General features: G+C 71.6%; 63 protein-coding genes (1 of these 63 running past the window's edge). 38 read left to right on the top strand and 25 right to left on the bottom strand.

Annotated elements, in window-relative coordinates; translation table 11 throughout:
* Positions 1-1,100 (bottom strand): methyl-accepting chemotaxis protein (locus tag Ani05nite_RS19255; RefSeq protein WP_203770052.1); only part of this gene is annotated, 1,100 nt, incomplete at its 3' end.
* Between the two features lie 192 nt (positions 1,101-1,292).
* Here Ani05nite_RS19255 and Ani05nite_RS19260 point away from each other — a divergent pair.
* Positions 1,293-2,135 carry a peptidoglycan DD-metalloendopeptidase family protein gene (locus Ani05nite_RS19260; protein ID WP_203770054.1) on the top strand — a complete coding sequence of 281 codons (843 nt, stop codon included), beginning with the start codon at positions 1,293-1,295 and terminating at the stop codon, positions 2,133-2,135.
* Between the two features lie 103 nt (positions 2,136-2,238).
* On the opposite strand, the gene csrA is transcribed toward Ani05nite_RS19260, so the two are convergent.
* Genes csrA through flgN form a run of 5 tightly spaced genes read right to left on the bottom strand, consistent with a single transcriptional unit; the run spans position 2,239 to position 5,791 of the window.
* Positions 2,239-2,490: a carbon storage regulator CsrA gene (gene csrA, locus Ani05nite_RS41895; RefSeq protein WP_203770056.1), complete on the bottom strand. Its 252-nt coding sequence runs from the start codon at positions 2,488-2,490 to the stop codon at positions 2,239-2,241.
* Between the two features lie 49 nt (positions 2,491-2,539).
* Entirely contained in the window at positions 2,540-2,938 is a 399-nt protein-coding gene (gene fliW, locus Ani05nite_RS19270) for a flagellar assembly protein FliW (protein WP_239130301.1), read from the bottom strand.
* 41 nt (positions 2,939-2,979) lie between these two features.
* Positions 2,980-3,912 carry a flagellin N-terminal helical domain-containing protein gene (locus tag Ani05nite_RS19275; RefSeq protein WP_203770060.1) on the bottom strand — a complete coding sequence of 311 codons (933 nt, stop codon included), beginning with the start codon at positions 3,910-3,912 and terminating at the stop codon, positions 2,980-2,982.
* 8 nt (positions 3,913-3,920) lie between these two features.
* Positions 3,921-5,306 carry a flagellar hook-associated protein FlgK gene (gene flgK, locus Ani05nite_RS19280; RefSeq protein ID WP_203770062.1) on the bottom strand — a complete coding sequence of 462 codons (1,386 nt, stop codon included), beginning with the start codon at positions 5,304-5,306 and terminating at the stop codon, positions 3,921-3,923.
* A complete protein-coding gene (flgN, locus tag Ani05nite_RS19285; protein WP_203770064.1) occupies positions 5,306-5,791 on the bottom strand; it encodes a flagellar export chaperone FlgN in 486 nt (161 codons plus the stop codon). Before flgN ends, flgK begins: the two co-directional genes overlap by 1 nt.
* A gap of 251 nt (positions 5,792-6,042) precedes the next feature.
* Here flgN and Ani05nite_RS41900 point away from each other — a divergent pair, with 251 nt between their 5' ends.
* From Ani05nite_RS41900 to Ani05nite_RS19440, 31 genes are all read left to right on the top strand, one after another.
* On the top strand, positions 6,043-7,173 hold the full coding sequence (locus Ani05nite_RS41900; RefSeq protein ID WP_203770066.1) for a flagellin N-terminal helical domain-containing protein: 1,131 nt from the start codon (positions 6,043-6,045) through the stop codon (positions 7,171-7,173).
* A gap of 144 nt (positions 7,174-7,317) precedes the next feature.
* On the top strand, positions 7,318-8,787 hold the full coding sequence (fliD, locus tag Ani05nite_RS19295) for a flagellar filament capping protein FliD (protein WP_203770067.1): 1,470 nt from the start codon (positions 7,318-7,320) through the stop codon (positions 8,785-8,787).
* A 14-nt stretch (positions 8,788-8,801) separates the two neighbouring features.
* Complete coding sequence (gene fliS, locus Ani05nite_RS19300; protein ID WP_203770068.1) at positions 8,802-9,194, top strand: flagellar export chaperone FliS; 393 nt, start codon at positions 8,802-8,804, stop codon at positions 9,192-9,194.
* Between the two features lie 5 nt (positions 9,195-9,199).
* Positions 9,200-9,523 carry a hypothetical protein gene (locus Ani05nite_RS19305; RefSeq protein ID WP_203770069.1) on the top strand — a complete coding sequence of 108 codons (324 nt, stop codon included), beginning with the start codon at positions 9,200-9,202 and terminating at the stop codon, positions 9,521-9,523.
* A 185-nt stretch (positions 9,524-9,708) separates the two neighbouring features.
* The gene (locus Ani05nite_RS19310; RefSeq protein ID WP_203770070.1) at positions 9,709-10,056 is read left to right on the top strand and encodes a flagellar basal body rod protein FlgB; all 348 of its coding nucleotides are present in this window, start codon (positions 9,709-9,711) and stop codon (positions 10,054-10,056) included.
* Positions 10,057-10,061: 5 nt separating this feature from the next.
* Entirely contained in the window at positions 10,062-10,457 is a 396-nt protein-coding gene (locus tag Ani05nite_RS19315) for a flagellar basal body rod protein FlgC (protein ID WP_203770071.1), read from the top strand.
* A 2-nt stretch (positions 10,458-10,459) separates the two neighbouring features.
* The gene (gene fliE / locus Ani05nite_RS19320) at positions 10,460-10,795 is read left to right on the top strand and encodes a flagellar hook-basal body complex protein FliE (protein ID WP_203770072.1); all 336 of its coding nucleotides are present in this window, start codon (positions 10,460-10,462) and stop codon (positions 10,793-10,795) included.
* A 1-nt stretch (position 10,796) separates the two neighbouring features.
* On the top strand, positions 10,797-12,398 hold the full coding sequence (gene fliF / locus Ani05nite_RS19325) for a flagellar basal-body MS-ring/collar protein FliF (RefSeq protein WP_203770073.1): 1,602 nt from the start codon (positions 10,797-10,799) through the stop codon (positions 12,396-12,398).
* Between the two features lie 43 nt (positions 12,399-12,441).
* Entirely contained in the window at positions 12,442-13,467 is a 1,026-nt protein-coding gene (gene fliG / locus Ani05nite_RS19330) for a flagellar motor switch protein FliG (protein WP_203770075.1), read from the top strand.
* A complete protein-coding gene (locus Ani05nite_RS19335; protein ID WP_239130304.1) occupies positions 13,451-14,125 on the top strand; it encodes a FliH/SctL family protein in 675 nt (224 codons plus the stop codon). Before fliG ends, Ani05nite_RS19335 begins: the two co-directional genes overlap by 17 nt.
* Positions 14,126-14,137: 12 nt before the next feature.
* Entirely contained in the window at positions 14,138-15,445 is a 1,308-nt protein-coding gene (locus Ani05nite_RS19340; RefSeq protein WP_203770076.1) for a FliI/YscN family ATPase, read from the top strand.
* Between the two features lie 90 nt (positions 15,446-15,535).
* Entirely contained in the window at positions 15,536-16,210 is a 675-nt protein-coding gene (locus Ani05nite_RS41180; RefSeq protein ID WP_239130307.1) for a flagellar export protein FliJ, read from the top strand.
* Positions 16,207-17,157 (top strand): transglycosylase SLT domain-containing protein, encoded by a 951-nt coding sequence (locus tag Ani05nite_RS19350; protein ID WP_203770077.1) that lies wholly within the window; start codon positions 16,207-16,209, stop codon positions 17,155-17,157. The genes Ani05nite_RS41180 and Ani05nite_RS19350 overlap by 4 nt, the downstream gene beginning before the upstream one ends.
* 28 nt (positions 17,158-17,185) lie before the next feature.
* Positions 17,186-19,348 (top strand): flagellar hook-length control protein FliK, encoded by a 2,163-nt coding sequence (locus tag Ani05nite_RS19355; RefSeq protein WP_203770078.1) that lies wholly within the window; start codon positions 17,186-17,188, stop codon positions 19,346-19,348.
* An 85-nt stretch (positions 19,349-19,433) separates the two neighbouring features.
* The gene (locus tag Ani05nite_RS19360; protein ID WP_203770079.1) at positions 19,434-19,925 is read left to right on the top strand and encodes a flagellar hook assembly protein FlgD; all 492 of its coding nucleotides are present in this window, start codon (positions 19,434-19,436) and stop codon (positions 19,923-19,925) included.
* Between the two features lie 3 nt (positions 19,926-19,928).
* Positions 19,929-21,128 carry a flagellar hook protein FlgE gene (locus Ani05nite_RS19365; protein WP_203770080.1) on the top strand — a complete coding sequence of 400 codons (1,200 nt, stop codon included), beginning with the start codon at positions 19,929-19,931 and terminating at the stop codon, positions 21,126-21,128.
* A gap of 189 nt (positions 21,129-21,317) precedes the next feature.
* Positions 21,318-21,608 (top strand): flagellar FlbD family protein, encoded by a 291-nt coding sequence (locus Ani05nite_RS19370; RefSeq protein ID WP_203770082.1) that lies wholly within the window; start codon positions 21,318-21,320, stop codon positions 21,606-21,608.
* Positions 21,608-22,396 carry a flagellar motor protein gene (locus Ani05nite_RS19375; protein WP_203770084.1) on the top strand — a complete coding sequence of 263 codons (789 nt, stop codon included), beginning with the start codon at positions 21,608-21,610 and terminating at the stop codon, positions 22,394-22,396. Before Ani05nite_RS19370 ends, Ani05nite_RS19375 begins: the two co-directional genes overlap by 1 nt.
* A gap of 2 nt (positions 22,397-22,398) precedes the next feature.
* On the top strand, positions 22,399-23,424 hold the full coding sequence (locus Ani05nite_RS19380; protein ID WP_203770085.1) for a flagellar motor protein MotB: 1,026 nt from the start codon (positions 22,399-22,401) through the stop codon (positions 23,422-23,424).
* A gap of 20 nt (positions 23,425-23,444) precedes the next feature.
* Complete coding sequence (locus Ani05nite_RS19385) at positions 23,445-23,915, top strand: flagellar basal body-associated FliL family protein (protein ID WP_203770086.1); 471 nt, start codon at positions 23,445-23,447, stop codon at positions 23,913-23,915.
* A 109-nt stretch (positions 23,916-24,024) separates the two neighbouring features.
* Complete coding sequence (locus Ani05nite_RS19390) at positions 24,025-24,954, top strand: flagellar motor switch protein FliM (protein WP_239130310.1); 930 nt, start codon at positions 24,025-24,027, stop codon at positions 24,952-24,954.
* Positions 24,954-25,703, top strand: a complete 750-nt coding sequence (gene fliN, locus Ani05nite_RS19395; RefSeq protein ID WP_203770087.1) for a flagellar motor switch protein FliN — start codon at positions 24,954-24,956, stop codon at positions 25,701-25,703. Before Ani05nite_RS19390 ends, fliN begins: the two co-directional genes overlap by 1 nt.
* A 4-nt stretch (positions 25,704-25,707) precedes the next feature.
* The gene (fliO, locus tag Ani05nite_RS19400; RefSeq protein ID WP_203770088.1) at positions 25,708-26,124 is read left to right on the top strand and encodes a flagellar biosynthetic protein FliO; all 417 of its coding nucleotides are present in this window, start codon (positions 25,708-25,710) and stop codon (positions 26,122-26,124) included.
* Complete coding sequence (gene fliP / locus Ani05nite_RS19405; RefSeq protein WP_239130323.1) at positions 26,102-26,980, top strand: flagellar type III secretion system pore protein FliP; 879 nt, start codon at positions 26,102-26,104, stop codon at positions 26,978-26,980. The genes fliO and fliP overlap by 23 nt, the downstream gene beginning before the upstream one ends.
* Complete coding sequence (locus Ani05nite_RS19410; RefSeq protein ID WP_203770089.1) at positions 26,977-27,741, top strand: flagellar biosynthetic protein FliR; 765 nt, start codon at positions 26,977-26,979, stop codon at positions 27,739-27,741. The genes fliP and Ani05nite_RS19410 overlap by 4 nt, the downstream gene beginning before the upstream one ends.
* Positions 27,742-27,744: 3 nt before the next feature.
* Positions 27,745-28,836, top strand: a complete 1,092-nt coding sequence (locus Ani05nite_RS19415) for an EscU/YscU/HrcU family type III secretion system export apparatus switch protein (RefSeq protein ID WP_203770090.1) — start codon at positions 27,745-27,747, stop codon at positions 28,834-28,836.
* A gap of 77 nt (positions 28,837-28,913) precedes the next feature.
* On the top strand, positions 28,914-30,956 hold the full coding sequence (gene flhA / locus Ani05nite_RS19420) for a flagellar biosynthesis protein FlhA (RefSeq protein ID WP_203770092.1): 2,043 nt from the start codon (positions 28,914-28,916) through the stop codon (positions 30,954-30,956).
* Complete coding sequence (locus Ani05nite_RS19425) at positions 30,946-32,502, top strand: hypothetical protein (protein WP_203770094.1); 1,557 nt, start codon at positions 30,946-30,948, stop codon at positions 32,500-32,502. The genes flhA and Ani05nite_RS19425 overlap by 11 nt, the downstream gene beginning before the upstream one ends.
* 3 nt (positions 32,503-32,505) lie before the next feature.
* The gene (locus Ani05nite_RS19430) at positions 32,506-32,751 is read left to right on the top strand and encodes a hypothetical protein (protein ID WP_203770096.1); all 246 of its coding nucleotides are present in this window, start codon (positions 32,506-32,508) and stop codon (positions 32,749-32,751) included.
* 49 nt (positions 32,752-32,800) lie between these two features.
* Positions 32,801-33,889: an AI-2E family transporter gene (locus tag Ani05nite_RS19435; protein ID WP_239130326.1), complete on the top strand. Its 1,089-nt coding sequence runs from the start codon at positions 32,801-32,803 to the stop codon at positions 33,887-33,889.
* Between the two features lie 167 nt (positions 33,890-34,056).
* Entirely contained in the window at positions 34,057-35,106 is a 1,050-nt protein-coding gene (locus Ani05nite_RS19440) for a sulfotransferase family protein (protein WP_203770098.1), read from the top strand.
* Between the two features lie 45 nt (positions 35,107-35,151).
* Here Ani05nite_RS19440 and Ani05nite_RS19445 read toward each other — a convergent pair whose 3' ends face one another.
* The 10 genes from Ani05nite_RS19445 to Ani05nite_RS19490 all read right to left on the bottom strand — a co-directional run bounded on the left by Ani05nite_RS19445 (position 35,152) and on the right by Ani05nite_RS19490 (position 43,362).
* Positions 35,152-35,637: a hypothetical protein gene (locus tag Ani05nite_RS19445; protein ID WP_203770100.1), complete on the bottom strand. Its 486-nt coding sequence runs from the start codon at positions 35,635-35,637 to the stop codon at positions 35,152-35,154.
* A 7-nt stretch (positions 35,638-35,644) separates the two neighbouring features.
* A complete protein-coding gene (locus Ani05nite_RS19450) occupies positions 35,645-36,007 on the bottom strand; it encodes a response regulator (protein WP_203770102.1) in 363 nt (120 codons plus the stop codon).
* A complete protein-coding gene (locus Ani05nite_RS19455; RefSeq protein ID WP_203770104.1) occupies positions 36,004-36,480 on the bottom strand; it encodes a chemotaxis protein CheX in 477 nt (158 codons plus the stop codon). Before Ani05nite_RS19455 ends, Ani05nite_RS19450 begins: the two co-directional genes overlap by 4 nt.
* Positions 36,477-36,854: a response regulator gene (locus Ani05nite_RS19460; RefSeq protein WP_239130329.1), complete on the bottom strand. Its 378-nt coding sequence runs from the start codon at positions 36,852-36,854 to the stop codon at positions 36,477-36,479. Before Ani05nite_RS19460 ends, Ani05nite_RS19455 begins: the two co-directional genes overlap by 4 nt.
* Positions 36,855-36,869: 15 nt before the next feature.
* On the bottom strand, positions 36,870-37,715 hold the full coding sequence (locus Ani05nite_RS19465; RefSeq protein WP_203770108.1) for a CheR family methyltransferase: 846 nt from the start codon (positions 37,713-37,715) through the stop codon (positions 36,870-36,872).
* Complete coding sequence (locus tag Ani05nite_RS19470) at positions 37,712-38,911, bottom strand: protein-glutamate methylesterase/protein-glutamine glutaminase (protein ID WP_203770109.1); 1,200 nt, start codon at positions 38,909-38,911, stop codon at positions 37,712-37,714. Before Ani05nite_RS19470 ends, Ani05nite_RS19465 begins: the two co-directional genes overlap by 4 nt.
* 16 nt (positions 38,912-38,927) lie before the next feature.
* Positions 38,928-39,800: a hypothetical protein gene (locus tag Ani05nite_RS19475; protein WP_203770110.1), complete on the bottom strand. Its 873-nt coding sequence runs from the start codon at positions 39,798-39,800 to the stop codon at positions 38,928-38,930.
* On the bottom strand, positions 39,800-40,237 hold the full coding sequence (locus Ani05nite_RS19480) for a chemotaxis protein CheW (RefSeq protein WP_125812421.1): 438 nt from the start codon (positions 40,235-40,237) through the stop codon (positions 39,800-39,802). The genes Ani05nite_RS19475 and Ani05nite_RS19480 overlap by 1 nt, the downstream gene beginning before the upstream one ends.
* Position 40,238: 1 nt before the next feature.
* Complete coding sequence (locus Ani05nite_RS19485; RefSeq protein ID WP_203770111.1) at positions 40,239-42,578, bottom strand: chemotaxis protein CheA; 2,340 nt, start codon at positions 42,576-42,578, stop codon at positions 40,239-40,241.
* Positions 42,579-42,663: 85 nt separating this feature from the next.
* Positions 42,664-43,362 (bottom strand): response regulator transcription factor, encoded by a 699-nt coding sequence (locus tag Ani05nite_RS19490; protein WP_203770112.1) that lies wholly within the window; start codon positions 43,360-43,362, stop codon positions 42,664-42,666.
* Positions 43,363-43,585: 223 nt separating this feature from the next.
* Between Ani05nite_RS19490 and Ani05nite_RS19495 the strand changes: the two genes are divergently transcribed.
* Both Ani05nite_RS19495 and Ani05nite_RS19500 read left to right on the top strand, forming a co-directional pair.
* On the top strand, positions 43,586-44,299 hold the full coding sequence (locus Ani05nite_RS19495) for a sensor histidine kinase (protein WP_203770113.1): 714 nt from the start codon (positions 43,586-43,588) through the stop codon (positions 44,297-44,299).
* 119 nt (positions 44,300-44,418) lie between these two features.
* Positions 44,419-44,937, top strand: coding sequence for a CAP domain-containing protein (locus tag Ani05nite_RS19500; protein ID WP_203770115.1), 519 nt, complete (start codon positions 44,419-44,421; stop codon positions 44,935-44,937).
* A 9-nt stretch (positions 44,938-44,946) separates the two neighbouring features.
* Here the strand turns inward: Ani05nite_RS19500 and Ani05nite_RS19505 are convergent, their stop codons facing one another.
* A complete protein-coding gene (locus Ani05nite_RS19505) occupies positions 44,947-46,044 on the bottom strand; it encodes a UDP-N-acetylmuramate dehydrogenase (RefSeq protein WP_377880613.1) in 1,098 nt (365 codons plus the stop codon).
* 57 nt (positions 46,045-46,101) lie between these two features.
* On the opposite strand from Ani05nite_RS19505, the gene Ani05nite_RS19510 reads away from it, so the two are divergent.
* The 3 genes from Ani05nite_RS19510 to Ani05nite_RS19520 all read left to right on the top strand — a co-directional run bounded on the left by Ani05nite_RS19510 (position 46,102) and on the right by Ani05nite_RS19520 (position 49,492).
* Complete coding sequence (locus Ani05nite_RS19510; protein ID WP_203770118.1) at positions 46,102-46,863, top strand: maleylpyruvate isomerase family mycothiol-dependent enzyme; 762 nt, start codon at positions 46,102-46,104, stop codon at positions 46,861-46,863.
* A 180-nt stretch (positions 46,864-47,043) separates the two neighbouring features.
* Positions 47,044-48,471 carry a GH1 family beta-glucosidase gene (locus tag Ani05nite_RS19515; RefSeq protein ID WP_203770120.1) on the top strand — a complete coding sequence of 476 codons (1,428 nt, stop codon included), beginning with the start codon at positions 47,044-47,046 and terminating at the stop codon, positions 48,469-48,471.
* A 4-nt stretch (positions 48,472-48,475) separates the two neighbouring features.
* The gene (locus Ani05nite_RS19520) at positions 48,476-49,492 is read left to right on the top strand and encodes a LacI family DNA-binding transcriptional regulator (protein ID WP_203770122.1); all 1,017 of its coding nucleotides are present in this window, start codon (positions 48,476-48,478) and stop codon (positions 49,490-49,492) included.
* A 9-nt stretch (positions 49,493-49,501) separates the two neighbouring features.
* On the opposite strand, the gene Ani05nite_RS19525 is transcribed toward Ani05nite_RS19520, so the two are convergent.
* Together Ani05nite_RS19525 and Ani05nite_RS19530 are read right to left on the bottom strand one after the other, a co-directional pair.
* Positions 49,502-50,311, bottom strand: a complete 810-nt coding sequence (locus Ani05nite_RS19525; protein ID WP_203770124.1) for an EI24 domain-containing protein — start codon at positions 50,309-50,311, stop codon at positions 49,502-49,504.
* Positions 50,312-50,322: 11 nt separating this feature from the next.
* Positions 50,323-50,769: a hypothetical protein gene (locus Ani05nite_RS19530; RefSeq protein ID WP_203770126.1), complete on the bottom strand. Its 447-nt coding sequence runs from the start codon at positions 50,767-50,769 to the stop codon at positions 50,323-50,325.
* 150 nt (positions 50,770-50,919) lie between these two features.
* Here Ani05nite_RS19530 and Ani05nite_RS19535 point away from each other — a divergent pair, with 150 nt between their 5' ends.
* Positions 50,920-51,951, top strand: a complete 1,032-nt coding sequence (locus tag Ani05nite_RS19535; protein ID WP_203770128.1) for a PKD domain-containing protein — start codon at positions 50,920-50,922, stop codon at positions 51,949-51,951.
* A 28-nt stretch (positions 51,952-51,979) separates the two neighbouring features.
* Here the strand turns inward: Ani05nite_RS19535 and Ani05nite_RS19540 are convergent, their stop codons facing one another.
* The 6 genes from Ani05nite_RS19540 to Ani05nite_RS19565 form a co-directional block, all read right to left on the bottom strand.
* Complete coding sequence (locus Ani05nite_RS19540; protein WP_203770129.1) at positions 51,980-52,882, bottom strand: alpha/beta fold hydrolase; 903 nt, start codon at positions 52,880-52,882, stop codon at positions 51,980-51,982.
* Positions 52,879-53,202: a DUF2516 family protein gene (locus tag Ani05nite_RS19545; protein WP_023562718.1), complete on the bottom strand. Its 324-nt coding sequence runs from the start codon at positions 53,200-53,202 to the stop codon at positions 52,879-52,881. Before Ani05nite_RS19545 ends, Ani05nite_RS19540 begins: the two co-directional genes overlap by 4 nt.
* 70 nt (positions 53,203-53,272) lie before the next feature.
* Positions 53,273-53,734, bottom strand: a complete 462-nt coding sequence (locus Ani05nite_RS19550; RefSeq protein WP_203770131.1) for a hypothetical protein — start codon at positions 53,732-53,734, stop codon at positions 53,273-53,275.
* Positions 53,731-54,204 carry a helix-turn-helix domain-containing protein gene (locus Ani05nite_RS19555; protein WP_203770133.1) on the bottom strand — a complete coding sequence of 158 codons (474 nt, stop codon included), beginning with the start codon at positions 54,202-54,204 and terminating at the stop codon, positions 53,731-53,733. Before Ani05nite_RS19555 ends, Ani05nite_RS19550 begins: the two co-directional genes overlap by 4 nt.
* 69 nt (positions 54,205-54,273) lie before the next feature.
* The gene (locus Ani05nite_RS19560; protein ID WP_203770135.1) at positions 54,274-55,209 is read right to left on the bottom strand and encodes an asparaginase; all 936 of its coding nucleotides are present in this window, start codon (positions 55,207-55,209) and stop codon (positions 54,274-54,276) included.
* Positions 55,206-55,466, bottom strand: partial view of a beta-keto acid cleavage family enzyme gene (locus Ani05nite_RS19565; RefSeq protein ID WP_203770137.1) — the final stretch only. The gene runs 573 nt beyond the window's last position; 261 of the gene's 834 nt are visible here — the last part of the coding sequence; the start codon falls outside the window, past its right edge; its stop codon occupies positions 55,206-55,208. The genes Ani05nite_RS19560 and Ani05nite_RS19565 overlap by 4 nt, the downstream gene beginning before the upstream one ends.

Genomic DNA, 55,466 nt, shown 5'->3' on the forward strand with positions numbered 1-55,466 from the left:
TCGGCGATCGAGGTGATCAGCTTGATGACGTTGCCGATCTCCGCCGACGACTCGCCGAGCTGGCGGACCGTCTCGGTGGCCTGGGCGGCCTCGGCGACGGCGATCGCGGCGATCTGCGCCGCCTCGCTGGTGTTGCGGGAGATCTCGCGGATGCTCAGGCCCATCTCCTCCGAGCCGGCGGCCACCGTCTGCACGTTGCGGGAGATCTCCTCGGCCTCGTTCGACGCCGAGGAGGTCTGCGCGTCGGTGTCGTGCGCCGCGGTGGCGATCTGCCCGGCCACGGCCGAGAGCTCGGTGGCCGAGCTGGCCAGGGTCTCGGCGTTCTGGCCGATCGTGGTGAGCGAGCGGTGGATCGCGGCGAGCGCCGTGTCCAGCCCGACGGCCATCCGGCCCAGCTCGTCGCGGGTGGTGATGCCGCTGCGCTGGGTGAGATCACCCTCGGCCAGCGCGGCGATGACCTGACCGAGCCGCTGCACCGGGCGCAGGATCGACCGGGCCAGCGGTACGGACAGCGCGATCAGCAGGAGCAGCCCGACGACGCCGACGATCCAGGCCGCCCACTTGGTGTCACCGACCGCATCGTCCATCTCGACGCGCTGCCGCTCGATCTCGGCCACGACCTTCTCGTTCAGGGCGCCCAGCTGATCGTCCACGGCGCTGTTGCGCTCGGCGATCTGAGCGGTGTCGGGCGCGCTCGCCCCTCCGGCCAGCGCCTGCCGCACGAAGTCGGCGATGAAGGTGCCGAAGCTGTTGACGTTCGGCCGGATCGTGCCGAACTCGGCCGCCAGCGGGCCGTAGAGCCCGCACGCCTCGACAGCGTCGGCCGCCTCGGTGGCCGAGGCCACGTCGTCCACGACGTCCTGGGTGACGTCCTGCTTCAGCGCGGACCGGTACGCGTCCACCTTGAGCTCGCTCTGCCGGGTGTCGAGGTGGTTGAGCGCACCCCGGCAGCTCTCCAGGCTCGTCAACCGGTCGCTCTGACCCACGACCCGGTTCTGCCCCTGCATCGTGATGATGGCCGACGCCGTCAGCGCGAGCACGCCGACGAGCACGATAAGCGTCAGACGCTTGGCGATGCCCATTTCCGTCAATCTCGACATCCACGTCTCCTTCGGAGGCGACCATGTGCCCGGGCGGCCCGGGACGCGCGGTGCGGCCAGTAGATCCATCTTCAAGCCGGATCGGCCCACTCGCGGCACTTTTTATCCATTTGCCGCAACTGTTCGGCACTGCCCGCGCACCGGATCCCGCAGCCGGCGCTCGACAACCTGGCCTGAACGAAGGGGACAACCATGAAACGACGACATCAGCGCACCGCCCTGGCCGTGCTCGCCGCCGGCGCCGTCGGTGGCGCCGCGACCCTCGGCGCCGCCCCGGCCACGGCCGCCGGCACCGTCAAGATCGCCGGCACCGGCACGGTGGTGACCGCGGGCACGCCGCTCAACGCGCGCAGCGCCCCGTCCGCCGGCAGCTCCCGCACCGGCTCCCTCGGCAACGGCGCCGCCGTCTCGATCGTCTGCCGGATCGCCGGGCAGTTCATCAGCGGGACCGTCACCAACACCGGCTACTGGAACCGCCTGGCCGACAACAGCTACGTCTCCGACGCGTACGTCCGGCGCGGGGACTCGGCGATCCCCAAGTGCACGTCCGCCACCCCGGTCACGGCGGCGCCGCTCCCGCCGGCCGCGGGCGCCTGGATGCTGCCGGTCGCCGCCGGGCTGATCAGCGACTTCCGCACCACGGCCCGCCCCGCCCACGACGGGGTCGACCTGGGCGCGGCCCGCAACACCCCGATCCGCGCGGCCGCGGCCGGCACGGTCATCCGCGTGGTCTGCAACGTCTCCCGGGGAAGCTGCGACGTGGACGGGGGCTCCGCGCTGCGCGGCTGCGGCTGGTACGTCGAGGTGCAGCACACGGGCAACCTGGTGACCCGCTACTGCCACATGGTGCGGCGCCCCTCGGTCACCAGCGGCCAGACCGTCGCCCGTGGCGCGATCCTCGGCTACGTGGGGTCGTCGGGCGCCTCGTCCGGCCCGCACCTGCACTTCGAGGTGCACACCGGCGTACCGGCGACCCGGGAGAACGCCGTGGGCCCGATCCCGTTCTTCTCGGCCCGGGGCCTGGCCATCGGCTGATCCCGGCCCGCGGCCGCCGGCACGGCGGCGGCGGGCCACCCGGGCAAGCCAACGGGCCGGACTCCCGCAGGGAGCCGGCCCAGGTTGGTACCACTGAGGAGGGTCAGGGGCCCGGCGGATCGACAGTCGCCGGGCGCATCATCTCGGTCACCGCGCGGACGGCGTCCTCGTTCGGGGAGGCCGCTTCCCGGTTGGCTGCCTGCAGCTCCTGATACACCTCTTCGCGGTGCACCTGGACGCTGCGCGGCGCGTTGATGCCGATCCGGACGACGTCACCGCGCGCCTCGAGCACGGTCACGACGACGTCGTCGCCGATCATCACGCTCTCGCCGGCCCTCCTGGTCAGCACGAGCATCGTGGCTGTCCCTTCTCCATCCGTGGTCAGGGCACCTGGGCGAGGTCCGTCAGAAGGCCCGGCGCATGACGGCGCGCACCGGCATGTCGCTGCCCGTGAGCACCACCTGCATCGCCCGGCGGGAATCCCGGTCCACGATGATCGGCGCCAGCAGGTTCGCCGTGGTCTCGTTCACCCCCGCGGTGATGACGACCATCACCAGCAGCCGGTCCGGGTCCTTGGTGTTCAGCGCGGCGAAGACGTCGTTCTCGATCTCCGGGGCGTAGTCCGGGAAGAACGGTTCCGGTGGGGCCACGAGAAAGCGCAGATTGGGGTCGTCGACGGACGTGAACGCGTAGAGCAAACCATTGTCGTTCAGGCGGACCAGAACGAACTGCCGGTGCGCGGGGAACCCGGGCATGGGCACAGCCATGTCGATGATCGGCATGTTCAGCTCGGTGTCGGTCACGGTTGCCCCAATCGGTCGGGACGCGGTGCGAGTAGTCATGGTCACCTCAGGAAATCGATGAGCGACGGTTGAATAACCTTGGCCGTGGCGGCCAGGGCAGCCTGGTAGGAGGTCTGCTGAAGCTGCATATCCATGATGGTTTTCGGCAGATCGATGTCCTCGATGTCGGACAGCTGCGACGTGACGGACAACAGCCGGTCCTGCGCGGATTCCTTCATCTGCGTGATCCGATTGTATCGTGAGCCGATCTCCGAAATGGCGGATTTCAGCTTGTTACCCGCCTTGTCGAGGCTGGTGAGGTCGTTCGCCAACTTGGTGTTGTCCCCGGCCCGAATGTGCGCCGAAATGTTGTCCAGCACCCGGAAGAGCCCGGTGGTGTCATCGGTCGTGTCGGTGTTGTCGCCGAACGCCTCCGGCCCGGTCATGTCCACCCGCACCTTGACGTTGGAGCCGACGGTGCGCGACACGCTGGTCCGGGACGCGTCGGCCGGGTCGTACGCGTTGCCGGTGAAGCCGCCGGTGTCGTCGTAGGCCGCCGGGCCCGTGGTGTTGCCGCCGAACACCGGCCGGTCGAGGTACCGGGTGTTCGCGTAGGAGACCAGCGAGGCGCGGATCTGGTCGATCTCGCCGGCCAGCGCCTCGTTGGCCTGGACGCCGTTCGTGGTGGTGTTCAGGGCCTGCACGGTGAGGTCGCGGGCCCGGTTGACCAGGCTGGAGGAGCTGCCCAGGGTCTGCTCCAGGGTGCCCAGCCAGCCCAGGCCGTCGTCGGCGTTGCGGGTGTACTGCTGGCTGGTGCGGGTCTCGCCGCGCAGCTGCAGGGCCGAGACCGTGCCGGCCGGCGAGTCCGACGGCCGGTTCAGCTGCTTGCCGCTGGACAGCTGGTCCTGGATCTTCGCACCCTTGGCGATGTTGCGCTGGAGGTTGGCCAGCACCCGGGTGTGGATGCTGCTCTCGGTGACTCTGCCGCCGATCATGGTTCTCCTTACCTACCGACCAGGCCGGTGCGGTTGATGAGCTGGTCGAGCATGGAATCGATCGTGGTCAGCACCCGGGACGCCGCCTCGTAGCCGCGCTGGTACGTCAGCAGGTTGGTCATCTCCTCGTCGAGATTCACCCCGGACTCGCCCTCGCGCGCCGCGTCGACCTGTTCGGTCACCACGGCCTGGATCTCGGCCCGCCGGGTGGTGCCCTGCGACGAGACGCCGAGCTGACCGACCATCGACTGGTACTGCCGGTCCGGGCCGTCGGCCGCGTCGCCGATGTCCGCGATGGCGTCGGCCACGGAGTTGTCGAGCGTGCCGGCGGTGGCCGAGACCGCCACCTTGTCGGGATCCTTGATCAGCACCGTGACGGAGCCGTCCGGGTTGCGCCCGAAGAAGTCCAGGCCGGTGCTGCCGTCGACGCTGAATCCGTCGCGGTGCTTGGCGTTCACCGAGTTGATCAGGTTGTCGGCGACCGCGTCCAGGTCGGCCGACAGGCCCGGGATGATGGCGGTCATCGTGTCGACGGCCGCGCCCATCGTGCCGCCGGCCTGGATCTTCTGGCTGGCGTCCTCCTTCCAGACCAGGCCCACCGGGTCGGCGGCCTGGTCCAGCAGCCGGCTCGCGCCGACGAAGGCGACCTCGCGGGTGGTCTTCCCGGTGACCAGGGTGGAGCCCCCGATGAAGACGTCCATGCCACCGTTCTCGCGCTTCGCGGTGGTGGCGCCGGTGAGCTGGGCGAGCTTCATGGCCAGCAGGTCCCGCCGGTCCTCCAGCTCGTTGACCGTCAGCCCGGAGGCGTTGGCCATGATGATGCTGTCGTTGAGCTGCGCGACGGACTTCGCCGTGACGTTGACGTCGTCGACGTAGGCCGACATCTGGGTCCGGCCCTGGCTCCACTGCCGGGCCAGCGAGTCCTGGGCGGCGTTCAGCTGGTCGGCGACCGTCGCGCTCTGCTGGATCAGGGCCGACCGCGGCGCGGCGAGCTGGGGGTTGTTGGCCACGTCGTTCCAGCCGCCCCACATGTCGCGCAGCTGGGCCGCCAGCGCGGTGTCACTGGGCTCGGCGAACGCGTCCTCGATGGCGGTGTACGACGCGCTCTGGCTGGCCAGGTACGCGCTCGCGCCGTGCTCGGCACGGCCCCGGTGCTCCAGGTACTCGTCGCGCAGCCGCTGCACGGCCGAGACGGCGACGCCGGTGCCCAACCCGTCGGTCCTGGCGTACATGGCCGTCGACAGCGAGCCGACCTGGGCCTGCATGTCGACGCGCTGCCGGGTGTAGCCCTCGGTGTTGGCGTTCGCGATGTTCTGCCCGGTCACGTCCAGGCCGCGACGCTGCGCGTAGAGCGAGGTCAGTGCGGTGTTGAGCCCGCCGAAACTGCTGCCCATCAGATCGCCTCATCCACCAGGCTGGGGCGGCGCACGCCGCCGCTGACGGTTTTGCCCTGCGGGCCATACGTTTCCACGGTTCCGGCGAACGCGAGCATGGTTTCGCGAGCCGCCCGCTGCCCGGCGGTCAGCAGCTCGCGGTTGGACTCCGCGAGGGCGCCGATCTCCGACGTCAGGGTCAGGAAGGCCTTGCGGTGCTGGTGCAGCAGATCCGACCAGGGGGCCGGCGCCGCGTCGGCGAGCTGTCCCAGCGACGCCTCGACCTCCAGTCCCAGCTCCGCGGCCACGGCCTGCGCGTACGCGGCCCGGACGACCTCGGTCTGGCGGATCTGATCCAGCACCACCTCCACCTCGCGGGTGGCGTGGGCGAGCCAGCGGGATCGGTTCGAGGCGAGCAGCAACTGTTCCTCCTCGAGCTTGAACAACAGGAGCTCCAACAGCTCCCGGGCGCGCCACAGGACGCTGGACAGGTCGGTCAGGCTCACCGGCTCCTCCGTCTCCGCGGGAGGACTCCCTCCGCTTCACCGGACAAGTCGGCACCGGCCGGACGTCTCTGAGGACTTGAGCGCCGCCGGGTTGCCAAACGGTTGGCGGCAGGATCCGCGGTTTCGCGGAACAAGTCCGAACAAACTTCAGATACTCCTCAGGACGGACCGTGGCCGACCGATCACTGATGGCGTAAGCACAACGGCTCACGGACGGGCCGGTCAGGACCCCACTCAAGGAGGAACTTCAAATGGGTCTTCGTATCAACCAGAACATCGCTGCCCAGAACGCCTACCGCAGCCTCTCGGTCTCCGACAACCAGATGTCGAAGTCGCTGGAGAAGCTGTCGTCCGGCTTCCGGATCAACCGGGCCGCCGACGACGCCGCGGGCATGGCGATCAGTGAGGGACTGCGCAGCCAGGTCGGTGGCCTCAAGGTCGCCGTCCGCAACGCGCAGGACGGTGTCTCGGTGGTGCAGACCGCTGAGGGTGCCCTGAACGAGGTGCACTCGATCCTGCAGCGCATGCGTGACCTGGGCGTGCAGGCCGGTAACGACTCCAACAACGACAAGGCCCGCGCCAACATCGCCACCGAGGTCTCCAGCCTCAACGACGAGCTGAAGCGGATCGGCGACTCGACCAACTTCAACGGGACCAAGCTGCTCAACGGCAACGCCACCCCGCTGAAGTTCCAGGTCGGCGCCGACGGTGACGCCAACAGCCAGATCGCGGTCGACCTGAGCTCGATCGACGTGACGGACATCGCGGCCAAGCTCGGCGGCAACTCGAAGTCCTTCGACGTCGCCACCCCGACGCTGGTCGAGGGCGACATGTCCTTCAACATCACCGGCAGCACCGACCCGGACGTGACCGTCAGCCTGGGTGCCGCCGGTGACCACAAGACCGTTCAGGACGTCGCCGACACGCTCAACAACAACTCCGGGTTCGCGGAGAAGTTCTCGGCGTCGGTGGACAAGGACAACAAGCTGATCGTCACGTCGAAGACCGGTGACAACGCGGACGTGACGTTCACGCTGCCCACCGCCGGTGTCGCCGACGACGGCGTCGCGGCCACGCCGGGCATGCAGTTCAAGACGGCGGCGGACGCCCAGGCGGCCGTCAACCTGATCGACTCCAAGATCGAGCAGGTGTCGACCGCCCGGGCCAAGCTCGGTGCGTACCAGAACCGGTTCGAGCACACCATCGCCAACGCCAACGTCGCCGTCGAGAACCTGTCGGCGTCGGAGAGCCGGATCCGTGACACGGACATGGCTCAGGAGATGATGTCCTACACCCGTTCGCAGATCCTCACCCAGGCCGGCACCGCGATGCTGTCCCAGGCCAACCAGTCGCAGCAGGGCGTGCTCTCCCTCCTGCGCTGATCCGCCCGGTGAGGCGCCGCAGCCTGCGGCGAATCACCCCGGGAACAGCTCAGTCAACGGCTCAGACAACCGAATAGACGGGCGGTCGGCGACATCGCCGGCCGCCCGTCCCGTTCCAGCCCCACCGACGGAGGGATCAGCGCGATGGCCAGTATCGACGGCCTGATCAGTGGCATGAGCACCACGGACACGATCAACCAGCTCATGCAGATCGAGGCGGCCCCGCAGACGGCGCTGAAGAGCAAGGTCACCACGGTCAACAAGGTCGTGACCGCCTACCAGAGCGTGAACAGCAGGCTCTCCAGCCTCGCCGCCGCGGCCACCGCGCTGGGCAAGAGCGACACCTGGGGCGGCATGAAGGCCACGTCCAGCTCCAGCGCCGCGGCGATCTCGGCCCAGTCCGGGGCGTCCGCCGGCTCGCTGAGCTTCCACGTCGACCAGCTCGCCGCGACCCGCCTGCAGACCTTCAAGGACGCGTCCGTCGCCTCGATCACCGACGCCGACAACGCTCCGGTGATGAGCAACGACTCCTTCGACATCTACCTCAAGGACGGCACGAAGAAGCCGCTCACGCCGACGGACCGGTCACTGCAGGCGGTCGTGACCGCCATCAACGGCGAGGCGGAAGCGCCGTACAAGGCCTCGGCCGTCCAGATCGCGCCCGGCCGGTACACCCTGCAGCTCACCGCCAAGGAGAGCGGCGCGGCAGCGGCGGCGAAGATCGACAGCCTCGGCCTCCCTGAGGGCCTCGACCTCGGCGCCTCCTCGGTCACGATCGACGGCCGCGACGCCGTGCTGACGGTCGGCGAGGGCCCTGGCGCCTACTCCATCAACTCCGCGACCAACACCTTCGCCGAGATCCTGCCGGGCGTGACCGTCACCGCCGCGAAGGCCCAGGCGCCGGGGGACGCGCCGGTCACCGTCGACATCAGCGCCGACGTCGAGGGCATCGCCACCAAGGTGCAGGCCCTGGTCGACAACGCCAACGTGGTGCTCAACGAGCTCGCCTCGCAGAGCAAGATCAAGACTGGCGAGGTGGCCGCCGGCCCGCTCGTGGGCGACGCCGCCATCCGCAAGCTCCGCCAGGACATCCTGAGCGCCGTCTCGGGCGGCGCGGCCGGACTCGGCTCGAACGGCACGACGGCCAGCTTCAAGGAAGTCGGCGTCTCAATCAAGCAGGACGGCACGCTCGGCTTCGACAAGGACGCCTTCCTGAAGACGTACAAGGCCGATCCGGCCCGGGCCGCGAAGTTCTTCGATTCCTACACCGACGTCACCAGCGCCAAGGGCAACGGCACGGCGGGAACCTTCGAGCCGGGCCTCGACACGCCGAACGGGCTGGGTCGCAAGCTCGAGACGATGGCGCTGATCGCCAGCGAGGGCGTGAAGGACCCGGACAACCCGACCAAGGCCCGGCAGGGCACCATCCCGGCGCTGATCGAGCGCAACACCAAGACCATCTCCAGCCTGAACGACCAGGTCAGCGAGTGGGACGTGCGGCTGGAGCTGCGCAAGACGGCGCTGCAGAAGCAGTTCTCCAGCCTCGAGGTCGCGCTCGGCAAGATGCAGCAACAATCTTCCTGGCTGGCGGGTCAGCTCGCCGGCCTCGGCTGAACGGAGCGCACTCCATGACCAACCTCTCACCGGCCATGCGGGAGCGCTACCTCGCCGACGTCGCCGCCACGGCCTCCCCCGCGAAGCTGTTGCTGATGCTCTTCGACCGCCTGGTGGTCGACCTCGCCCGCGGCGAGGAGGCGCTGACCGCGGGCAACCGGCCCGACGCCAACACCCACCTCAAGCACGCCCAGGACATCGTCACGGAACTGCACGTCTCCCTGAACATGGACGCCTGGGACGGCGCCGCCGGCCTGGCCGCGCTCTACACGTTCGTCGAAACCGAGCTGGTCAACGCGAACGTGCAGGGTGACGTGGCCAAGGTGTCCGCCGTGCGCGGGCTGATGGAACCCTTGCGCGACACCTGGCGCGAGGCCGCGATGGCGGCAGCCGCGACCGAGGGGTGACCCCGATGGCCGACGACTGGCGACGGGCCTGGATCGCCGCCCTCGACGAGCTCGAGGCCGACGTCGAGGCCGTCGAGCGGATGATCGCCGAAGAACACCGCAGTCAGGAACTGCCGGTGGCCACGCCGTGGGCACCGCCGCCGGGCCTCGGCCCGCTGCCCCTGGACCTGCGGCCCCGGGCCGACCTCATCCTGACCCGCCAGCTCGAGGCGGCGAAGGCGGCGGCGACGGCGATCACCGCGAACCGGCGGCAGACCGCCTTCGCCTCCCGGGTCGAGGTCGGCACCGCCGGCAAGGGTGTCCCCACCTACATCGACTGCGCCATCTGACCCACCCGCACCGGCAGCACCGGACCCGGGGCCCCCGCAGGGGTCCCGGGTTCTTCCGTGCAACCCAGCGGCAACCGTTTGGGACTCAGCGGATCGGCCGGTGGGCCGAATCGGAGGGTACGAGCAACGGATTGCTCGGACCGATCGCCAGGGACAGGCACCTCACCGCTGAGAAGGGAACTGCCGTGTTCGACGACGTCGCCTCGTCCTCGCTCCGCGTCGCAGTGGCCGGCCTGTCCGCCCGGCAGAACGCCATCGCCAACAACATCTCCAATATCGAGACCCCCGGCTACCAGGCTCGTAAGGTCAAGTTCGAGGAGGCGCTCAGCAGCGCCGTCGCCCACGGCCGGTCGCCCGCGACGGTGTCGCCGAGCGTGCAGAACTCGCTGGAGCCCACCCGCCTGAACGGCAGCAACGTCAACCTCGACGAGGAGACGCTCTCGCACATCGACACGACGATGCGCTACCAGCTGACGCTGCGGGCCCTGGACGGCAAGTACGGACTGATCCGCGACGCGATCAAGGGGGCCTGAGCCGGATGAGCACCTTCAACGCGATCGGCACCGCCGCCTCCGGCGTCACCGTCTACCGCAAGTGGCTGGACGCCGTCTCCGACAACATCGCGAACATGGACAACGTCAGCAAGACGTCCGAGAACGCCTTCCAGGCCCGGTACGTGGTCGCGCAGGAGGCCCAGGACGGCAACGGCGCGCAGGTGGGCGGCATCGCCTACGGCAGCGCGGAGGGCGTCCTGTCGTACGAGCCGGACAACCCGATGGCCGACACCGAGGGCTACGTGCGCCGGCCGGACATCGACCTCGGCAGCCAGATGGCCCAGCTGATGATGGCGCAGCGCGCCTACCAGGCCAACCTCTCGGTCGTGGACCGGGCCCGGGAGTCCTACCAGGCGGCCATCCAGCTCGGGAAGGGCTGACCATGACCTCTCCGATCAGCGCGCTCGGCGCGGTCAGCGGGCTCAGCGGAGTCGGCGCGGTCGGCGGCGTCGACGGCGTGGCCGGTGCCGGCGCCACCAAGGCCGTCACCGGCCCGAACACCGACTTCGCCGGACTGCTCTCCAAGGGCCTGGAGAGCGTGCAGGCGTCCCAGTCCAAGGCGTCCGACCTGGCCGTGCAGGTCGCCAACGGCACGCTGCAGGATCCCGCCCAGTACACGATGGCCTCCACCGAGGCCGCGCTGGGACTGCAGTTGACCATGGCGATCCGCAACAAGGCCCTGGAGGCCTTTCAAGAGATCATGAGGATGCAGGCCTGACATGAGCGACCGACTCCCCGCGCCCGTGCGCAAGGCCGGTGACTCCTTCAAGTCCTTCACCCCGGGACAGAAGGTAGTCACCGTCGCCGCTGTGCTCGCCCTGCTCATCGGTGGCTACTTCTTCGCCACCTGGGCCGCCAAGCCGTCGTACTCGGCGCTGTTCAGCAACCTGTCGAGCAAGGACGCCGCCGCGATCGTGGAGTCGCTGCAGAAGACCGGCACGGACTACGAGCTGAGCAACGGCGGCGGCACCATCCTGGTGCCCAAGGACCAGGTGTACGACCTGCGCCTGCAGCTGTCCGGCGAGGGCCTGCCGGGCGAGTCGGACACCGGTTACGCGCTGCTGGACCAGCAGGGGATCACCACCAGCGACTTCATGCAGCACACGAACTACCAGCGGGCCCTGGAGGGCGAGCTCTCCAGCACCATCAAGGCCATCGACGGCGTCGAGGCCGCCACCGTGCACCTGGTGATGCCCCAGAAGGACGTCTTCGCCGACGACCAGAACAAGACCACGGCCTCGGTGCTGGTGCAGTCCTCGTCCAACGATCCGCTGTCCAACCAGCAGGTGCAGGCGATCGTGCACCTCGTCGCGTCGAGCGTCGAGGGGCTCGACCCGGAGCAGGTCACCGTGGCCGGCGCCGACGGCCGGATCCTGTCCACCGGCGGCGGCGCCGCGGTGGCCACCGGCGGCGACAGCGGTACGGAGTCGCAGACCGTCGCGTTCCAGAACCGCCTCAACGCCTCGCTGCAGAACATGCTCGACAGCGTCGTCGGACCCGGCCACGCCGTGGTGACCACGACCGCCGAGCTGGACTACGACCAGACCGAGCGGACCACCGAGAGCTACACCTCGGACCCGTCCGTCGCCGCGCTGTCGGAGAGCATCAGCCGCGAGGCCTACAACGGCAACGGCACCGGTCAGGGCGGCGTGCTCGGCCCGGACAACATCCAGGTGCCGAACGGCACGACCAGCAGCACCGGCACCGGCCAGTACGAGAACAGCAACACCGTGCGCAACAACGCGGTCAACAAGACCACCGAGGCCCGCAAGAGCGCGCCGGGCAGCATCAAGAAGCTGAACGTGGCCGTCCTGCTGGACAGCACGACCGCGGGCGCGGTGAACTCCGCCGACGTGCAGTCGCTGATCAGCGCGGCGGCCGGGATCGACGCCACCCGCGGGGACACCATCGCGGTCAGCGCGATGCCGTTCGACACCACCGCGGCCACCGCGGCCAAGGACGCGCTGGCCGCCTCCGCCGCCGCCGAGCAGTCGGCCAAGCAGACCTCGCTGATCAAGACCGCGGCGATGGCGCTGGTGGTGCTGATCCTGATCTTCCTGGCCTGGCGGGCCAGCAAGCGCGCCAAGCGGCGCAAGGCGCTGACCCCGGCCGAGCTCAGGCACCTCGAGGACATGCAGTCCGCGCTCGAGCAGCAGCGCCTGGCCCAGCTCAACGCCGCGATCCCGTCGCCCGCCATCGAGGCCGCCAACGCCGACCTGGAAGCGCTCGAGGAGCGTCAGCGCGAGATCGAGCAGATGGTCGAGGACCAGCCGGAAGAGATGGCCGCCCTGCTCCGTGGCTGGCTCGGCGCCAGCCGGTGACCCCGCACGAGAGTCCACCCCCTGGGTTCGAGGAGGAACCGCGTTGACCACACCGGCGCTGAGCACGACGTCGATGACCGGCCTGCGCAAAGCCGCCATTCTGCTGGTGCGAATGGGCAAGGAGTACTCCACCCGGGTGCTCGCCAACATGAAGGAGACCGAGGTCGAGGAGATCTCGGCCGAGATCGCCCGGCTGGGCAAGCTGGAGCCCGAGGTCGTCGGGGACGTCATCGACGAGTTCTACGCGCTGGCCACCACCAAGCACGCCGGCGCCGGCGGCATGGCGTACGCGCGGGAGCTGCTCGAGGCGTCCCTGGGCACCGAGCGGGCCGCGCTGATCCTGGACCGGCTGCAGGCCTCGATGACCGACATGCCGTTCAACTTCCTCAGCCACGCCGACCCCCGCCAGCTGCTCTCCTACGTCCAGCACGAGCACCCGCAGACCATCGCCCTGGTGCTGGCCCACATCCCGTCGGCGCTGGCCAGCTCGATCCTGTCCGGGCTGGCCCCGGAGGTGCAGTCGGACGTCGCACACCGGATCGCCGTCATGGACCGCACCTCCCCGGACGTGATCCGGCAGGTGGAGCTGGCCCTGCAGCGCAAGCTCTCCACCGTGCTGCAGCCCGACGAGCTGTCCACGGTCGGCGGCCTCGACCCGCTGGTGGACATCATCAACCGGGCGGACCGCACCACCGAGCGCCTCATCCTGGAGGCCCTGGAGGCGCGCAACCCGGAGATCGCCGAGGAGATCCGGCGGCGGATGTTCATGTTCGAGGACATCGTCAACCTCGACGACCGTTCGGTGCAGCTGGTGCTGCGCCAGGTCGAGCCGTCCGACCTGGCCACCGCGCTCAAGGGCGTGGCGGAGGAGGTCCGCAACAAGGTCACCAAGAACCTCTCCGAGCGGGGCCGGGAGAACCTGCTGGAGGAGATCGACCTGATGGGCCCGGTCAAGGTCAAGATGGTCGAGGAGGCGCAGACCAAGATCGTCGCGGTGATCCGCGCGCTGGAGGACTCCGGCCAGATCGAGATCCAGCGTGGTGGCGAGGTCGATGAGCTCATCGCCTGACGAGGGGCCGGTGCTGCGGGGCAGTCTCGCCGAGGCGGCCACCGCGGCCAGCTTCGGCGTCGACCTGCGGCGCGGCGTACCGTCCGACAGCGCGCCGGTCGAGCGGGCCAAGCAGGCGGCCCGGACCACCGGGTACGCGGAGGGCTGGGCGCAGGGCCGGCGGGCCGCGGCGCTCGAGGCCGCGGCGGCCGCCGAGCGGGCCCGGGCCGTGGAGCAGGCGCACGACCAGCGCCGCGCGGCCGCGCTGGCGCAGGCGGTCAACGCGCTCGGCCGGGCGGTCACCAACCTGGAGACCCAGCTGATGCCCACCCTGCACGAGTTGCAGGAGGCGGTCCTGGCCCACGCGTTCGAGCTGGCCGAGGCGATCGTCGGCCGGGCCATGGACGACCCGGAGGGCCGGGCCGCGGCCGCGCTGCGCCGGGCCATGAACGCCGCGCCCGAGCAGGGCGACATCGTGGTGAGCCTGCATCCCGACGATTTCCGCAATCTGGTCGGCACGGCAACCGACGCCGACTACAACTACGAGGGCCGGCCGGTGCACCTGCGGCCCGAACCGGCGCTGCACCCCGGCGACGCGGTGGCCGAGACGGGCACCACGACCGTCGACGCGTCCATCGCCGCCGCCGTGGCGCGGGCCCGGGCCGCGCTGAGACTGTGAGGGCTGTCCCCGGTGACCGACGTCTTCCGTAACCGCATCAACGCCGCCCTGGGCGCGGCGCGGCCGCTGAGCCGGGGCAAGGTCACCGGCGCGGTGGGCCTGCGGGTCACCGTCGGCGGCCTGGAGGCGCGGGTCGGCGAGCTGCTGCAGATCGGCGAGGGTGACGAGGCCGTGCTGGCCGAGGTGGCCGCGATCGACGGCGACCGCCTCTCCTGCCTGCCGCTGGGCCCCATCGCGGGCATGAGCACCGGCAGCCCGGTGGTCTCCACCGGCGGCCCGCTGCGCGTCGCGGTCGGGCCGGACCTGCGCGGCCGCATCCTGGACGGGCTGGGCCGGCCGATGGACGGCGGCCCGCCGCTGCGCGGCGAGATGGTCAGCATCGAGGCCGCCCCGCCCTCGGCGATGGAACGCCAGCTGGTCGACGCGCAGATGCCGCTGGGCGTACGGGTGCTCGACACGCTGGTGCCCTGCGGCCGCGGTCAGCGCATCGGCATCTTCGCCGGTTCGGGCGTCGGCAAGAGCACCCTGATGTCCATGATCACCCGCGGTACGTCGGCCGAGCTGAACGTCGTCGCGCTGGTCGGCGAGCGGGGCCGGGAGGTCCGCGAGTTCATCGAGCACGACCTCGGCCCGGAGGGACTGGCCCGCTCGGTGGTGGTGATCGCCACCTCGGACACCCCGCCGCTGGTCCGGCTCCGGGCCGGCGCGGTCGCCACCCGGATCGCCGAGTACTTCCGCGACGAGGGCGGCGACGTGCTGATGATGATGGACAGCGTGACCCGCGCGGCGATGGCCCAGCGCGAGGTCGGCCTGTCCGTGGGCGAACCGCCGGCCACCCGGGGCTATCCCCCGTCGGTCTTCGCGATGCTCGCCTCGCTGCTGGAACGGGCCGGCCCGGGCGCCCGCGGCAGCATCACCGGCCTCTACACCGTGCTGGTCGAGGGCGACGACCACAACGAGCCGATCGCCGACGCGGCCCGCTCGATCCTGGACGGGCACATCGTGCTCGACCGCAAGCTGGCCACCGCCGGCCACTTCCCGAGCATCCAGGCGCTGGACTCGATCTCCCGGGTGGCCAACCGGATCACCACCGCCGAGCAGCGCAGCGACGCGGCCGAGCTGCGCCGGCTGATGGCCGCGCACCGCGACGTCCGCGAGCTCGTCGAGATCGGCGCGTACGTGCCGGGCACCAACCCGGACGCCGACCGCGCCGCCGTGCTGTGGCCGCAGATCACCGCCTTCCTGCGCCAGGGCCTGGACGAGCGGGCCGGCGCGGCCGAGTCGTGGCAGGCGCTCCGGCAGCTCATCGCCGCCTCCTGACGGGTGCAGGTCGGGTGCAGGCCCTCAGCCGGTCGCGGCCCGGGCCGACCGGTGGGATGAGGGAACCACCTCGACGTCTCGGGAGGTCTTGTGAATCGCCTGTTCCGGCTCGGTCCCGTGCTGCGGGCCCGCAAGGCCCAGGAGGACGCCGCCAAGGGCGAGGTCGTCCAGTCCCGGCAGGAGATCCGCGACGCCCGGGCGCTGGTCAAGCGCCGGCAACTCGACCTGGCCGGGGCGGACGCGCCGACCGAGGGCACCGCGCGGGCCATGGTCGCCTCGATGGTGGCGCGCCAGTCGATGGCGGCCACGCTCTCGGGCGCGCACCGGATGGTCGCCGACGCCGAGGAACTGGCCCGGCAGAAGCAGGCCGTGCTGACCGACGCCGCGAAACGGCGCCGGGCCGTGGAGTCGATGGCCGAGCGGCACGCCGAGGCCGTCCGCGCCCACGACCTGCGGACCGAGCAGCTGGCCGTGGACGAGATGGCCGTCACCGCCAAGGCCCGCAACGCGGCCCGGGGCATCGACGCGGTCAGCGAGGAACGGGCCAGCACGCTGCGGCACGGCAACGGCTCCGCCGCCGACCGCGAGGACGTGGCGCGCGAGACGGCGAACTCGGTGGCCGCCCAGCGGCCGGCCGTCAACCTGGCCGACACCCGCCGGGCCATCGACGTCACCCGGGCCACCCTGTCGCTTGCCGCTAAGCGCGACGGCGAACCCGCCGAACGGACCGGCGAGGGCCACGCCGACGACAGGAGCCGCGCATGATCGGTGTCCAGGGAGTCATGTCCCGCATCTCCGAGCTCAAGTCCCAGCTCGGGCTCACCCCCGCCGCGCCGAACGCCACCTTCGCCACCGCGCTGTCGGACGCCACCGGCCCGACGGGCGCCTCCCGGGTCACCGGGCAGTCCGTGGCCGACGCGGCGAAGAAGTACCTCGGCACGCCGTACGCCTTCGGCGGCACCGATCCGGCCCGCGGGCTGGACTGCTCGGCGCTCGTCCAGCGGGCGTACCAGGATCTGGGGATCGACCTGCCGCGCACCTCGCGGGAGCAGGCGACCGCCGGCACCAAGGTCGGCAGCCTGCGCGAGGCGCGGCCCGGCGACATCCTCGCCTTCGACTCCCCGGTCGACCACGTCGCCATCTACCTGGGCGACAACAAGATGATCGCGGCGCCGAAGGCCGGCGACCACGTCAAGGTCCAGTCGGTGTACGAGACGCCCACGCACATCCGCCGGATCGTCGACGCCGGCCTCACCGCCCGCTCCGCCACCGCCGCCGCCCCGGCCGCCGCCGTCCGCCCGGCCAGCCTGCAGAACTCCACCTCGCTGGCCGGCGTCCCGTACGCGGACATGTTCCTCAAGGCCGGCGCGAAGTACGACGTCTCGCCGAAGCTGCTCGCCGCGGTGGCCAAGGTCGAGTCCGGGTACGACCCCCGGGCCGTCAGCAAGGCCGGCGCCCAGGGTCTGATGCAGCTCATGCCGGCCACCGCCCGCGGCCTCGGCGTGCACGACCCGTTCGACCCGCAGCAGGCCATCAACGGCGCGGCGAAGCTGCTCTCCAGCCACCTCAAGGAGTTCAAGTCGCTGCCGCTGGCGCTGGCCGCGTACAACGCCGGGGGCGGCAACGTGCACAAGTACGGCGGCATCCCGCCGTTCGCGGAGACCCAGGCGTACGTGCCCAAGGTCCAGAAGGCGCTGGCCGCGCTCGGCTGAGCGCGCTACACCACGAGGGGAACGCCGCATGACCAGCTCCGTCACCGGGCCGGACCGCAGGCCGACGACCGACGCCGGGCGCCGTACCGGGACCCGTACCGGCGAGGGCGCGCAGGCCTTCGGATCGGCGCTCTCGGCCGAGCTGGACCGCGCCCCGGCGGCCCGGGACCAGCAGCGGCCCGACGCGCAACGGCAGCAGCCGGCGAGCCCGGCGGGACCGAGCCGGACGGCGCAGCAACGGGCCCAGGATCAGGCGGCGTTGCACCGCTCCGCCGCCACCGATCGGCAGGCCCTGCGGCAGGCCGAGTCCCGCTCGGCCGACGCGCGGTTGCAGAGCCGGGCCGCCCAGTACCGTTCCGTGCCGCACCGCGCCGTCGACCAGCGGGCCGTGCCGCCGCGGCCGTCCTCGCCGCGCACCACCCCGCAGCGCCCCGCCGCCGAGCGTCCTCTCGCCGCCGAACCTACCGGCGGGCCGGAAACCCGGGCCGTGCCGCCGGGCGACGACCGAGCCGAGGTCCGTCTGCGGCGACTGGCTGGAGTCGAGGGGCAGGCAACCGAGCCCGGCGCCGCCACGACGACGGCAGCGACCACGGACGACGCTCCCGTCGAGGAGCGCGTGGAAACCGAAACCGCCGAGCCCGTTGCCCCGCTGCCGACCGCCGCGCCCGGCCAGGCGGCCCTGGCGGCCATCGGTCCCGTGCTGACCGCTCCGACCGCGGCTCCGGCACCGACCGCGACCCCGACCGCGTCCGCGTCCGCGATCCCCACCGCCACCACGGCCTTGACCGGGACCCAGACCGCATCCGCGACCCCCGCCGCCACCACGGCCTTGACCGGGACCCAGACCGCGTCCGCGACCCCGACCACAACCTCAGCCCGGACCGCAAACTCGGCCCCGACCACAACCTCAGCCCCGACCACAACCCCGGCCCCCGCCGCAACCTCGGCACAGACGGCGACCCCGGCCTCAGCCCCAGCCACGACTCCGGTGAGCGGCACGGCGACAACCGGAATCCCGGCAGCCCCGCAGGCGCAATCCCCGGCATCGCCATCGACCGTGACCGCCGCGGCTTCGCAGGCCCCGACGGGGGCCCAGGCAGAGAGTCAGGCCGCCACCACCGGCGCCGCACCCGCCCGGCCCGCCACCGCCCCGACCGAGCAGGCCGTCCCCGTGCCCGCCAACCCGCAGGCCCCACCAACCGCACCCGGCACAGTGGATCGTTCGGTGGCCGCGGACGGCACCGCGCCGGCACCGCAGACGGCTCAGCCCACCGCGGCCCCGGACACCACCACGGCAACGAGCGCCCCGCCCGCCCCGGACGTCCCGACACCGGCGCCCGCGACGGATACCGCCCCGCCGGAGGCCCCGGCTGCCGGAACCCCGGAACCGATCGCCGCGGGCACCCCCACGAGCACCGCGCCGGAGGCGACGGCCGCCGCGGGCGCCGCCTCGGCTCCCGAAGCCAACGGCACCACCGACGCGACCGGCGGCACCCAGCCCGATACCGCGCCCGCCACCGCCGAGGCGCCGCCGACGGGTGACCAGACCGGCACCGGCACCGGCAGCGGCAGCGACACCACCGGACAGGGCGCCAACGGACAGAGCACCAACGGACAGGGCGCCAACGGCCAACAGCCGGGCGCCGGAACGAACCCGCCGACCACCGACACAACCTTCGGCGTACCCGGTGTCGGCGGACCCGCCGCGGCCGCTCCGACCACATCGGTCACTCCCCCCGCCGACGCCCCGCCGCCCGCACCGGCTCCGCCCGGCCCGCCGGCCGCCCAGCTCGCCGCCCGGATCGTCCCGTTGCGGCTGGACGCCGACGGCGTGCACCGGCTCACCGTCAACCTGCACCCGGCCGACCTCGGCGCGGTCCAGGTCGTCGCCGAGATCCGCAACGGTGAGATCAACGTGCAGCTGTCCAGCTCGACCGACGCCGGGCACGAGTCACTGCGCAACGCCCTGGACGACCTGCGCCGCGAGCTTCAGCAGTCGGGCTTCGGCAACGCCTCGCTGGACCTGCGCCAGGGCACCCCGCAGGACCAGGCCCGCCAGCAGTTCGCGTTCCCGGGCGGCGCCGGCGGGGGCCGCGGCAACGGCCGGGAGAACGCCGCGGCGGCGCCCGCGCCGGCCGAGCCGGTTCCCTCCGGCACCACCGGTCCCGGTCGCCTCGACATCCGGGCCTGAGCCGGAAAACAGGGGCTAAGTGAATCGGCGAACCCGCCGAAACTGAGGGCGAGGGCCACCGACTCGAACTCAGGAGGACTTGTTCATGACGTCACCGATCGGCGGAAACGTCAGCAGGGAATTCGACGCCAAGAACGTCTCGGCGACGTCGATGTACACGAACAAGACCACCAGGGACGCCGGCGCCAGCAAGTCGGTCGCCGACCAGGACACGTTCCTGAAGCTGCTGGTGGCGCAGCTGAAGTACCAGGATCCCAGCAACCCGGCGGACTCGACCCAGTTCCTGGCCCAGACCGCCCAGTTCACCCAGGTCGAGAAGCTCGGCCAGATCGCCGACATGATGCAGGCCCAGCAGTTGATCGGCGCGAGCGCGCTGGTCGGGCGCACGGTGACGTATCAGGACGCGAACGGCATGACCCAGACCGGGGTCGTCACCAAGACGAAGCTCAACGGAGACAGCGAACCGACGCTCGTGGTCGGGAACACGGATGTGCAGCTGTCCAAGGTCACGGAAGTCCAGCAAACCGCAACCGGACCAGCGACAACCTCCGATCCCGCTACCCCGAAGGACACCTGACCCATGCTGCGTTCTCTCTTCTCCGGCATCAGCGGCCTGCGCGCGCACCAGCAGATGATGGACGTCACCGGCAACAACATCGCCAACGTCAACACGACCGGCTACAAGTCCAGCCAGACGGTCTTCCAGGACACGCTCTCGCAGATGGTCAACGCGGCCGGCGCCCCGCAGAACGGCGCCGGTGGCACCAACCCGGCCCAGGTCGGCCTGGGTGTGCGGACGGCCAGCGTCAACGCCAACTTCAGCCAGGGCGCGGCGCAGACCACCGGCAAGTCCGGCGACATGATGGTCCAGGGTGACGGCTTCTTCATCACCAAGAGCGGCGGTGAGACGCTCTACACCCGGGCCGGGTCGTTCACCTTCGACGCCAACGGCTCGCTGACCACGCCGAACGGCCAGATCGTGCAGGGCTGGAGCGCCGACGCGCAGGGCGGCGTCAACGTGGCCGGCGCCCCGGGCAACATCAAGCTGCCGATCGGCATCAGCCTGGCCCCCGCGGCGACCACGAAGTTCACGCTGACCGGCAACCTGTCCTTCGAGGCGCCGATCGACGCTTCGGGCGTCACGCCGGGCAGCACCAAGGTGATCCCGATCCCGGTGATCGACGCCAACGGCGCCTCCAGCACGCTGAACGTGACGATGACCAAGACCGGACCCGACGAGTGGACCGCGTCGACGCCCTCGGGCTCCTCGGTTCCCATCCCGTTCGTGTCGGGCAAGCCCAACGACGGCTCGAACCCGGTCACCAGCATCGTGCTGGACGGCCTCACCGTCGACATCACCGACATCACCCAGTACAGCGGCAACACCGAGGCCCGGGTGAGCGCCTCGGACGGCTCCGGGGCCGGCATCCTGAGCTCGTACACGGTGTCGAACACCGGCCAGATCGTCGGTGTCTTCTCCAACGGCCTGAAGCAGACGCTCGGGCAGCTCGCCCTGGCCAACTTCAACAACGTCAACGGCCTGGAGAAGATCGGCGACTCGATGTTCCGCAGCACGGTGAACTCGGGTCTGGCCCAGGTCGGCTCGGCCGGCTCGGCGGGCCTCGGCCTGATCACCAGCGGCGCGCTGGAGATGTCGAACGTCGACCTGGCCCAGGAGTTCACCAACCTGGTCATCGCCCAGCGCGGCTTCCAGGCCAACAGCCGGATCATCACCACCTCGGACGAGATCCTGCAGGAGCTCGTGAACCTCAAACGGTAGTAGCCGCACAGCAGCACCGGTGTGAGCCGGGACGGGCCTGACAGCCCGCCCCGGCTTCGCTTTTTCCGGGACAGCTCGCACCCGGAATGCGACCAGGTCGCCCTCATCGGCAACCGGCACCACGCCGAAGTGACTGAGGACGGGCCATGGACGGCCCACCAGCCTTTAGACGCCCCAAGGACGGATGTCGTGATTCTCGTAACCCGCCTCAACGGAGCCGTGTTCGCCCTCAACCCCGACCTGGTCGAGCGTGCCGACTGCACACCCGACACGGTCATCACGCTGGTGGACGGCACCAAGTACGTCATCGCCGAATCGGTGCCCGAGTTCATCGACTCGGTGCGCCACTACCGCGCCTCGCTGATCGCCCAGGCGAGCCGCATCGAGTCCGAGCCGGCCCTGCTGGCCGAGCCCGTGACCCACGACGACGACCAGACCGCTGCGACGAACGTGCTGCAGCTGCACCGGAAGGACCGCTGATGGACCTCGCCACCATCGTTGGTGTAGTCGTAGCCCTGGCCATCGTCTTCACCGTGCAGATCCTGGAGGGCGGCAGCCCCGCCTCCATCATCCTGATCCCGTCCATGCTGCTGGTGTTCGGCGGGGCCTTCTGCGCCGGCATGGCCGGCGGCGTGCTCAAGGACGCCCTCGGCGCCGGCAAGCTGCTCCAGAAGGCCTTCCTGGCCAAGGTGACGCCGCCCAACAAGCTCGTCGACGACATCGTCAAGCTGGCCGAGCGGGCCCGCCGTGAGGGCCTGCTGGCCCTCGAGGACGCGGTCAAGACCGTCGAGCACCCGTTCCTCAAGCGTGGCCTGCAGCTGGCCATCGACGGCACGGACCCCGAGGAGCTGCACGACATCCTGCACGCCGAGGTCGGCGCCAAGAAGAAGGCCGACAAGGCCGGCATGAAGATCTTCGAGAACATGGGCGGCTACGCCCCGACCGTCGGCATCATCGGCACGGTCATGGGCCTGGTGCACGTGCTCGAGAACCTCGACAAGCCCGAGTCGCTCGGCCACTCCATCGCCGCGGCGTTCGTCGCGACGCTCTGGGGCGTGCTCTCCGCGAACCTGATCTTCCTGCCGGTCGCGGCCCGCCTGACCCGGCTCTCCGGCATCGAGGCCGAGGAGATGGAGCTGGTCATCGACGGTGTGCTCGCGATCCAGGCCGGCTCGAACCCGCGTCTGGTCGCGCAGAAGCTGCGCAGCCTGCTGCCGCCGGACGCGGCGAAGGCCGCCGAGGCGTCGGCCGGCAAGAAGGCGGCGTAACCATGAGCAGCGGGGGCGCGCGCAAGAAGAAGGGCGGGCACGAGGAGCACGAGGAGCACGTCAACCACGAGCGCTGGCTCGTGTCGTACGCCGACATGCTCACGCTGCTGTTCGTCCTGTTCGTGGTGCTGTTCTCGATGAGCAGCGTGGACCAGAAGAAGTTCGCCCAGCTGGCGGCCGGCCTCTCCCAGGGCTTCGGCGCCTCCAGCGTCGCGCTGACCGGCAACGTCTCGAACCTCGAGGGCTCCGGCCAGAGCACCAACGTGGTCCCGATCGACCCGGGCGTCAACCCGGGCGACGGCGGCAGCGGCACGGCCGGCATGAGCAAGGAGCAGCAGGAGGCCGTCAAGCGGGCGGTGCTCGCGGCGAGCCGCAAGGAGGCCTCGGCCAACGCCAAGGCGGCCACCAAGGAGGCCGAGAACCTCAAGGAGATCGAGCGGAAGATCGCCGACGCGCTCGAGGCGGCCAAGCTGCTCAACCAGGTCAAGTTCACCATCAACGAGCGCGGCCTGGTGGTCACCGTGGTCACCAACGAGGTGGTCTTCGCCGGTAACCGGGCCGAGCTGCGCTCCGGCGGCCGGAAGATCCTCGACGCCATCGCGCCGACGCTGGCCAAGCTGCCCAACAGCATCGAGGTGGACGGCAACACCAACCAGCTCAAGGCGACGACCTCGTACTACCCGAGCGGCTGGGAGCTGTCCGCGGCCCGGGCCTCCACGACCGTCCGGTACCTCATCGGGCACGGCCTGCCCAAGGACCGGATGAGCGCGGTGGGCTTCTCCGACACCAAGCCGCTGATCGACCCCAAGGACCCGCGCGCGGTCACCATGAACCGCCGGGTGGACGTCGTGGTGCTGACCACGCTCAGCGCCGAGCAGGCCGCGCTGCTGCCGGCCGCCGCCGGGGACGACGCCAAGCTGCACACCGGAACTACCACCAAGCAGGCCGCCGCCGAGGCTAAGGCCACGCTCGGCACGACCGAATCGACCACCGGGTCCACGACCACCACGACCACCCCGCACGACTGACCACGACAGGAGGAGTTCCGATGAGCAAGGACGTCAAGGAAGCTACGGCGGAGACGCCGACGAAGAAGAAGTCCAAGAAGATGCTGATCATCATCGCCCTCGCCGTGGTGCTGCTCGGCGGCGGCGGCGCGGGCGTGTGGTTCTTCTTCCTCAAGGGCGACGCGGCCGAGGCCAAGGAGCCGGAGCCGGTCAAGGGCGCGGTCGTGGCGATCGAGGACACGATGACGATCAACCTGGCCGACGCGCACTACCTCAAGCTCGGCTTCGCGCTGCAGATGACCGAGGAGGCCGGCGAGGAGGAGATCGACCTCGCCGAGGCCCGGGACCTGGCGATCGACAACTACACCGGCAAGGAGATCGCCGAGCTGGAGACCGAGAAGGGCCGCCTCAAGGCCAAGGAGGAGCTCCTCGCCAAGATCGAGAAGGCCTACAACGTCGAGGACAAGCACCTGGTGATGGGCATCTACTTCACCTCCTTCGTCACCCAGTGACCCCCGCGATGGGCAGGTCCGCCGAGCGCGGATCTGCCCATTTCGCGTAGCGGCCGACAAAGCACGCTCCGCGGCTCAGCGGTTGCGCAACCGAGCCGATGAGGACGGCGTGACCACCTCTCCGACCCGGCCCCCCGGCAAGATGGCCCGGCGCGGCAACGCGGGCCCCACGACGTACGACTTCCGCAAGCCGATCAAGCTGTCCCGCGAGCACATCCGCACGCTGCAGATCGCCTTCGAGACGTACGCCCGCAGCTGCGGCACGCTGTTCACCACCCGGCTGCGCGTGGTCAGCAGCGTCTCGCTGGTCTCCATCGAGCAGCTCAACTACGACGAGTACATCTCGTCGCTGGCCAACCCCACCGTGATCGCGGTCGTGTCCATCGAGCCGCTCTCCGGCACGGTGCTGCTGGAGCTGTCCTCCTCGGCCGCGATGACCGCCATTGATCACATGCTGGGCGGACCCGGCGGGGCCCAGCCGGAGCGGCCGCTGACCGAGGTCGAGATGCCCCTGCTGCGCGGGCTGATGGAGCGGATGCTGGGCGAGCTGCGGTACGGCTTCGAGCAGCTCGTCGACATCTCCCCGAAGCTCAAGGAGATCGAGTACAACGCCCAGTTCCTGCGCGCGCACCAGCCGGGCGACGCGGTGGTGATCGCCTCGTTCGAGATGAAGATCGGCACCGAGGAGTGCGTGGCCAGCATCTGCCTGCCGTTCAGCACCATCCTGCCGGTGCTCGAGAAGCAGGAGACGATCGAGCTCACCGCGGCCGAGCGGATGATACGCGACAGCTCCCTGCGCAACCTCACGGCCGGACTTTCCGCGGCGCCGATTGACGTAGCTGTCCGATTCCAGCCCATCCGCATGCGCACCGATGACATTGTGGATCTACGTCCCGGTGATGTCGTGCCGCTGGTCCACCCGACCAGCTCGCCGCTCGAGGTCACAGTGAACGAGACCGTTTTCGCACATGCAGTACCCGGTAACCAGGGCGCCCGGCTGGCCTGCCTCGTCGTGCCGTCGCCCAAGGAGGAGCGCTGATGACCGCGCCGACGATCACCGACCCCCAGCTCGCGCTGGTCCGGAGCGCCGCCGAGGCGGCCCTGGCCGTGCTGCCGACGAGCCGGGAGCTGCTGGTCGGCGCGCCGGTGAGCGCGCGGGCCGACATGCTGACCACCGGGCAGGCGGTCACCGCCAAGTTCAGCGGGGCGGCCACCGGCGAGGTCGTCGTCGTGGTCGGGCAGGACCTGGCCGACGCGCTGAAGGAGAGCCCGCTCGGCGAGCTGGACCTGACCGCGGCCGTCCGGCCGGCGCTGGAGGCCGCGGCCCGCGCGTTCGGCCCGGTGGTGCTCGACCCGGGCCAGCTCATGGAGTCGGCCGTGGCGCTGAGCGCGATCGCCGCCAAGCCGGACGCCGTGGCCGTGCCGCTGCTCGACGGCGGAGACATCCGCGCCGTCATCGCCATGACGCTCACGCCGTGGCCCTCCGACGCGGCGCCCGGTGGCGTGGCCCGGCGCGGCGAGGGCGCGGCGCCGATGCGGGGCGGCCTGGACATGCTGCACGACGTCGAGATGGAGGTCTCGGCCGAGCTGGGCCGCACCCGGATGAGCGTGCGCGAGCTGCTCTCGCTCATCCCGGGAGCCATCGTGGAACTGGACCGCGCCGCCGGCAGCCCGGCCGACCTGCTGGTCAACGGCCGGCTGATCGCCCGCGGCGAGGTGGTCGTCATCGACGAGAACTTCGGCATCCGGATCACCGAGATCCTCGCGCCCGGCAGCGAACGGGAGTAACCCCTTGTTCGAACTCGTGCTGCGGATCGGCTTCTCCCTGCTGGTCGTCTTCGGCCTGATGTGGGGGCTGGCCCGGGTGGCGCGGCGCGGGGGCGTGGGCCGGCGCGGCTCGGGCAACCTCGCGGTGCTCACCCGGCAGACGCTGAGCCGCGGCTCGTCGGTGGCGGTCGTCCAGGTCGCGGACCGGGCGCTGATCCTGGGCGTCACCGACGCCCAGGTGAGCCTGCTGGGCGAGACCGATCTCGACGCGTTCGGCCACGAGCCGCACCCGCGGCCGGCGGCCCCGGCCGAGGGCGTGGCCCCGGCGGTGCATCCCACTGTGCTCCAGCACCACGGCGGCAAGCTGGACGGCTCGCTGCTGTCGCCGCGGACCTGGAGCTCGACCCTGGACTTCCTGCGTGACCGGACGACGAGGCGCTGACATGTGGCGGCGTACCCTGCTGATCCTGCTCTTCGCGCTGGGCGCGCTGGTGCCGGCCGCCGCGGCGCAGGCCGCGCCGCCGCAGCCCGTGCCGCAGCCGGCCGCGGTCGCCGTCGGCTACGAGTTGCCCCGGGCGCCGGGCCCCTCGGCCCCGGTCGCGCCCACGGTGACGCCCAGCGGCGGCGGCAGCATCAACTTCAACATCAACGGTACGAACCCCGACGGCAGCAAGCCGGCCTCCTCGCTGGTGATCGTGCTGGGGCTGACGCTGCTCTCGGTGGCCCCGGCCGTGCTGCTGCTCTGCACCTGCTTCACCAAGGTGTTCATGGTTCTCGGCATCACCCGCAACGCGCTCGGGCTGACCAGCCTGCCGCCCAACCAGGTGCTGGCCGGCCTGGCCCTGTTCATCAGCCTGTTCATCATGAGCCCGGTGGTGTCGCAGGTGAACGAGGTGGGCGTGCAGCCCTACCTGGCCGGCGACAAGACCCAGTCGCAGGCGTTCAACGACGGCGTCCGCCCGCTGCGCGAGTTCATGCTGAAGAGCACCCGCGAGGACGAGCTGGCCCTGCTGATCAAGGTGTCCGGGCAGCCGAAGCCGGCGACCCCGGCCGACGTCGAGCTCACCACGCTGATCCCGGCGTTCGTGCTGTCCGAGCTGCGCGCGGCGTTCATCATCGGCTTCGTCATCTTCATCCCGTTCCTCATCATCGACATGGTCGTCTCCGCGTCGCTGATGTCGCTGGGCATGATGATGCTGCCCCCGGTGACCGTGGCGATGCCGTTCAAGCTGCTGCTGTTCGTGCTGGTGAACGGCTGGGGGCTGATCATCACGGCGCTGGTCGGTTCGTACCGATGAACGCCGACCTGCCCATCGCCGAGCTGATCGCGGTCATGCTGGGCGCGGTGCGGGCCGGCGCGTGGCTGATGCTCTGCCCGCCGTTCAACTCGCGGCTCATCCCGGCGCAGGTCAAGGCGCTGCTCTCGGTCGGGCTGGCGCTGCCGATGGCGCCCTACCTGAGCGCTTCGGTGCCCTCGGTGCAGACCTCGGCGATCATCGCGAGCGCGGTGCTGCAGGTGTTCGTGGGGGCCGGGCTGGGCTTCATCACGTTCCTGTTCTTCGCGGCCATCCAGGCGGCCGGCGACCTGCTGGACGTCTTCGGCGGCTTCACCCTCGCGTCCGCGTACGACCCGTTGTCGCAGAACCAGAGCTCGGTCTTCGGGCGCTTCTACAACCTGGTGGCGGCCACGCTGCTGTTCGCCAGCGACGGCCACCAGCTCGTGCTGCGCGGGTTCCTGCAGTCGTACAAGACGCTGCCGCTGGACGCCACCTTCTCCCTGGAGACGTTCAGCAAGCTGCTCACCAGCGGCATCGGCGAGATGGTGATCGCCGCCGTGCAGATCGCCGGCCCGCTGATCGCCGTGCTGTTCCTCACCGATGTCGCCTTCGGCCTGCTCAACCGGGTCGCGCCCGCGCTGAACGCGTTCCAGCTGGGCTTCCCGGCGAAGATCTTCCTGCTGCTCACCCTGTCCGGCACCGCGATCGCGGTGCTGCCGAGGGCGCTGGACACGCTGATCGACAAGGCCGTCGTCGCGGTCGTCCGGCTGAGCGGGGGGTGATCCGTGGCCGGCGAGAAGACCGAACAGCCCACCCCGCAGAAGCTCAAGAAGGCCAAGCAGGAGGGCCAGATCGGGCGCAGCCAGGACATCGGCGCCTGGTTCGGCATGCTGGCCGCCAGCATCGTGCTGCCGCGCACGCTGGGCTCGACCATGCAGCACTCCCAGGAGCTGATGGCCAAGGTCCCGGACGTCATCGCCGACCCGGACCCGCAGGTGGCGATGGACATCCTCAAGGACGGCATGATGAGCGCCGCCTGGGCCGTGCTGCCGCTGGCGCTGACCATGATGGCCGTGGGCATCGCGGCGGCCGGCGCCCAGGGCGGCATCCGGGTCGCCACCAAGCTGTTCATCCCGAAGTTCAGCCGGCTCAACCCGCTGCCCGGCATCAAGAAGATGTTCGGCCCGCAGTCGCTCTGGGAGGGCACCAAGGCGCTGGTCAAGACCGGGGTGCTGGGCGGCGTGCTGTACCTGACGATGAAGGACATCGTGCCGCTGCTGATGACCGCGGGCCAGCTGCAGATCGGCGCGCTGCTCGGCGTGATCGACGACGCGGTGCTGTCGCTGATCCGGGCGGCCGCGGTGGCCGGCATCGTGATGGCCGCCGCCGACTACTTCGTGGTGCGCCGGCGCACCAACAAGCAGCTGCGGATGAGCAAGGAGGAGGTCAAGCAGGAGCACAAGAACACCGAGGGCGACCCGCACGTCAAGGGCCAGATCCGGGCCCGGCAGATGGCCATGGCCCGCAACCGGCAGATGGCCGACGTGCCGACCGCCGACGTGGTGCTGGTCAACCCCACCCACGTCGCCGTCGCTCTGCGGTACGACCCGGAGCGCGGCGCCCCCCGGGTGCTGGCCAAGGGCCGGGGCGCGACCGCCCAGAAGATCCGGGAGCTGGCCGCCGAGCACCGCATCCCGATGGTGCAGGACGTGCCGCTGGCCCGGGCCCTGGAGAAGAGCGTGGAGGTGGGGATGGAGATCCCGGCCGACTTCTACGGCGCGGTGGCCAAGGTGCTGGCGTTCGTGATGAGCCTGAAGGCCAAGGGATCGGCGGCTGGGGTCCATCGCCCCCCGAACCCGACCCCGGCGGTCGCATAGGACCATAGCCACAATCTGGGAGATTTACTCACATCATGCGCCCCACTGCGGGAGTATCAGCAAGTGGAGGGGGTGCTGTGAAAGACCGCAACCTCAGCAAGTTCGCCGTACCCATCGGGGTCATCGGCATCATCGTCATGATGGTCGTGCCCCTGCCGACCTTCCTGCTCGACCTGCTCATCGCCCTCAACATCACCGGCGCCCTGCTGATCCTGCTCGTCGCCATGTTCGTCCAGCGGCCGCTCGACTTCTCCGTCTTCCCGGCGCTGCTGCTGGTGGCCACCCTCTTCCGGCTGGCCCTCAACATCAGCGCCACCCGGCTGGTGCTGCGCGACGGCGACGCCGGCAAGGTCATCCACGCGTTCGGCAGCTTCGTGGTCGGCGGATCCCTGGTCATCGGCCTGGTGATCTTCCTGATCCTGATCATCGTGCAGATCGTGGTGGTCACCAAGGGCGCCGAGCGGGTCGCCGAGGTCGGCGCCCGCTTCACCCTGGACGCGATGCCCGGCAAGCAGATGGCGATCGACGCCGACCTCAACGCCGGCCTGATCGACGAGGCGCAGGCCAAGCAGCGCCGCGCCGACGTGGCCGCCGAGGCCGACTTCTACGGCGCGATGGACGGTGGCTCCAAGTTCGTCAAGGGCGACGCCATCGCCGCGATCATCATCACGGTGATCAACCTGGTCGGCGGCTTCGCGATCGGCATGCTCCAGGAGGGCATGTCCCCGGCGGACGCGATGAACCACTACAGCCTGCTGACCGTCGGCGACGGCCTGGTCTCGCAGATCCCCGCCCTGCTGCTGTCGGTGGCCACCGGTCTGATCACCACCCGCTCGGCCACCACCGGCGACATGGGCAGCAGCGTCACCAGCCAGCTCAGCCAGAACAAGCTCGCGCTGCGCATCGCCGGCGGCGCCGCGCTCGGCCTGTGCGTCATCCCCGGCCTGCCCAAGGTCCCGTTCCTGCTGATCGGCGCGACCGTGCTGCTGATCGCCCAGCGGATCAAGGACCCGGCGCCGGAGGCCGAGGGGACCCCGGCGGCCGAGCTGGACCGGCCCGCCCCGGACTCCCCCGAGCAGCTGCTCGGCGAGATGCGCGTCGACCCGCTGGAGCTGGCGCTCTCCCCCGACCTGGTCGACCTGGTCGACTCCAACGGCGGCGACCTGCTGGACCGGGTCCGGGCCCTGCGCCGCAAGATGGCCCTGGAGCTGGGCATGGTCATGCCGCCCGTGCGGACCCGCGACGACCTCGACCTGCCGCTGTCGTCGTACGCGATCCGGATCAGCGGCGTCGACGCCGGCAGCGGGCAGGCCCCGCCCGGCACCGTGCTGGCCATCGGCGACGGCCTGCAGGCGCTGCCCGGCCGGGCCGGCGTCGAGCCGGTCTTCGGGCTGGCCGGCAAGTGGGTCCCGGCCGAGCTGCACTACCAGGCGGAACTGTCCGGCGCGACGGTCGTGGACCGGGCCTCGGTGATCATCACGCACCTGGCCGAGATCGTCCGGCAGAACGCCAGCCGGCTGCTCGGCCGCGAGGACGTGCGGTCGCTGACCGAGATGGTCAAGCGCACCAACCCCGTGGTGGTCGAGGAGCTGACCCCGTCGCTGCTCAGCCTGGGCCAGATCCAGCGGGTGCTGCAGGCGCTGCTCGACGAGGGCGTGCCGATCCGCGACCTGGTCCGGATCTTCGAGTCGCTGTCGCTGCGCGCCAAGGTGTCCGCCGACCACGACGGCCTGGTCGAGGCGGCCCGGGCCGCCTTGGGCCCGGCCATCGCCGCGCAGTACGCCGCCGGTGGCCGGCTCACCGTCATCACGCTCGAACCGATGCTCGAGCAGGGCCTGCTCGAGTCGCTGCGGCCCAGCGAGACCGGCGCCTTCATGGCGATCGACGGCATGCGCGCCGAGGCGATCGTCACCGAGGCCGGCCGGCTCGTCGAGGCCGCCGAACAGCAGGGCATCACCCCGGTGCTGGCCTGCTCACCGCAGCTGCGGCTGCCACTGATGCGTCTCCTGCGCGCGGGATCCCACCGCGTGCAGGTGCTGTCCTATTCCGAGATCTCCGGTTCCACCGCACAGATCGAGACCATGGGGGTGGTGAACGGTGCCTACGCGGGTGCTGCTTGAGGGTCCGGCCATCGAGCCGTTGCTGGCGCAGGTGCGCGACGAGTACGGCTCCTCAGTCCGGATCATCTCGGCCGACAAGGTCCGTAGCGGTGGCTTCGGCGGTTTCTTCGCCAAGCAACACTACGAGCTGTCGGTCGAGGTTCCCGACGCCGAAGAACGTATGGACGTGCCACGCCGACCGCCGGCGGCCGAAGAGCCGCCGCAGACGCTGGAACAGTTGCTGGCCCGGGCCGAGTCCCGGGACCGGATCACGCCGGACGGCGCCCCGCCCACCGACCGGCTCGCCGGCCGGGACGCGGGGATGGGCGACGCGGAGGCCGCGGTGGGCCGTCCCGGCCTCGGCGCCGGCCAGCCGGGCGCCGCCGGGCGGGCCGCGGCCGACCCGGGCGCCGCCTTCGCGGAACTGATGGCCGGCCTGGACAAGGCCGACACCAACCCGTGGGGGCGGCCGAGCCCGCGGGGACAGGGCGCCGACACCGAGCGGCCGGACGGGCCGACGGTACGGCCGTTCCGCCCGGCGCAGGCCACCGGCTCCCCGGTCAACGGCGGCCACTCGGGCACCCGCCCGCTGCCGCCCGTACCGTCGCTCGCGGAGCTCATGGGCGGTCTCGGGGTGAGCGACGCGCCGGCCTACCCGTCGAACGCGGCCGCGAACCGGGCCGCGCAGAACCCGGCGCCGCCCCGCACCGCGGCCGCGGCGTACGGGCTGGTGCCGACCTCGCCCGCGCCGGCCGGCAACGGGCTGGCCGAGACGCTGGCCGGGCTCGGGCTGGGGGCGCCCGCCGCCCCGGCCGGGCCGGCCGTGCACGCCACGACGACGTCCCAGTCGCCGGCCGTGCTGCGGCCGATGCAGGCCGATCCGGTGCAGCAGAACCTGATGCGGGTCGGCATGCCGGCGGAGCTGGCCGCGCAGATCGTCGGCGGGGACACCTACGCCGGGGTGCTCAGCGTGCTGGCCTCCCGGCCCGGCGCCCCACCGGTGCCGGACGCGCCCGGCGAGATCCTGGTGCTCTGCGGGGACGTGGACCACGCGCTGCCGATCGGCCGCAAGCTCTGCGAGCAGGCCGGGATCGACCAGGCCCACCTCATGCTGGGCGGCCCCACCGCCGCCGGTACCGGCATGCACTCCTCGCGGGTGCTCGGGGATCCGCCGGTCGCCGCGGGCAAGGCCGAGCGGCTGCAGAGCGCCGACCACGCCTGGATCGTGGTGGTCGACGCGCCGGTCGGGGGCACCGACCCGATCTACGTCAGCGACATGTGCGACGCGCTCGGCGCCACCGCCGTCTGGGCGGTCGTGGACGCGACCCGCAAGACCGCCGACACCGCGCGGCACCTGCGGACGCTCGGCGAGGTGGAGGCGCTGGTCGTGCACAGCGTCGACATCACCGCGGACCCCGCCACCGTGCTGGGCCTGGACCTGCCGATCGTGTCGCTGGACGGCAAGCCCGCCACCCCGCACGCCTGGGCCGCCATGCTCTGCGCCCGGATCGCGGCGGACGTGGTGCCGATGGCGGCCCTGCCGCGGCGGCCCGCCCGGGGCCGGTAGCCCGTGATCCGGCCCTCCGTCCTGCTGTTCGCGGTGCTGATGAGCGCACCGGCGCTGTACCGCTACGTCACCGACGAGGTCGACATCAGCCAGGTGCTGATCCGCTTCCTCATCGCCGTGCCGATCGCCGCGGTCCTGCTCGCCGGGTTGCGCTTCGTCACCGCCGGGTACGGCCGGACGGAGGAGCCGGGCACCCCCACGACGCCGTCGCCGGGCGGCGCCGCGGAAAGCCGGCCGGGTCCCTCATGAGGACCGTTTGTGCAGTTCAGGCCGGGGTAGTCGGCGGTTCGTGACTGCTGTGGACAATCGGACCGTCGCGCGGTGCACGATGGTCGTCATCGGCCTGGTGCTGGCGACGGTGCTGCTGCTCACCCTGGCCTACGAGACCCGCCGGGTGCTGACCTGGATCGTCATCGCGGTGTTCTTCGCGGTGGCGCTGCATCCGGCGGTCAGCCTGCTCGACCGCCGGATCGGCTGGATGCGCCGGTGGCTGGCCACGCTGCTGGTCTTCCTCCTGGCCTTCGCCTTCATCGCCGGCCTGGTCACGGTGTTCGTCATCCCGCTGGTGCGCGAGGGCACCCAGCTGGCCGACGACCTGCCGGCGCTGATCGCGGACATCCGGGCCGGCCGGGGCCCGGTCGGCGACCTGGCGGAACGCTTCCACGTGCTCGACTACGCGCAGAGCCACTCCGCGCAGATCCGCGGCTACCTCTCCGGGCTGGGCGCGCCCACCCTCGCCGCCCTGCAGGGCGCGGCCACCGGGGTCGCGGGGGCGCTGACGGTCTTCGTGCTCTCCTACCTGATGGTGCTCGAGGCCCCGAAGGTGATCAGCGGGTTCCTGGCGCTGTTCCCGGAGCACCGGGCCGAGCGCATCCGCCGGGTCAGCCACGACTGCGCCCGGACGGTGACCGGGTACATCACCGGCAACCTGTTGATCAGCCTGATCTGCGGGCTGCTGACGTACCTGGTGCTGGCCGTGCTGGGGGTGCCGTTCGCCGGGCTGATCGCGCTGTTCGTGGGCCTGGCCGATCTGATCCCGCTGGTCGGGGCGACGCTCGGCGCGGTGGTCGCGGTGCTGGCCGCGTTCACCGACTCGGTGGTCTCCGGCCTGGTCGTGCTGGCCTTCTTCGTGCTCTACCAGCAGTTGGAGAACCACCTGCTGCAGCCGCTCATCTTCGCCCGGACCGTGCAGCTCAATCCGCTCACCGTGTTGCTGGCGATCCTGATCGGGGTGGAGCTGGCCGGCATCCTCGGCGCGCTGCTGGCCATCCCGGTGGCCGGCATCCTGCAGATCATCGCCCGCGACATCTGGGACACCCGGAGGGGCCGGCTCAAGCCGGAGCCGACCGTCGGCGAGGACCGGACGACGGCGCCCGACCCGGCCTGACGGCGCGGCCCACCACCTGGGCCACACCGTGCGCCTGCGGCGCATCCGGTCGATGGACGACCCCACGGCCGTCTTCACCCGTCCCCCGACACGCTTGACGAGTGGTTAACATTTCCGTTTTGACCGCATATGTTACCTCCGGCTCGACTGCCCACCGGAGGTGAACCGTGCCCACTGATCGCCCGATCATCGTCGTCGGCTGCCCGCGCTCGGGCACCACGATGCTCCAGCTCATGCTGCACGCCCACCCGCGCATCGCGATCCCGCCCGAGACCCGCTTCGTGCTGGCGGTCTACGCCGAACGCCGGACCTTCGGCGACCTGACGGTGGCGGCCAACCGGCGCGCGCTGGCCCGCCGGATCGTCGACCGTCCGGAGACCCGCTTCGGCGACCTCGGCCTCGACCCCGAGGACGTGGTCGAGCGGATCGCGGCCGGTCCGGGCACGCTCGGCTCGGCGCTGGGCACGGTCTTCCAGCGGTACGCGGCCCGTTTCGGCAAGCCCCGCTGGGGTGACAAGCGGCCGGCGTACCTGCACAACGTCGACATGCTGCTGCGGCTCTTCCCGGACGCGCAGTTCATCAACATCGTCCGGGACGGCCGGGACTGCGTGGCCTCGCTGAAGGAGATGTCCTGGCACCGCAAGGACATCTACGCCACCGTCGCCGCCTGGGCGCGCGCGGTCGACGACGCCCGCCGGGCCGCCCGGCGCCTCGGCCCGGACCAGTGGCACGAGGTGCGGTACGAGGACCTCGTGACCGACCCGCACGGCCGGCTCGCCGCCGTGTGCGCGTACCTGGGTGAGAAGTACGACCCGGCGATGGCGGAGCCGTCCGCGGTGGCGCGGGTCGCGGTGCCGTCGTTCAAGACGTGGCACGCGCTGACCCACGCGCCGGTGACCACCGGCCGGGTGCAGAGCTGGGCGACCCGGCTGGACCCGGAGGAGATCGCGCTCTGCGAGGCCGCGCTCGGCAGCCGGCTGGTGGCCGGCGGCTACGAGCTGTCCGGCACGGCCCGCCCGGCCCCGGCCGAGCTGCTGCGGTACGGCTGGACGGCCGCGCCGCAACGCCTGGCGCCGGCCCGCCGCGGGCTGAGCCGGGCCGCGAGCCGGCTACGCCCCGGCCGGCGCGTGGCCTACGTGCCGGGGACGGTGCTGGCGCAGCGCGGCGCCTCGGAGCCGCACGCGGCGAGCGACCGGATCGACGCCGGACGGCCGTGACCGGGCGCCGTGGCGCCCGGTCCGGCCCGGTCCGGCGCGCCGGGGTCAGGCGATCGACAGGGAGAGCTTGCCCTTGCCGTACCGGGCCACCTCGACCGTGAGGTCCAGGCGCTTGCCCAGGGCGAGCAGGTGCGCGCGGGCATCGTTCGGGATGTCCATCCCGGGGTAGATGACCTGGTAGAGCTTGACGTGCGGCGCCCCCTCCCGGTTGAGCAGGCTGGTCAGCACGTTGCAGAGCTCGAAGACGTTCTCGGCCAGGTTCGGGAAGAGCGTCTTCTCCTCGATGCTGTCTTCGGCGGCGCCGGCCGGGAGCAGGCCCAGCGCGGCCCCCGCGTTGGCCGCCAGCGCCAGCTGCATGCCGAGCACCGCGTAGAGCTGCTGCGACGTGTCCGTGTAGACGGCGAGCACAGCGGTGGGCAGGTCGCTCGCCGTCATGGGGTCGCCCGGCGAGACGTTCACGTCCCGGCCGAGCAGATCCTCGAAGAGGTTGCGGACGGTGAGGGCGACGGGGATAACCGAGGTGTCAGACATATGTATATCATCCCAAAATAGGAGAGAAGACCTCGTCGAAACGTTCCGCTGTGAAGGGCTTGACGATGAAGAACGCCGAGCCGGCGGCCTCCGCCGCCTGTTGCATCTCCGGCGTGCACTCCGAGGTCACGAAGCCGAACTTCACGTTGTTGCCGGCCGCCCGCAGCTTGCGCAGCACCTCGATGCCGGTCATCTCCGGCATGTTCCAGTCCGAGATCACCAGGTCCGGCTTCTCGGCCACCGCGATGTCCACGGCCTGCTGACCGTCCGCGGCCTCGACCAGGTCGTGGTCACCGAAACCGGCCTGCCGCAGGGTCCGGGTCACGATCTGGCGCATCACCCGGCTGTCGTCAGCGATCAGGATCTTCATGCGCTTGCCTCCTGCTTCACGCTCTGCCACATGGAGATGGACACCGGCTCACCGGCCCAGGTGCCGTACAGGCCGCTGATCCGCTCGGCCGCCGGGTAGTACGAGGCCGTGTCGGGCGCCAGCACCACGGTCGGCAGCGACAGGAAGCACCCGGCCGGGAGCATCGCCTTGACATTGCCGCCGACGATGTTGGCCAGCTCCCCGAGCACGTCGGAGATGTCCTCCTGGCCGACCTCGTCGGGCTCCATGGCCAGGAACGCCGCGGCCGCCCGCGTGGCCGCCTGCACCGACGAGGCGTAGACGAGGTGGCCGTGCCAGCTGCCGGTGATGGAGACCGTCGAGTGCACCTCGGTCGGCTGCTTGACCTCACCGTTCTGCACCAGCGGGCTCACCCCCTCGGGATCGAGGTACGACACCCACACCTGCTCCACCATCTCGGCGAGGTCTCCCTCGGTCACCACGGGTTCGCTCATGAGTTCGCTCCGGTCGGGACGAGGCCCAGCAGGGCCAACTTTTCGATCATCGCGCCCTCCGTGAAGGGCTTGATCACGTATTCGTGGGCGCCCGCGGCGAGGGCCCGGACGATCTGGCTCTGCTCGCTCTCGGTCGTGACCATGACCAGCGTCATCTCGCGCAACCGGGGCTCGGCGCGCACCTTCGTCACGAACTCGAGCCCGTTCATGTTGGGCATGTTCCAGTCGATGAGGGCCAACTCCGGCACCTCGGTCATCGTGGCCAGCAGGTCGAGGGCCTCCTGGCCGTCACCGGCCTCGACCGCGTCGAAATTCAGCTTGGCGACGATGCGCTTGAGAATCATCCGCATCGCCCGGGAATCGTCGATCACCATGGCACGCACCGCAGCTCACCCCTTCCTCGCGGCGCCGGCGGGCGCCGCGCTCCGCACTCGATAGGCAGAGGTCCGGCCGGCCGCCACCCGTTCGTAGTTGTCATCGATGCCGATGGTCGTCTCGGCCGCGCCGAGAAACAGCCAGCCGTCCGGCCGCAGCAGCCGGGCGACGTTGCGCAGCACCGACTTCTTCGTCGCGACGTCGAAGTAGATGAGCACGTTGCGCAGGAAGATCACGTCGAACGGCGGCATCGCCGGCAACGGCGCGGTCAGGTTCATCAGCTTGAACGACACGTTGCGCCGCAGCCCCGGGGTGATCCGCCAGTGCGCGCCGGACCGCTCGAAGTACTGCACCAGCTGGGCCGCCGGCAGCCCCCGGTTGACCTCGACCTGGCTGTACTCGGCCGCCTCGGCCCGCTTGATCATCTCGGTGGAGATGTCGCTGCCCACGATCTCGTACGACCACCCGGCCGGCAGGTTCTCCTGCAACGTGATGGCCAGGCTGTACGCCTCCTGACCGCTGGAGCTGGCCGCCGACCAGAGCCGGATCGTGCGGTTGGCGCCCCGGGTCCGTACCAGCTCCGGCAGCACGACGTCGGTCAGCGCGGAGAACGGCTCCCGGTCCCGGAACCACGAGGTCTCGTTGGTGGTCAGCGCGTCCACGATGCGCCGCTGGTCGGCCGGGTTGGGCCGGCGCTGGAGATTGGCCAGGAACTCCCCGACGCTGGCCGCGCCGACCTGGCGGGCCACCGGGATCAGCCGCGCCTCGACCAGGTACTCCTTGCCTGGGGCGAGCACGATGGCGGCCTCCCGGCGCACCATGGCGGAGACGAACGCGAAGTCGGCGGCCGAGAGCGTCATCGGGTCACCGCCGCCGGGCGCGTGACGCGGCCGGTCTGGAGCCGCTGCATCAGCGCCCCCGCGATCCGGTCCAGCGGCAGCACCTCGTCGGCCAGCCCCGCGCCGACCACCGCGCCGGGCATGCCCCAGACCACCGAGCTGGCCTCGTCCTGCGCCAGGATCGCGGCACCCGCGTCACGCAGCACCTTCGCACCACCCCGTCCGTCGTATCCCATACCGGTCAGCACCGCGGCGAACGCCGAGGCCCCGTAGAGCGCGGCCACCGATCGGAACATCACATCGACCGCCGGACGGCACGAGTTCTCCGGCGGAGCGCCGCTGAGCTGGGTCAGCGTCGCGGTGCTCCGGCGCTGGAGCACGAGGTGCCGGTCGCCGGGGGCGATGTAGACGGTGCCGGGCGCCAGCTCCATCCCGTCGGTCGCCTCGACCACGTGCAGGGCCGTGCTGCGGTCGAGACGCTCGGCGAACATCCGGGTGAAGACCGGCGGCATGTGCTGGGTCACCACCACCGGCACCGGCAGGTCCGCGGGCAGCGCCTGGAGCACCTTGGTCAGCGCGTCCGGGCCGCCGGTGGAGGAGCCGATCGCCAGGATGTCGACGCGGCCGAGCGGGCCGGCGCGGCGGGCCGGTCCGGCCGCCACGGGGGCGCCGGGACGGGCGGGCGCCAGGCCCGGCCGGCCGGGCACCGGTCCGCCCGGGCGTCCGGCGGCCGGTGGCGCCAGCCCGGGGCGCCCCGGCACGGGGCCGGGTCGTCCCGGCGCGGATCCGGGCCGCGTCGGCGTCCCGGGAGTGCGGCGGCCGGCCAGCGCGTGGATCTTGGGTACCAGCTGGTCCCGGACGGCCGCGATGGACTCGGCGATCGAGCCGACGTTGCTCGGCTTGGTGACGTAGTCGGTGGCCCCGGCGGACAGCGCCTCCAGCGTCGCGCTCGCCCCGGCCGCCGACAGCGTGCTGAACATGATCACCGGCAGCTGCTTGTGCCGCTTGCGCAGCTCCCGGACGGCGGCGATGCCGTCCATCTGCGGCATCTCGATGTCCATCGTGACCACGTCGGGCTTGAGCTGATCGATCTTCGCCTGGGCCAGCAGCCCGTTGGCGGCGGTGCCGACCACCTCGATGCCCTGCGCGCCGGTGAGCGAGTCGACGATCAGCCGGCGGACGACCACCGAGTCGTCGACGACCAGGACCTTGATCATGAAGTCACCGCGCCCTTCACCCGAGCCACGCCGGGCCGAGCGCCGCGACCACCGGCGCGAGCAGCCGGTGGGCCGTGGCGGTGTCCAGCAGGTCCCGGACGACCAGGGCCTGCACCGCGCCGCTGAGCATGTTCCAGACGCCGCCCGCGCGGTCGGCCAGCGGGATCGCCGCCGTGTCGACGGCCTGCACGAGCAGCATCTGGGCGGCCGCGGCCGTCCGCACCCGGTCCGACAGGTACGCCGCCCACGACGCCGAGTGCACCGCCGGGGACCACCCCCCGGCGTTGCGCCGCGCGTCCTCCGCGGACTGCAACAGCCGGGTCAGGTCGTTGGCCCGGATCGAGCGCAACCGGTCGAGCAGGGCCGACACCGCGTAGTGGTGCGGGCCCAGGTCGATCGGTTTGCCGGCGGGCAGCTTGCGCAACGCCGACACCCAGCCGGCGCCGAGCATCCGGCGGGTCGTGTCGTCCAGCACCTCGCGCAGATAGCTGGCCACGGCGGCGTCGCAGAGCAGGCCCGTCGCCGCGGCGGCGGCCTCGCTCTGGGTCGCGTCGCGGCCGGCGCCGTGCCAGGTCCAGGCCATCACGTCGTAGCGCAGGCAGGTGAGCAGCGAGTCCACCGATCCGATGGGGGCCCGCTCGACCAGCGCCAGCGAGCTGGCCGGGTCGTCGGCCTTGAGGCCCTTCAGCGACGGCATCCGGCGCGCCGCGCTCTCCACCTCGACCCAGAGCGGCCCGCGGACACCCTCGTCGGGCAGCCGCTCGGCCAGCACCGGCAGGTCCCCGACGCTGAGGCGCAGGGCGCGCAACAGCACCTCGGCGGTCGCCGACCCGCCGCCGAGGCGGGTCAGGTCGAAGCCGAGGACGGGGGCGCTGACGAGGCTGTACATCAGGTGGTGGCTCGATACGTGTCGACAGCCTGGTTCACGTCCAGGGCCAGCATCAGCCGCCCGTCCATCTTGAACGTTCCGGTGACCAGCTCGCGGGTCGGGCCGCTGAGCGTGTCCGGCGGCCCCTCGAACGCCTCGTCGTCGAGGTCCACGACCTCGCCGATCCGGTCCACCAGCAGGCTGACCGGCTCGCCGTCGCCGCGCAGGATCACGTTCATCACCGGGCCCTGCATGGCCTGGCGGACCAGGCCGAGCTGGACCCGCAGGTCGACCGCGGCGATCACCTGCCCGCGCAGGTTGAACAGCCCGCCGACGGCCGGCGGGGCCAGCGGCACGGGGGTGTACTCGTTGTACGAGAGCACCTCCTGCACGGTGTGCACCTCGACCCCGAAGAGCTGGTCGGCCACCTCGAAGGTGGCGAACTGACGGCTCGCCATGTCAGGCCTCCACCAGCATCGGGTCGGGCACCTCGGTGTAGAAGTTCGGGTCGGCGGCCAGGATGGCCCGGCGCACGTCGAGCAGCTCGGTCACCCGCTGCTGGATGACCGCGGTGCCGACCAGGCCGTCCTCCTCCGCCTCGCGGCGCGCGGTGGTGGAGTTCTCGGCGATGTCGACGATCCGGTCGACCACCAGCGCCACGCTGCGCTCGCCCTCGCTGTAGACGACCACGGACACGGTGTCGCCCTCCTCCGTCTCGCTGTACGCCCCGAGCAGGTGCGACAGGCGCACCAGCGGCAGGATCTGGCCCCGGTACTGCACGACCTCGCGCGACCCGGCGTGCTCGATCCGGTCCCGCGGGAACTCCTCGAGCCGGGTCACCGCGTCCAGCGGGATCGCCACCCGGCGTTCCCCGACGGCCGTGACCAGCAGGCGCTCGCCGTTGGCGGGTCCGCCGCTGGCCCGCGACGTGCCGACCAGATTCTCCCGGTCGGAGTCCGCGGTCAGGTGCGAGCGCCGGGCCAGCGAGGAGACGTCGAGGATCAGGCCGACCTTGCCGTCGCCCAGGATGGTGGCGCCGGCGTACAGGCCGATGTCCTTGAACCGGCTGTTGAGCGCCTTGACCACCACTTCCTCGGTGTTCAGGACGCGGTCCACGACCAGGCCGAACCGGCGGCCGTCGGCGTGCAGCACCATGATGTAGACACCCTGGTCGCCGCCGACGTCCAGGCCGAGGGCCCGGTCCAGGCGGACCAGCGGGAGCAGCTTGCCGCGCAGCCGGTAGACGGGCGCGCCGGAGGCGTACTCGATCTTCGTGGACTGGCCGTCGATGAAGACCAGCTCCAGCACGGCCACCTGCGGCACCACGTAGCGCTGGTCGCCGCAGTCCACGGTCAGCGCCTGGATGATGGCCAGGGTCAGCGGGATGGTGAGGCGCCAGACCGTACCCTCGCCCAGCGTCGAGTCGACGCTGACCGCGCCGCCGATCCGTTCGATGTTGGTCTTGACCACGTCCATGCCGACGCCGCGGCCGGACACGTTGGTCACCTTGGCCGCGGTGGAGAAGCCGGGCTGGAAGACCATCGCCATGATCTCGCGCTTGTCCATCGTGGCGATCTGCTCGGCGCGCAGCAGTCCCTTCTCGACGGCCTTGGCGGCGATCCGGTCCACGTCCATGCCGGCGCCGTCGTCGGCCACGTCGACCGCGACGTGCCCGCCCTCGTGGTACGCCCGCAGGGTCAGCGTGCCGACGGCCGGCTTGCCGGCCGCGACCCGCTTGTCGGCCTCCTCGATGCCGTGGTCCACCGCGTTGCGCACCAGGTGCGTCAGCGGGTCCTTGACCGCTTCGAGCAGGCTGCGGTCGAGCTCGGTCTCCTTGCCCTCCATCACCAGCTCGACCTGCTTGCCGAGGGACTGGCTGAGGTCCCGGATGACCCGGGGCAGCTTGGACCAGATGTGCTCGATGGGCTGCATCCGGGTCTTCATGATGCCCTCTTGCAGCTCACTGGTGATCATGCCGAGCCGCTGGGCGCTGCGGACCAGGCCGGAGTCGCCGGTCTCCATCACGCCGCGGACCAGCTGGTTGCGGGCCAGCACCAGCTCGCCGACCAGGTTCATCAGCCCGTCCAGCAGGTCGACGTCGACCCGGATGGCGCTGTCGGCGACGCTGCGCTTGGGCGCCTGGGCCTGCAGCGCCTCGCTGACCGCGGCCGGCTGGGCCTTGCCCTCCTCGAGCAGGATCGCGCCGAGCTTGCGCTCGTCGCCCTCGAGCTGCTGCTGGAGGGCGGAGCCGACGTCGCTGGGCGCCGCGGCGCCGGACTCGACGAGCATCTCGCCGAGCGGCTTCCGCTGCCCCTCCACGGGCTCGGGGGCCGGGCGTACGGGCTTCTCCTCCAGCGGTTCCGGGGCCTCGACGGCCCCGGTGGACGCCACGGGCGCGGCGGCGGCCTCGGCCGGCGCGTTCATCTGGGCGTGCACCGCCGTGATGATGCTGTCGACGTCGACGTCGCCCTCGTTGCCGTCCTGCTCGATGGCCTCCAGCAGCGAACGGACGCCGTCGATGGTGGCGAGCAGCGTGGTGATCGTCGTCGGCGTGACCGGCTGCACCCCGTCCCGCAGGCGCGACAGCAGTGACTCGCCGGCGTGGGCGAGCGTCTCGAGCCGACTGAACGCCAGGAATCCACTCGTACCCTTGATGGTGTGGATTGCCCGGAAGATGCGTGAGATCAGGTCACGCGAGCCCGGCTCCTGCTCGAGGGCGACGAGATCCCGGTCGATCTGATCCAGGTTCTCGTGGCTCTCCATCAGGAATTCGCCGACGATCTCGCCAAGGTCTTCCACGGACTACCTCCTGCTCGTTTCCCATGCTGCTCATCGACCTCCGGGCTCCACACCTGAGGACACCCGTTGCGCTACCGCCCCCGGCTCAGGTGTCACCACCCGGCCGCCGGTAGCGGTAACCGAAGCCGCGCACGGATTCGATCGGGGAATCCTCGGGATCCGTCCAGCCGAGCTTGCGGCGCAGCCGGAGCACCGCGAACTTGACCCGCTCCTGGCCGATGCCGGTCGGGTCGTCCCAGGCCTGGGTCAGCAGCTGGTTCGGGCTCAGCACCGCCCCGGCGTGCCGGACCAGCGCGTTCAGCAGCCGGAACTCCGTGGGGGTGAGGCGCTTCTCGTCGCCCTTGACGTAGACCCGGCGCTTGGTCGGGTCCAGGTGCACCAGGCCGTCGTCGTAGATCTGGCTGGCCCAGCTGTTCTGCGCCCCGGACGAGCGGCGCAGCAGCGCCTCCACCCGGGCGAGCAGCTCGTTGTTGGCGAACGGCTTGGTGAGGTAGTCGTCGGCGCCGCCGCGCAGCCCGCGGACCTTCTCGGCCTCCTGGCCGTGTGCGGTCAGCACCAGCACGGGCACGTCCGAGACGTCCCGCAGGCGTTCGAGCACCTGCCAGCCGTCCATCTCCGGCAGGCCGACGTCGAGCACCACCAGGTCGGGGTGCTCGGCGTACGCCTCCTTCAGGCCGGTACGGCCGTCGCCGGCGTGCGCCACCTCGTAGCCCGCCCGGCTGAACAGCAGCCGCAGGGCCAGCGCGATGTCCGGGTCGTCCTCGACCACGAGCAGCCTGCTCATGCTCTTATCACCGTGACCCCCCAACGCCTGCGTCGCCAGACGCGGCTGCCCGGCCGGCACGGCACGTGCCCGGCATCGGTCAGCGTCTTGCTTGCGCCCCCCGCGACCGCGGACGGCGAAGATGAAATGTCCAAAACCACGATAGCGTGACGTGTCGGTTCATATACGGAAAGTTATAGTTCAGCGTGCGCATCCGCCTCCGGGCCCGATCGGCGAGCAGCCGGTGAGCCCCGTACCCCCACCCGCGCCCCCGACGCTGTCGGGCGGCATGCTGCAACCCCGCTTCCTCACCGTCATCTCGCACGAGCTGCGGACGCCGCTGACCACCATCGCGTCGTTCACCGAGAGCCTGGACGCCGACGACCTCGCCCCGGCCGAGCGCTCGATCGCGCTGGCCGCGGTCCGCCGTAACACCGACCGGATGCTCACCCTTGTGGAGGACCTCATGTTGGTGACCCGGCTGCAGACCGGGGACCGGGAACTGCGACCCGAGCGGGTGGATCTCGGCGCGCTGATCCGCGAGGCCGTGGAGCTGCTGGCCAGCCACGAGCCGTACACGGCGGCGACCGTCCGGGCCGATCCGGGGCCGCCGCTGATCGCCGACGCCGGCCTGCTGCGGGACCTCTGCTACGCGGTGATCGGCACGGTGGCCAGCGGGGCGGCCGACCGCTCGGCCACGGTCGACGCCGTGGCCGGCCCGGCCGGCTGGACGGTACGCGTGACCGCGCGGCAGGCCGAGCAGCTGACGGACGAGCACCTGATGGCCGGCATGCTCGCCACCCCGGAGCCCCCGCACCGGCGGCGCAGCACCGCCGTCTGGATGCTGCTGGCCGAGGCGATCGCGGCCCGGCACGGCGGTTCGGTACGTCTGACCTTCGCCCCCGAAACGGGCGCGGGGGCCGAGATCGACCTTCCGCCGACCATCCCCCCAGATTGACACGGACGTCCCAGTCATACGGTGGAAACGGCGAAAGAAGGGACGTACCGGAAAAAAGCCGGTCCGATAACGATGCCGGGCGAGAGGCGCCCGGCCGTGGACCGGGAGGCAGCACCTTGTTGGATTCCGTACGTCGTCTCGCCCTTGTCGCGGCCGCACCGGCCGCCCTGCTCGGGCTGACCGCGGCGCCGGCGCCCGCCGTCGCCGCGCTCCCCGCGACCGCGACCGGCCCGGCGCTGACCGCGCCGCGGACCGAGCAGACGCTCGGCGCCGAGGTGGTCGCGCTGACCAACGAGGAGCGGGCACGCGCCGGATGCGACGCGCTCACCGTGGACGAGGAACTGAACGTCGCCTCCGTGCGGCAGAGCCACTACATGGCCGCCACCGGCGACTTCGGCCACTTCGGCTGGCGCGGCTCGACGTTCCTGACCCGCTCGCGGGCGGCCGGGTACCAGGCCGTGGCCGCGGAGAACGTGGCCTACGGCTTCGCCAACTCGGCCGAGGTGATGGCCGCCTGGATGGCCAGCCCGCCGCACCGCCGCAACATCGTCAACTGCGACATCAAGTCGTTCGGCGCCGGCGTCCAGCAGGCCGTGAACGGCACGTACTACTGGACGCAGGTGTTCGGCTGGCGCTGAGCGCCGGGCTCAGAGCGCGCAGTTCACCAGGACCGGTTCGGGGTGCAGCACCACGCCGAACCGGTCCCGGACCCCGTTGCGGATCTCCCGGGCCAGGTCCAGCAGGGCGGCGGTGGTGCCGCTGCCCCGGTTGGTCAGCGCGAGCGTGTGCTTCGACGAGATGGCCACCCCGTCGGCGCCGCTGTACCCCTTGCCGAAGCCGGCCTTCTCGATCAGCCAGGCCGCCGGCACCTTGACCGTGCCGTTGGGGGCCGGCCAGCTCGGCGGCTCCCCGGCGTCGACCAGCCGGTCCTGCACCCCCGCCCACTCCTGGGCGGAGAGCACCGGGTTGGTGAAGAAGGAGCCCACCGAGCGGGTGTCCGGATCCGCGGGGTCGAGCACCATGCCCTTGCCGGCCCGCAGCTTCAGCACGGTCTCGCGGACCCGGGCGGCGCTCACCCGCTCGCCGGCCGTCACACCCAGGCGCCCGGCGAGTTCGGCGTACCGGATCGGCGCCGACTCCGCGGTCTCCGGCAGCCGGAAGTCGACGTCGAGAACCAGCCAGCGGTCGCTGTGCTTGAAGATGCTCGACCGGTAGGCGAAGCCGCACTCCGGCACCGACAGCACCCGCATGGTGTCCTCGTGCCGGTCGTAGACGTGCACCGCCTCGATGGTGTGCGCGACCTCCTGGCCGTACGCGCCGACGTTCTGGATCGGGGTCGCGCCGGTCGAGCCCGGGATGCCGGACAGCGCCTCCAGCCCGGCCAGCCCCCGCTCGAGGGTGTGCGCGACGAGGTCGTCCCAGGGCTCGCCCGCGGCCACGCGCACCAGCACGCCGCGGTCGTCCTGCCCGACCACCCGGATGCCCCGGGTACGTAGCAGCACCACGGTCCCCGGGTAGCCGTCGTCGCCGATGACGACGTTGCTGCCGCCGGCCAGGACCAGCACCGGTTGCCCCTTTCGGGCGGCACCCCGTACGGTTGAGACCGCTTCGTCCGGTTCGGCGGCCACGGTCAGCGTGCCGGCCGGGCCGCCGAGGCGTAGCGTCGTGTACGCCCCCAGCGAACTGGCACGCACAGCGGATGCGTCTGTGGGTCGGTCAGCACTAACGTCAGGCACGACGTCCACCCTAGGCCGCGGGCCCGGGGTGGTGACCGGTGGACCTCCTCGAGCGGGAGAAGGCTGATGAACAGGCTGCACGCGACGAAGGACTTCTGGCTGGCCGCGCTGCGCGCCGACGGGCCGGCCTTCCAGGACGCCGTCGCCGAGACGGGTCCGGACGCCGCCGTGCCCTCGTGTCCCGGCTGGACGGTCGCCGACCTCACCGAGCACCTGACCGTGCTGCTGCACTGGGTGCGGGAGCTGGCGCCGCGGGGCGTCGTCGACAAGCCCGCCGACCGGGTCGTCCCCGAGCCGCGCCCGGCGTGGCCCGAGGCCCTCGACGGCCTGCGCCGGGAGATGACCGGCACCATCGAGACGCTCGACGCGCTCGACCCCGACCTGCCCAGCTGGACCTGGCCGGCGCAGGCCCGCAAGGCCGGCTTCTGGCAGCGCCGGATGGCCCACGAGGTCTCCGTGCACCGCTGGGACGCCGAGTCCGCGGCCGGCCGGGGCACCCCGATCGAGACCAAGCTGGCCGCCGACGGGGTCAACGAGGTGCTGGACACCTGGCTGCCCGCGGGCCGCCGCAAGGGCCCGACCGACCTGCACGGCGTCGTGCACCTCACCGCCACCGACGCGAGTTACGAGTGGTTCGTCCGGCTCCGCGGCGCGGGCATCGCGCTGCTGGACACCGGCACCATCCTCGACAGCGACGATCACCACCCGCGGGCCGAGGCGCGCGGGACGGCGAGCGACCTGCTGCTCGCGCTGATGGGCCGGCTCGATCCCGGCAAACTGGCCATCACGGGCGATCGCCGCCTCTTCACCGCGTTGCAGGCCGGTTGAGGATCTCGTCCCCCGAACGGGACGCCGCAACTTCCGGATGTCTCCCGGGAAGATGAATGGCTCTACGCTGTACCGGTTAAGGGCGATCGCTTACGGTCGCCCGTCACAGTCCCGCCGCTGATCAGACCGGTCGGCGCGGCCCGGTACGGCGGCGGCGGATCATGCAGGGAGCGGTGAAGGATGACGGCAACCGTCTCGGTGGAATCGAGCGAGGATCCCCTGGCGTCAAGGGTGCGGTTCCCCGACGGCTTCGTCTGGGGCGCCGCGACGGCGGCGTACCAGATCGAGGGAGCGGTGAACGAGGGCGGCCGGGGCCCGTCCATCTGGGACACGTTCAGCCGTACGCCCGGGCGGGTCCACGCCGGGCACACCGGCGACGTGGCCTGCGATCACTACCACCGGTACGTCGAGGACGTCGCGCTGATGGCCGAGCTGGGCCTGGCCTCGTACCGGTACTCGATCGCGTGGCCGCGGATCCAGCCCGACGGCACCGGCCCGGTCAACCCGCGCGGGCTCGACTTCTACGACCGGCTGACCGACGAGCTGATCGGCCGGGGCATCGACCCGGTCGTCACGCTCTACCACTGGGACCTGCCCCAGGCGCTCGAGGACCGGGGCGGCTGGACGGTCCGGGAGACGGCCGAGGCCTTCGCCGAGTACGCCCAGATCGTGCACGCCCGCCTCGGCGACCGGGTCCGCACCTGGACCACGCTGAACGAGCCGTGGTGCTCGGCGTACCTGGGCTACGGCAACGGGGTGCACGCGCCCGGCGTGCAGGACCCGGCGGCCGCCTTCAAGGCCGTGCACCACCTGCTGCTGGGCCACGGGCTGGCCGCCCGGGCACTGCGCTCGGCCGGCGCGCAGAGCGTCAGCATCACGCTGAACCCGACCGCGGTCGCGCCGCTCGACCCGGCCAACCCGGCCGACGTCGACGCCGCCCGGATCGTCGACGGGGTGGGCAACCGGATCTTCCTCGAGCCGCTGCTGCGGGGCGCGTACCCGGACGACGTCCGCGAGATCATGGCCCGGTTCACGGACCTGGCGCACATCCGCGACGGCGACGAGGCGATCATCAACGCCCCGATCGACGTGCTCGGGATTAACTACTACACGCCCACGTACGTGTCGGCCAAGCCCGGACAGCCCGCCTCCCCGGAGACGCCGGGCAGCGAGGGCATCGCCTTCCGCAAGCCGGTCGGCCCGATCACCGACATCGGCTGGCAGATCGAGCCGGCCGCGCTCACCCGGCTGCTGAAGCGCCTCCACGACGACTACGGCGTACCGATGATGATCACGGAGAACGGCGCCGCGTACCCGCACGGCCCCTCGCCGGAGGACGGCCAGGTGCACGACACCGAGCGGGTGGCGTACTTCGACTCGCATCTGCGGGCGTGCCTCGACGCCATTTCCCACGGCGTTGACCTTCGGGGATACTTCGCGTGGTCGTTGATGGACAACTTCGAATGGGCCGAGGGGTACGCCAAGCGGTTCGGCATCGTGCACGTGGACTACACCACGCAGCGCCGGATGCCCAAGGACAGCGCGCGGTGGTATCAGGAGGTGATCCGGCACAACGGTCTGACGGACCAGGGCCGGATCGGGGAGTGAGCTGATGGTGACGCGGGAGCGACCCACCCTCGAGGCAGTGGCGAGGCGCGCCGGCGTCTCGAGGGCGACCGTCTCCCGCGTCGTCAACGGGTCGACCACGGTCGCCGTGGCGATCCGCGAAGCGGTGCACCAGGCCGTCGCCGAGCTGGGTTACGTGCCCAACCAGGCCGCCCGCAGCCTGGTCACCCAGCGGACCGAGTCGATCGCGCTGATCCTGCCGGAGACCGCCAACCGGGTCTTCTCCGACGACCTGTTCTTCCCGGCGGTGATCCGCGGGGTGAGCATGGAGCTGGAGGCCGCCGACAAGCAGCTGGTGCTGATGATGGCGGGCTCCGCGGCCAGCCACGACCGGGTCGAGCGGTACGCCATGGCCGGGCACGTCGACGGCGTCATGTTCGCCTCGATGCACGGCGCCGACCCGCTGCCCGGCACGCTGGCCCGGCTCGGCATCCCGGTGGTGTGCAGCGGCCGCCCGATGACCCCGGCCGAGCTGCCGGTGCCCTACGTCGACGTGGACCACGTCGGCGGCGTGGGCCAGGCGGTCCGGCACCTGATCGGCACCGGACACCGGCGGATCGCCACGATCGCCGGCCCGCAGGACATGATCGCCGGCATCGACCGGCTCACCGGCTACCGGGACGCGCTGCGCGCCGCCGGCCTGACCGAGCACGTGGCCTTCGGGGACTTCACCCGCGACTCCGGGCTGCGCGCGATGCGCCGGCTGCTCGCCGACGACCCGCAACTGGACGCCGTGTTCGTGGCCTCGGACATGATGGCGCACGGCGCCCTGCAGGCGCTGAAGGACGCCGGCCGGCGGGTGCCGGCGGACGTCGCGGTGGTCGGCTTCGACGACTTCGAGATCAGCCGGCTCAGCGACCCGCCGCTGACCACGGTGCGGCAGCCGATCGTGGACATGGGCCGCACCATGGCCCGGCAGATGCTCGGCCTGGTCAACGACAAGCACGACGTCCCGGACGCCGTGGTGCTCCCCACCGAGCTGGTGGTCCGCGCCTCCGCCTGAGCGCCGCGCTCAGCTGTCGATCGGCAGGCCCAGCACCTTGCGGGAGAGCAGCGTGCCCCCGGCGACCGCGGCCGGCATCAGCAGCACCGCGCCGAGCGGGATCAGGAAGCAGGCGAAGACGGCCACGCCGAAGCCCAGCGCCATCGGACGGTCGCCCCGCAGGGCCGCCCGGCGGTCGCGCAGCCGCCGGCCGCGCCGCTGGAACGGCACCCCGGTGAGCTCCACCGCGAGCAGCCAGCCGCCGACCGCGCCGCCGACGACCGGCACGACCGTCTGGCCCACCACCGGGATGAAGCCGGCCAGGAACAGCGGGATGCCGAAGAGCACGGACAGGCCGATCAGGCGCAGCGAGTCCACCAGGCTGCGGGCCAGGGACCGGCCCAGCGAGACCTCGACCTCGTCCGGCACGCCGCCGTGGCGGGCCTCGACCAGACCGGAGATCTTCTCGTAGAACGGGTCGCCGATCAGCAGCGTCACCGCGGTGAAGGTCAGCACGCCGATGAGCCCGCTGAGCCCGATCAGGGCGGCGCCGGCGACGACCCGGATCAGGTCGCGGGCGAAGGCCGACCAGTCGTCGGCGAACCAGGTGACCCCGGCGGACAGGTCGGAGATGAAGACGATCAGGGTGATCAGCAGGGCGGCGTACAGCACGCCGGAGATCACCGCCGGGAGCAGCCCGAGACCGAGCATCCGGGGGTTGCGCAGGACCAGCCCCAGCCCGCGGCCGAGCAGCCCGGCGCCGGTGGCGAAGCGGCGTGCGGCCCCGCCGGTCGCCGCGGCGCCCCGGCCGGCCACGGACCGCAGGTGAGTGTCATCCACGGTTCGGGAGCTTAGGACCTCCGGAACAGCCGGTGCCCGCCGAGGCCGGGACCGTCCGGTTCGGCGCTGGCCGACGGCGCGGTCGCCGACGGGCTGGGCGGCGTGGTGGCGATCGAGGTGGGCGTCGGTACGGGCGGCTGCGTCAGGGTGGCAACCGGCGAGCTGGAGGTCGCGGTGACCGCCGGCGCGGCGCTGGTGGAGGCCCGGGTGGGCGCGGGCGCACTGGGCAGCGACGCCTCCACCGCCACCGGCTCGGGCTCCCGCGGCGACCAGTCCAGCACCGGCGCCGTGGTGGCGGTGGCCCGCGGTGGGGCGGCGCCGATGCCGCCGGCCCCGGCGGGAGCGCTCACCGGCGGTGGCGCTGGGGCCGGCGCGCCGATGGTCCAGCCGACGGTGACGGCGAAGGGCAGGCCGAGGGCGACAACGCCGAGAAAGATCGATCTGGGGGAGAACCGCACATCCTGAACACCGGATCCGGGCCCGAAAAGTTACGGCGTCGCCCGATTCGCCGGAACTCCTGGCCGTCTCACCGCTTGATCAGCCGAGACCCGGCCCGGTACTGTCCATCGGCTCGCATCGAATGCGAACACTTTTCCACGGGGAGAGAAATGAATTCCGGACGACCTCGCGGTCTCGCCGCGATGCTGACCCTCGCCCTCGGTGCCGGCACGGTGGCCGGGGCCGGCCTGCTCGGCTCACCCGCCTGGGCCGACGGCGGGCCGACGGCCACCTACACCCTGGACAGCACCAGCATCTGGACCGGCCAGCAGGTCACCCTGACCCAGTCCGGCCTGGTCGACGAGACGCCGGACACGGCCCCCGTGCGCACGGTCGACTGGGGCGACAGCTCCCCGGTGGAGACGCTGCCGGCCGACGCCGTCAAGGCGAGCCACACGTACGCCGCCAACGGCAGCTACCCGGTCAAGGTGACGCTGGCGGAGGCGGACGGCGCCGAGGGCACCGCCACCTTCGCCGCCAACACGGTCCAGGTGGCCTCCGCCGTCGGCAGCTACAAGTTCAGCGTGGCGTCGAACTGGACCTGGGAGGGCGGCGGCGCCACTGCCAAGCTGCTGCTGGCCAACATCCCGGCCAACACGACCCGGGTGTGGGTCAACTGGAACGACGGCAAGACCAGCCTGCTCAACCGCACCCACACCTCGACCACGCACTACTACCCGGTCGGCACCCACGCCGCGACCATCACCCTGGAGAACTCCCAGGGCATGGCGGCCCCGGTGACCACCCGCCCGTACACGGTGAACGTGGACTACACCCGGCCGAGCAGCACGCTCAAGATGCCGCGCAAGCCGACCCGGGCGTCGTACTGGAAGACCATCCAGGGCACGGCCAAGGACGGCCAGACCGGCATGGACTCGGTCGGCGTGCAGCTGTGGAAGTGGACCTCGACCAAGGACTACTACTTCAACTTCTCGACCCGCAAGTGGGTCCGCTACACCCCGAACAAGACCAAGATCCCGAAGGCGGCCGTCTCCTGGCGCGGGGTGGACTCCAAGGGCATCTGGAAGCTCAGCGTGCCCGGCCTGTCGAAGGGCTACTACCTCGAGGTCGACTACGTGGCGGTGGACCGGGCCGGCAACGACGACGGCTGGAAGTACAAGGTGCAGAAGCTCACCAGCTGAGCGCGCGGCCACGCACAGCCCGGATCCGTCAGGGTCCGGGCTGTTTCGCGTTCAGGAAGGCGGAGATGCGCTCCCGGAGCTCCTTGCGGTGGGTCCAGAGCAGCGACGGGCGGTCGTAGACCTGAAGCTGCGCGCCGGGGAGCAGCCCGGCCAGGCGCTCGGCGACCGCCACCGGGTGCACGTCGTCGCCGACGCACCCGATCACCAGCGCCGACCCCGGGAACGCGGCCAGCACCGACTCGTCGGGCAGGGCCGGCGCGCGCCAGAGGGTGTCCAGCTCAGGAGCCAGGCCGTCGGTCAGCAGCTGCTCCACGCGGTGGCGCAGATAGCTCCAGCCGGTCGGCGTGTTCCGGACCGAGGGCGGCAGCTCCGGCTCGACGGCCTCGGCGACCAGCGCCGCCTCGCCGGACTCGACGGCGGCGAGCAGCCGGGTCAGCCGCGCCTCGGCCACCGGCGGCCGTACGCCGTCCAGCGGCGCCGGCAGATACAGCACGATCCGCTCGAAACGCTCCGGGGTCTCCGAGAGCAGCCGGCACAGCGCGCCGGCGCCCATGCTGACCCCCAGCGCCCGGGTCGCCCCGGCCCGGTCGGCGACCGCCCGCAGGTCCTCGGCGAGATCGGCGAAGCTCCACGGCCCGGGCGGCGCGTCGGAGCGGCCGTGCCCACGGAAGTGCAGGAACACCCGGCGGCCGAGCACGCCGCTGCCCAGCGGGCGGGTGCCGGCGATGTCGCCGGCCAGCCCGTGGGCGAAGACGGTGACCGGCTCGCCGACGCCGGTGACGAGCTGTTCGATCCGGCCGCCGCGCGGGGTCTCGACCAGCTGGGTCGGCGGCAGCGGCAGCGTGGGGCGGCCGCTGCGGGGTGCGCTCGGCCCCGGGCCGGAACTCCGCGGGCCGCCGTCCGGGGGCGGCGGCCAGCGGAGGCGCCTCACCAGAAGCCCTTGCCGTCCGACAGGTCACGCAGGCCGGGCCGGACGTCGAGCAGGTAGATCAGGGCCGCGGCCACGCCGATGAGGCCGAACAGGCCGGTGGCGCCGCCGCCCACGCCGAGCAGCGTCAGGATGATGCAGACCGCGAGGATGGCCAGCCAGGCGCCCTTGGGCAGGGTGCCGATGGCCTGGAAACCGTCGCCGCGCTGGGTCACGCAGTGGATCAGTGCGACTGCCTGCACCACCAACGACAGGATCAGGACGGCGAACGAGATGAGGTTCGCGACGTCGTCGTAGAAGATGGGTGTCGCGCTGTAGGCCATGACCGCCAGTCTATGCCGCGGGCCCCGGCTATCGCCGAGGCCCGCTGATCAATCGGTGACCGGTCGTCGCTTACTTGGCGGCCGGGCGGGTGGTGCGCTTGCGGGGCTTCGCGGTCTCCGCCGGGGTCGCCGCGGCGGCGGCCTCGACGGCCTTCGGCTCCTCGGTGGTCACCATGTCGGCGTTGACCACCTCGGCGGCCTCGACCACGCCGGTGCCGACCACGCGCTCGCCGTGGGCGACCAGCGAGGTGTAGACGGCCAGCGCCCGCTCCTGCGCGGCGTGGGCGAACGCGATGGCGTTCGCGGTGGCCGTCTCGCGCAGCTTGTCGAAGTCGGTGCTCGTCGCGGTGCTCTTGAGCGTGGTGGCGGTGGTGTTCGCCGTGTCGTTCGCGGTCTTCAGCGAGGCGACGGCGCGGTCGCTGAGCTCGGTCACGACGGCCGGCAGCTTGCGCAGCTGCTGGTAGGCGAGGTCACCGGCGCCGGCGGCGGCGTAGAGCGGGGCGGGGAAACGGGTCTTGGTCTGCTCGGTCATGACTTCTCCTCGGATGCGGGTGCGGATGCGGGGGCTGGTGCGGCACCGCTCTCGACGACCGCCACGTCGTGGACGACGGCCTTCAGCGCCTCGTCCTCGTCGGGTGCGGTCGGCGCCGGCGCCGACCGCGCGGTCTCGTTGCGGAAGGTCTCGTAGATCTGCGACAGGGACTGCTTCTGCGCGATCGTCAGCTCGGGATCGACTGCGATCGCGGCCAGCACGCCCTGCTGGCCCTCGCCGTCGAGCAGGCCGGCCCGCAGGTACATCGCGGGCGTCGACACCCGCAGCGCGCTGGCCAGTTGCTGCAGCACCTCGGCGCTGGGCTTGCGCAGGCCGCGCTCGATCTGGCTGAGATACGGGTTGCTCACGCCCGCCCGGTCGGCGAGCTGCCGGAGCGAGATCTTCGCGGTCTGCCGCAGGTCACGGATGAATTCGCCGATGTCCTGGGGCAGATCCTTGGGTGCGGCCATGCATCCGACGGTAGTCCGACGTGCTAGCTCTTGCAAGCAAAACGCTTGCAAGAGCTAGCGTGAAACAGGTCACCAGGCCGCGCGGACCTCGCCGACCCGGAGGTCGCCGCCGAGCACCGGCACCGTGGCCAGCTCGTCCAGCACCGCGGCGGCCACCCCGAGCCGGCGCAGCGCCGACACCAGCACCGGCATCCGGGCCCGCATGGCCCCGTCGGCCACCTTGAGCGCCACCGCGCCCACCCCCGGGACGGCCACCGCGACCACCCCCTCGGCACCGCCCTTGGCCAGCAGCCCGGGCACGCCCCGCATCAACCGGGTGTCGTCCTGGCCGGTGCCCGCCACCAGCTCCGGATCGGCGCGCATCGTGTCGGCCACCAGCCGCTCGTGAGACCCCGGCGGCGCGTCCACCAGCCGCTGGAAGCCGCGCGCCAGCGCGGTCAGGGACACCGCGAACACCGGTGCCCCACAGCCGTCGATGCCCGTCGCGGCGATCGGCTCGCCGGTCAGCTCGCTCACCGCGGCGGCCAGCGCCACCTGCAACGGATGCTTGGCGTCCCGGTAGTCCTCCCGCGACCAGCCGTTCACCACGCAGGTGGCCAGCATCCCGGCGTGCTTGCCGGAACAGTTCATCAGCACGGGCGCGGCGCCGCCGCCGGCCCGCACCACGGCATCCCGCTCGGTCTCCGAGAGCGGCAGCGACGGCGGGCAGCGCAGCGCGGACTCGTCCAGCCCGGCCGCGGCCAGGATCCGCCGGACCCGGTCCACGTGGAACGGCTCGGCGAAGTGGCTGCCGCTCATCAGCGCCAGGTCGGCCGGCTCGGCGGCGCGCAGCCCGGCGCGGAGCATGCCGACCGTCTGCAGCGGCTTGTTGGACGACCGGGGAAAACAGGGCCCGGTCACGTCGCCGGCGGCGGCGGCCACCCGGCCGGCGGCGTCCAGCACGACCACCGAACCGTGGTGCACGGACTCGACGAACCCCGAGCGCACGACCTCCGCGAGGATCATCGGGCCGCCATCCCGAGCAGCGTCCGGGCCTCGGCCGGGGTCAGCGGCGGGCGCTGGGCGAGCTGGGCGAAACCCACGGCGCGGGCCACTAGCTGCATGTTCGACTCGACGGGCCGGCCCTTCGCGTACGTGACGGTGTCCTCCATGCCGACCCGCAGGTGGCCGCCCGTCGACAGCGAGGCCAGCATGACCGGGATCGTGCTGCGGCCGATGCCGGTGGCCGAGAACGTGGTGCCCGCGGGCAGGTCGCGCAGCGC

Origin of the sequence: Actinoplanes nipponensis, assembly GCF_016862275.1 — a bacterium.
Classification (GTDB): domain Bacteria; phylum Actinomycetota; class Actinomycetes; order Mycobacteriales; family Micromonosporaceae; genus Actinoplanes; species Actinoplanes nipponensis.

Coding starts and splice junctions, on each gene's coding strand:
- Ani05nite_RS19260 (WP_203770054.1), top strand. CDS start 1,293: ATGAAACGACGACATCAGCGCACCGCCCTGGCCGTGCTCGCCGCCGGC.
- csrA (WP_203770056.1), bottom strand. CDS start 2,490: ATGCTCGTGCTGACCAGGAGGGCCGGCGAGAGCGTGATGATCGGCGAC.
- Ani05nite_RS19275 (WP_203770060.1), bottom strand. CDS start 3,912: ATGATCGGCGGCAGAGTCACCGAGAGCAGCATCCACACCCGGGTGCTG.
- flgK (WP_203770062.1), bottom strand. CDS start 5,306: ATGGGCAGCAGTTTCGGCGGGCTCAACACCGCACTGACCTCGCTCTAC.
- Ani05nite_RS41900 (WP_203770066.1), top strand. CDS start 6,043: ATGGGTCTTCGTATCAACCAGAACATCGCTGCCCAGAACGCCTACCGC.
- fliD (WP_203770067.1), top strand. CDS start 7,318: ATGGCCAGTATCGACGGCCTGATCAGTGGCATGAGCACCACGGACACG.
- fliS (WP_203770068.1), top strand. CDS start 8,802: ATGACCAACCTCTCACCGGCCATGCGGGAGCGCTACCTCGCCGACGTC.
- Ani05nite_RS19305 (WP_203770069.1), top strand. CDS start 9,200: ATGGCCGACGACTGGCGACGGGCCTGGATCGCCGCCCTCGACGAGCTC.
- Ani05nite_RS19315 (WP_203770071.1), top strand. CDS start 10,062: ATGAGCACCTTCAACGCGATCGGCACCGCCGCCTCCGGCGTCACCGTC.
- fliE (WP_203770072.1), top strand. CDS start 10,460: ATGACCTCTCCGATCAGCGCGCTCGGCGCGGTCAGCGGGCTCAGCGGA.
- fliF (WP_203770073.1), top strand. CDS start 10,797: ATGAGCGACCGACTCCCCGCGCCCGTGCGCAAGGCCGGTGACTCCTTC.
- Ani05nite_RS19335 (WP_239130304.1), top strand. CDS start 13,451: ATGAGCTCATCGCCTGACGAGGGGCCGGTGCTGCGGGGCAGTCTCGCC.
- Ani05nite_RS19350 (WP_203770077.1), top strand. CDS start 16,207: ATGATCGGTGTCCAGGGAGTCATGTCCCGCATCTCCGAGCTCAAGTCC.
- Ani05nite_RS19355 (WP_203770078.1), top strand. CDS start 17,186: ATGACCAGCTCCGTCACCGGGCCGGACCGCAGGCCGACGACCGACGCC.
- Ani05nite_RS19360 (WP_203770079.1), top strand. CDS start 19,434: ATGACGTCACCGATCGGCGGAAACGTCAGCAGGGAATTCGACGCCAAG.
- Ani05nite_RS19365 (WP_203770080.1), top strand. CDS start 19,929: ATGCTGCGTTCTCTCTTCTCCGGCATCAGCGGCCTGCGCGCGCACCAG.
- Ani05nite_RS19375 (WP_203770084.1), top strand. CDS start 21,608: ATGGACCTCGCCACCATCGTTGGTGTAGTCGTAGCCCTGGCCATCGTC.
- Ani05nite_RS19380 (WP_203770085.1), top strand. CDS start 22,399: ATGAGCAGCGGGGGCGCGCGCAAGAAGAAGGGCGGGCACGAGGAGCAC.
- Ani05nite_RS19385 (WP_203770086.1), top strand. CDS start 23,445: ATGAGCAAGGACGTCAAGGAAGCTACGGCGGAGACGCCGACGAAGAAG.
- fliN (WP_203770087.1), top strand. CDS start 24,954: ATGACCGCGCCGACGATCACCGACCCCCAGCTCGCGCTGGTCCGGAGC.
- Ani05nite_RS19410 (WP_203770089.1), top strand. CDS start 26,977: ATGAACGCCGACCTGCCCATCGCCGAGCTGATCGCGGTCATGCTGGGC.
- Ani05nite_RS19445 (WP_203770100.1), bottom strand. CDS start 35,637: ATGTCTGACACCTCGGTTATCCCCGTCGCCCTCACCGTCCGCAACCTC.
- Ani05nite_RS19450 (WP_203770102.1), bottom strand. CDS start 36,007: ATGAAGATCCTGATCGCTGACGACAGCCGGGTGATGCGCCAGATCGTG.
- Ani05nite_RS19455 (WP_203770104.1), bottom strand. CDS start 36,480: ATGAGCGAACCCGTGGTGACCGAGGGAGACCTCGCCGAGATGGTGGAG.
- Ani05nite_RS19460 (WP_239130329.1), bottom strand. CDS start 36,854: ATGGTGATCGACGATTCCCGGGCGATGCGGATGATTCTCAAGCGCATC.
- Ani05nite_RS19465 (WP_203770108.1), bottom strand. CDS start 37,715: ATGACGCTCTCGGCCGCCGACTTCGCGTTCGTCTCCGCCATGGTGCGC.
- Ani05nite_RS19470 (WP_203770109.1), bottom strand. CDS start 38,911: ATGATCAAGGTCCTGGTCGTCGACGACTCGGTGGTCGTCCGCCGGCTG.
- Ani05nite_RS19475 (WP_203770110.1), bottom strand. CDS start 39,800: ATGTACAGCCTCGTCAGCGCCCCCGTCCTCGGCTTCGACCTGACCCGC.
- Ani05nite_RS19480 (WP_125812421.1), bottom strand. CDS start 40,237: ATGGCGAGCCGTCAGTTCGCCACCTTCGAGGTGGCCGACCAGCTCTTC.
- Ani05nite_RS19490 (WP_203770112.1), bottom strand. CDS start 43,362: ATGAGCAGGCTGCTCGTGGTCGAGGACGACCCGGACATCGCGCTGGCC.
- Ani05nite_RS19510 (WP_203770118.1), top strand. CDS start 46,102: ATGAACAGGCTGCACGCGACGAAGGACTTCTGGCTGGCCGCGCTGCGC.
- Ani05nite_RS19515 (WP_203770120.1), top strand. CDS start 47,044: ATGACGGCAACCGTCTCGGTGGAATCGAGCGAGGATCCCCTGGCGTCA.
- Ani05nite_RS19520 (WP_203770122.1), top strand. CDS start 48,476: ATGGTGACGCGGGAGCGACCCACCCTCGAGGCAGTGGCGAGGCGCGCC.
- Ani05nite_RS19535 (WP_203770128.1), top strand. CDS start 50,920: ATGAATTCCGGACGACCTCGCGGTCTCGCCGCGATGCTGACCCTCGCC.
- Ani05nite_RS19545 (WP_023562718.1), bottom strand. CDS start 53,202: ATGGCCTACAGCGCGACACCCATCTTCTACGACGACGTCGCGAACCTC.
- Ani05nite_RS19550 (WP_203770131.1), bottom strand. CDS start 53,734: ATGACCGAGCAGACCAAGACCCGTTTCCCCGCCCCGCTCTACGCCGCC.
- Ani05nite_RS19555 (WP_203770133.1), bottom strand. CDS start 54,204: ATGGCCGCACCCAAGGATCTGCCCCAGGACATCGGCGAATTCATCCGT.
- Ani05nite_RS19560 (WP_203770135.1), bottom strand. CDS start 55,209: ATGATCCTCGCGGAGGTCGTGCGCTCGGGGTTCGTCGAGTCCGTGCAC.